Origin of the sequence: Corynebacterium sp. MSK218 (assembly GCF_030232655.1) — a bacterium.
Classification (GTDB): domain Bacteria; phylum Actinomycetota; class Actinomycetes; order Mycobacteriales; family Mycobacteriaceae; genus Corynebacterium.
Window position 1 is genome coordinate 1 of sequence record NZ_JASPGN010000018.1, and the last position, 44,999, is coordinate 44,999.

Below are 44,999 nucleotides of genomic sequence, written 5' to 3' on the forward strand. Positions count from 1 at the left end.
ACTCAACGGAATACTTTCTAGGCATAGTTCAATCCTTCCTTAGCTGAGGTAGGAACTAAACCCAGGACGCTTCAGTCAACTCTGCGCAAAATGGAGACTTACCGCCGGGAATTTGGATGGTCAGCTAGAGGGCGAGATAGTAGTCGAGCATGGACCATTACCATAAGTTCGCGTTCGTGTGAGCCGTCCGCCATACTCTCCCTTGTCCCTACGACACAGGAGAGCAATGACTGAATCCATATATCCTCCCGATTGGTTTCTGGATTATCGGTGCTGAGACCCCCAACCCCGTTCCGCAATCCGACTTCCCTCCGGATGTCGTTCAGTTCATCGACGTCGTGACGGCGCGCAAGTACTGGCCCTTCTTGCCTCACATTGATATTGACGAGATGGAGCAACACCACCCAGGAGCCAAGTAGCAATTATAAGACCTCAAGTTGGTTCTCCATGAAGAGTGGGCTCTCGTAGATAAATGGGCGGGGATGCGCGAGTCGAGCGAAGTAACACAAATTATCGACCGTGTGCTCGCTCCCGTTGCAGACCGAGATCTCGCCTCGTTCTGTGTCCATCACAGAAGACCTGGTGACTTGGGCTGTGTCGAACGAACGCGACTCCATGGAGGGATGCGATAATCTGCGAAAGTACAACGTGCAGTCTCCCGAGCTCTTGTTGAAGTTCCCCTATGCCCCAGCTGGACCCACGGGAGAAGAGCTCGAAGCGTGGCACGGGGACCTGTGGCGAAATTATCTTCACTGGATTATCAACAACGCTGCATCGACTGTGGACTATGAATCGACGTTGCCGGCATGGCAAGTAAAGGGAATTGAGGCTGTGCGAGAGTGGCTACACAACTTGTGATGAGGTGAAGTCTGTAGAACCTAGGACCTGACCCCTGTTAGGTAGACACCTGATATCCAGCCCGGTTGGGTTGGGAAGAAAGGTAATCTACCACCATGCCTAGGTACTCCGAACAGTTCAAACGTGATGCTGTGGCCCTCTACGAAAACAATGAGGACCTTTCACTTCACGCGGCTTCAGCAGAGCTAGGAATCAATCGTTCCTCACTTTATTCCTGGATCAAGCAGTACGGCACCGGCAAACGCGCCCGCACGAAGACCCTGCGTGACAACGCCCAGGCGACCACTGATTCTGAACGGATCCGCCAGCTAGAAAAAGAGGTCTCTAAGCTGCGCGAAGAACGTGACATCCTGCGCAAGGCCGCGAAGTATTTTGCCGAAGAGACACGCTGGTAATCCGCTTCCAGTTTGTCTATGACCACCGAACCGAATACTCGGTCAAGCGGATGTGCCACGTGTTAAAGCTCAATCGTTCCTCGTTCTACAAATGGGTCAACACCCGCGCAAAACGCAGGTTAAAGACGTGTTCTGATGCTCTTATAGGTGCACGAATCAAGACCATCTTCGATGATGAGCACGGGCTTTATGGTGCTAAACGCATCGCTGCAAGCCTCAACGACGATACGGACTTTCCTCCGATCAATCACAAGAAGGTTGCACGCATCATGAAATCCATGGGACTGAAAGGCTTTAGTAAACAACGTCGATGTGTCACTACTAGGCGTAAGCCTGGCCACCGAGTCATGCCAGATTTAGTAGGCCGCGATTTCACCGCTGACAGACCGAACCACGTTTACGTAGGCGACATTACGTACCTGCCGTGTAAGGGCGGCAGGAACATGTACCTAGCCACAGTCATCGACGTCTACTCGCCCAAACTCGTCGGTCATGCACTCGCCGATCACATGCGGGTATCGCTGGTTATCGAGGTTATGTCTCATGCCAGCAAAGCTCGCGGAAGCCTTACAGGGGCAATTTTCCATCCCGACCACGGCAGTGTGTACACCTCACAGGCTTTTAGGGACCACTGCGCCCTACTTGTTGTGCGCCAATCCATGGGAGCAGTGGGTACAAGTGCCGATAACGCTCTAGCGGAATCATTTAACGCCACCTTAAAGCGTGAAGTTCTGCGTGATCGGAAAGTCTTTGACAATCCCATCATCTGCTGCCAGGAAGTCTTCCTGTGGTGCATGCGCTACAACACGCGCAGGCGGCACTCTTGGTGCAACCTTCTAGCACCCGATGCCTTCGAAGCGCTCAGATCAGCTACACTGACTCAAGCAGCATAGCTAACCCCCAAAGTGTCTACTTTCCGGGCGTCAGGCCCAGCGCAGCATCTTAATTTCTACATTGAGGAACGGTATGCCTAAATTTTCTACGAAGATGAAGCCAATTTTGCGAGGCTGGTTTGATGAATTTGAAAAAGACTGGTTTCCTGAGCCTGCGAAAGGGAAGAACGATGAGGACTATAGGTTCGAGTGCTTTTGCAATTACTATGTAATTAATAGCATGCAAGGAGGGGCTAACAATCCTCCCGAAGACTATGCGACATCGGAGGGGCCGACTGATAAGAGCGATGACTTTCACATTGATGGGGTCGGAGTATTTGTTAATGGCATTCTTTGCTCAACCATCGATGAGTTGAGTGCGACTGTTGAAAAGAGCTCCAAGATTGAGGTTACGGTCCATTTCCTTCAAGCAAAAAACGGTGCGGATGATCTGAATGCCGGAAGCCTCAATAGTTTTTTGGAAGCTGCGTCTCAATTTATTTCTGATGAGCCGTGGGGCGAAGGTTTTGTAAAAGAGAATCAGATAAACGAACATATTGTTGAAGCGCAAACCGTTTTTGCGGAAAGCTTAAGTAAGAAATTTACGAGTAAACCTAGAGTCCACTTGCACTGGTGCGTTTCGCAGCGTGAGCGGGGAAAAGAATTTAGAAATGATGTTGCGGCAACCGTAAGAAATAGAATTAAAAAACTCCCAAAAGAGCACGCTGAATTTGCATCAATGGTAGATTTCGAATTTTACGGTGCATCTGATTTGGCTGAGATCGCCGACTCATTCGGTCATCAGAATAAGTGCACGTTCGAGCTGGGAGGGAACCCAGTGATTAATTTCCCAGCTATAAGCGATGAACTGGAGGATTCCTTTTTTGCGTTCATCCCTGGGGAAGAGTTTTTGAACATTATATGCCCAGACGGGGAAACCATCGATCATAAGTTGTTTAATGAAAATGTTCGAGATTTCCTGGGCGAGGAGTCAGATCCGTTTAAGGGAATGACCCAAACTTTAAGCAGTCCCGATGAGCGGGAATATTTCTCATTCAGAAATAACGGTGTGACCGTTGTCGCTGGGGACATTACGGGGAACTCACGAAAGAAGACGTTGTACAATTACCAGATTGTGAACGGCTGTCAAACTTCAAACGCTCTATTTGAAAACCGAGAACACCTAGAAGATGTATTCGTACCAGTTCGCTGCATTAAAACTAAAGATAGTGATGTCCTAGACAGCATTACGCTGTCTACCAACAGTCAGAATAGCGTGACTGCAAGTGATATGGCTTCTAGGACGAAATCCGCCCGTGAGTTGGAAAGAGTTTGTAAGAGGGACGACGTGGCTAATCCTATTGCATTTGAACGTCGGGAGGGTCAGTTTATTAGAATCCCTACGAAAGTTCCTAAGAACAGAATTCTAAAGAAGAAAGACTTCACCTCAGCGTACGTCTCTTGTGTGCTAAAAAAGCCGCATCACGGAATCGGATATTGGGATCGGTATCAGAATGGCAAGAAAGACGATATTTGGTTGAGCGATGCGCCAATTTCTCTGCTCTATTTGAGTGGATATCTTATGAATGCCATTATTCGAAACAAATTATTTGGTGAATACTCTTCTCTTAAATTTCATTTCGGTACGGCAGCGTTTAGTAGCCTTTGGCCTGACTTTGACCAAATTTTTGCAACGTATAACTCTGCCGAGAATTCAGAAGAAAAAGTTAGAATCGAGAAATGCATCAATGACGGCGTAGATAAGGTTCTTAAGGAGGTGGATCAAAAAAATATTCTGGAGAAGAAGCTCGAGCCTGCTCTACAAGCTGCGAGCAAGCTAGCGGTAGATTCCAGTGTCTTAGACAGCAAGAGTGGAAAGCTCGGAAGGGCTAACACCAAGACAGAAGATGTCACTCACAGATTCTTTAGCTTGATGGAAAAAGGCTGAGGAGAATCATTTGAAGCAAATTGCGGTGCGCTCGAAATCGACGTTTGAAGGTTGCATTTCAGGCATGTGAGTCGATTGCACTTCTCGCGTTGTCGAAGTAAATTCGCTTATTAGGCTTTGAGTAGAGCATAACTAAAGAAGGTCTCGAGATATCGATTATCTGAAATCTCGAGACCTTGGTGTTTGAGAGGTTTAAGAATTTTCAATCACATGGCTGTTCGATTCTGTCTAAGTTTCCAGATAGCCATTAACGGGCTTGGCTTCGGGAGGGTATGCCAATTGGGGGAAGTTACGTTTTAGTCAGCGCAGATACTCCTGACTTTTCTACTTTCGGGGCTGGCTCGTGGAAGCTGCCGAATGGAAACAGTAACATACACCAATCAGCTGTGGGATACCCAGACCCCTTCGCGGATTGCTCGGAAAACGAACCGAGCACCCAAAGAATCGGGTACTCTCAATCCACTCGGGCTGAGCACGACCAAGGAAACTGCAAGACTAGCTCTAGGCCGCAACATTAAAGAAGCCGACACCCCAGAACAAAACAAACTGAGTTGCCGGTTTGTCAACAATGTCGCGACTCACCTGTCAAGCATGTCGCGACTCATGACAAGAGTGCCCCAGAGAGTGCCTGGTTCGGAGACATCGTTCCGCATGTCTCATGAGATCGATCCGGTCCAACCAGCACCAATGTCTCACTACATCGACCCGGTAGAAAGCCCAGAAGCCAAAACTGCACAAACACGACGAAAAGCGATGTCTCAAGTCATCGATCCTCAGAGGCTTTCCGCACCGAAGTGGGGGACTCTGAGATTATGCCTGTGTGGAGGCCCAGCTCTGGGTTTCACACACCTGTCACTGTCGTTCACGGCAGATAGTGGCTAAAAATTCACAAGTTTCTGGGTCTTACCTACCGTGAATGTCGGCCTCGGCTCTGAATACGAAAAATCTCGAGACACCGACCGGAACGATGTCTCGAGACTTCACAGCGTGCCCCAGAGAAGATTCGAACTTCCGACACCGGCTTTAGGAGAGCCGTGCTCTATCCCCTGAGCTACTGGGGCAGGGGGTGCGTTGCGCACCTAGGTAAGACTAGCAGCCCCGCTTGAGGCGGCGGTAAACGTGTGGCCTTTGGTCGCGCTGGCTGCGTGGGCCTATTCGCCAGCCAGCTCCGCGTACTTGGCGCGGACCTCGCTAGCAGCGGGATTGGTGGCGTGGGTGCCGTCGGAGTAGAGGACGGTGGGAACGATGCGGTTGCCGTCGTTGACGGACTCGATCCAAGCGTTGATATCTTCGGTGCCTTCCGCTTCGGCGTCGACGAGAGTGTGCGGAGTCTCAGTGCGGTTCAGTGCGGAAATCAGGCGCTGGCAGAACGGGCACCAGTCGGCGTAGAAAATGGTGACATGCTCCGAGGTTTCGGGAGCAGTGATGTTGTCAGACATTAAGCAGCAGCCTTTCGGTCGTAGGTAAGGAATCGGTATTTCATTGGCAGCTCGCTCGGCGGCTGCCCGGGGATGGTGAGGTGTCCAGACTGTGAGGTCAGCCAGTCGCTATCGGCAGAGAGACTGAACTCCTCCGGTACGGAGGGGGCATGCACGGCATCGTCGCCGTATGCATCGCCGACCTGCACACCCATGAGGGTGAGCTCGATAGTATCGACGCGGTCTAGGGCGGAGTTGTAGAGTTGGCCGCCGCCGATGATCCAGGCGTCGCCAGGCGTGGCGTCGAGTGCCGCGTCGAGGTTATCCACCACGGTGGCACCCGCAGACCACTCGCCGGGTTCATGGCTGGACAGCACGATGTTGTCCCGGCCCGGAAGTGGGCGGAACTTGGGGTTGAGGGACTCCCACGTCTTGCGGCCCATGATGACAGGTGCGCCCATGGTGACGTTCTTGAAGTGCTTGAGATCCTCCGGCACGTGCCAGGGCATCACGGCACCGTCACCGATGACCCCGTCGAGGGACTGGGCCCAGATTGCGCCCAGCATTAGACGGACACCTGCGCCTTGATGGTGGGGTGGGGGTCGTACCCGATGACCTCGAAATCCTCGAAGTCGTAGTCAAAGAGGCTCGCGGCCTTGTGGAGCTTGAGCTGCGGGTATTCGCGCGGCTCACGGGAGAGTTGTTCCTTGACCTGCTCGATGTGGTCGTTGTAGATGTGGCAATCGCCGCCAGTCCAGATGAGATCGCCTACCTCGAGACCTGCTTGCTGGGCAAACATGTGGGTCAGCGCGGCATAGGAAGCCAAGTTGAAGGGCACGCCCAAGAACATGTCCGCGGAGCGCTGGTAGACTTGCATGGAGAGCTTGCCGTCAGCGACGTAGAGCTGGAAGAGAAGATGGCAGGGCATGAGTGCCATTTTGTCCAGCTCAGAGACGTTCCACGCGGAGACCAAGTTGCGGCGCGAATCCGGGTTGTTTTTCAGGGTATCGAGCGCGACCTGAATCTGGTCGATGTGCTGGCCATCCGGCGTGGGCCAGGAGCGCCATTGAACGCCGTAGACCGGACCCAGCTCGCCGTCCTCATCAGCCCACTCGTTCCAGATGCGGACCTTGTTTTCCTGCAGCCACGTGACGTTGGACTCGCCGCGCAGGAACCACAACAGCTCACCAATCACGCCGTGGAAGTAGACCTTCTTGGTGGTCAGCAGCGGAAAAGACTCCGCCAGGTTGTAGCGCAGTTGGGCGCCGAACAGGGAGCGGGTGCCGGTGCCGGTGCGGTCGCCTTTGGGTGCGCCTTCTTCGAGGACGCGGCGGAGAAGATCCTCATAAGGTGTTGTGAGGGCTGAAGAAGCGGTGGGAGTGTCACTCATGATGTCTAAGTGTAGAGCGTCGGAAAAATCTTAGGTAGAGCGGTAGGGGGTACTGGTGGTGAGATTTTTTATTTCGATGGCTGGGCTTGATAAATAGCCTCTAGAGCTTCGTCGGTTGGGGTCGCCTGCCATGAGGACGTGGCGCCGGTAAGAATTGAGGGGCGCTCCCACAGGTACCTCATTTCTTTTAGTCCTCGGAGGTCCGTGCTAGCAATGCCAGCCACTTTCAGCATCCATGGGTGAATAGTGATGGGGGCGTGTTGGCATCCGGCACGTCGAGCAAATTCAGCTTGGGTAAGCGCGGGCGCGCAAGGCGTGGAAACTATAGGGGGTGTCGATTCGTCCAGTAGTGCGTCAGCTAGCGCTCGTGCAAAGTCTGGAAGGTACGTGACCGAGTGTTTAGCGTGTGCGTTAAAAAGAGCAAGGGGACGCTTCTTGCCAATGATGAGCTGATGGTAAACGCATCCGGGGCCGGCATCTGGCCCGTACAGATCGGCCGCGATTACCGAGGTAGTGCGCGAGGGAGAGGCTAAGCGGTTCTCGATTAGGGTCGCTCGAACACCGGGTTTGCCATTGCGAGATCGGGTGAGGGGAGTATCAGGCGAAATCACCTCGTGAGACTGGTCGAACCCATACATCGATTCGGGAAGGACAGCGGGGATGCCCCGTTGGGCGGCTACCTTCAGCACGGTTTCTTCAGCTGGAATGAGTAGGTCGCGCCACTTTTGTGCGTCATATGGGGCGTGGATGCAGTGGGCAATGCCGTCGATCTGGTCTGGGTAGGCATCACTGTGTGTTGCGTCGCCTTTCTTGAACTCGACGTTTTCACTGGCGGCGAATTGGGGCTGTCGCCGCGTCATGATTGTGCATGTGTGCCCTCTTTTTGCGAGTTCACGTGATAGTGCACGGCCAACAGGGCCCGCGCCGGTGATGAGAAAGTGCATTGAGTGTCCTCCACTCTTATTAGTGACTGGTGCTCTCTAAGGTTATAGGTGCACTCGACTATATTCAAGAGCAGCGCTCACTTTGCTGCTGATATGGTTTCCATATGTCAATGACCCCACGAGCGCGTGCTCGCGAAGAGACGATGTCACGCATTGTTGAATTAGGACGAGAGCAGCTTGATGCAGGTGGCCCAGAAGCCTTGAATCTGCGTGCAATTGCTCGTGATTTGGGGATAGTTTCTTCGGGTATCTACCGCTATGTGCCCGACAGGGCCCACCTTTTAACGATGCTGATTGTCGATGCGTTTGAAGCGCTCGATGGCGCCGTTGCCCAAGGCGTGGGTGCGGCCACTGGGACGCGAGCTAAATTCGTAAGCCTCGTGGCCGCTATGAGGATGTGGGCTTTGGAATTTCCTCAAAGGTGGGCGCTTATTTATGGCACGCCCGTCATTGGATACGAAGCGCCCGCCTCAGAGACAACGGGCGCGGGTACGAAAGTTAGTCAGCGACTAGCCGCTTTGTTAGCTGAGGCCTCGGTTAAAGAGTTAGAACCTCGTTCATCCCAGTTCTCGCAAGACCTTGCGGCAGCATCTAATGAGCTTGATGTGGAACTTCCCGCTGACGTCATGGAAAAGGCGCTTGAGGTGTGGATACAGATAATTGGTGTGATTAATGCCGAGGTTTTCGGTTACCTCGGCAAAGACACACTGCATGACTTCCATGAGTTTCATGCTCGAATGGTTTCTCGTCTTGCAGACGAGTTGGGAATTTGACTTAGCGGCGCTGCGTTGGAGGGGAACGCCGCACAAGAAACCTAGTACCCGCCGTTGGCTTCCGCGTAGGCGGCGGCGTGTTCGAGGATGTCGTCGGCCAGCTCGGGGCGGCAGACCAGCAGGTCGGGGATGAAGGTGTCCTCGTTGTTGAACGTGATGGGGGAACCGTCAAGGCGGGAGCAGTGCAGGCCCGCAGCCAAAGCAACGCCGACCGGAGCAGCTTGGTCCCACTCGTACTGACCGCCAGCGTGAATATAACCGTCATAGTCACCGAGAAGTACGTGCATGGCCTTTGCACCCGCGGAGCCGACGCCCACGGTCTCGTAGTCCATCTTCTCAGCGATGTAGTCCGCCACCTTCGGCGGGCGGTTACGGGAAACCACGATCTTTTTCGACAGTGGGCCGGTTACGGCACGGACATCGGAAGACTTAAAGGTTACGCCCAAATCAGGCATACCCACCGCGGCATGGATGGGGGTGCCGTTTTCGACGAGCGCAATGTGGACCGCCCAGTCCTGACGGCCGGTGGCGAATTCCTTGGTGCCGTCGAGCGGGTCGATGATCCACACGCGCTCCTTCTTCAGGCGGCTCAAGTCATCGGAGGCCTCCTCGGACAGGACACCGTCCTGTGGGCGGTGCTGCTCGAGCACGCGGGCAATCCATTCCTGTGCGGCATCATCGCCGGCATCACCCAGCGCTAGGCCGCGCAACAGGCCACCGTTGCGTACGCCTTTGAGGATCTCGCCGCAGCCCACGGCGAGGGAGTTGGTTAGACGGGAATCAGAAATCTCAACGGTCATGCTGCCCAGATTACCGCGCGCGCTACAGTAGGGCATGCCCAAAAACGTTCTGGCGAAGTTCCGCCCGCAGGTAGCCGGTTGGTTCGAGGATGTTTTTGCTTCCCCCACCCCCGTTCAGGAGCAAGCCTGGCAGGCCATTTCCGCAGGTGCGAATGCCCTCGTGGTGGCGCCGACGGGTTCCGGTAAGACGCTCGCGGCGTTTCTGTGGGCGCTGAATTCTTTGGTGGAGCGCGAGGGCCAGACCGCGCTGCCATTGAGTAATGAACCAGCCCGTGAAGGTGCCCACGATGGCGTGCGAGTTTTGTACATTTCCCCGCTCAAAGCTCTGGGCGTGGATGTGGAGAATAACCTGCGCGCCCCGCTCAACGGTATTGCGCGCACCGCCGAGCGCCTTGGCCTGGATGTACCGGATATCACCGTGGGCGTGCGCTCCGGGGATACCCCGCAGGCAGAACGCTCCCGCCAGGTTCGCAAGCCGCCAGACATCCTCATTACCACGCCGGAATCGGCCTACCTCATGCTTACGTCCAAGGCTGCGGGGATTTTGAAGACCGTGGATACGGTCATCATCGATGAGATCCACGCTCTGGCCGGTACCAAGCGCGGCGTGCACTTGGCGCTGACTTTGGAGCGCCTCGGACTTATCGCGGGTGAGTTCCAGCGCATTGGGCTGTCGGCTACGGTGCGTCCGCTGAGCGCTGTTGCCAACTTCTTGGGCGGTGACCGTCCCGTGGATATCATCGCCCCGCCCGCCAAGAAGCGCTGGCAGCTTGATGTCCACGTACCGGTGGAAGACATGTCGGACCTGCCCACCCCGGAACAGGGCTCGCCCATCGGGGAAGCTACTGTCGACGACCCCCTTGGCATCACCGCAGGCCCTCAAGACACGTTGCGCCTACACGCGCAACGCGGGGAAGCGAGCGGGCCAGGAGACTCCGCTCTGCCCACAGCGAAATCCATCTGGCCCTTCATCGAAGAAGAGCTGTACGCCGAAATCATGAAGCAGCGCTCCACCCTTGTCTTCGTCAACTCGCGGCGGACAGCCGAGCGGCTTACCAGCCGACTCAACGAGCTCTATGCTCAGGAGCACGATCCGGAGTCCTTGAGCCCGGCCACCCGGCGCGACCCAGCTCAGCTGATGAAGCAGGTCGACGTCGCCGGTAAGGCACCTGCCGTCATCGCCCGCGCTCACCACGGTTCAGTGTCCAAGGACGAGCGCGCGCTGACGGAGACCATGCTCAAGGAAGGCACGCTCAAAGCCGTGGTGGCCACGAGCTCTCTGGAACTGGGAATCGACATGGGGGCGGTGGAGCTGGTGGTGCAGGTGGAGTCGCCGCCGTCCGTGGCCTCCGGCCTGCAGCGCGTGGGCCGCGCCGGGCACTCCGTCGGCGCGGTCTCTCACGGCTCCTTCTATCCCAAGCACCGCGCGGACCTGGTGCAATCAGCACTCACCGTCGCCCGCATGGAGGAGGGCCTCATTGAGGAGATGCGCGCCCCGCGCAACCCGTTGGATGTCTTGGCACAGCAGACGGTGGCGGCGGTGGTGGCGTCGGCAAGCGCGGGCACGAGCGAGGGACTCGACGCCGACACGTGGTATGACACCGTACGCCGCGCCTGGCCCTATAAGGACCTAGCACGCGAGGTCTTTGACTCCGTGCTGGACCTGGTCAGTGGCGTGTATCCCTCGACGGATTTTGCAGAGCTCAAGCCCCGCGTGGTCTATGACCGCGTGACAGGCATCCTCACCCCGCGCCCCGGCGCGCAGCGCGTGGCGGTGACCAACGGCGGCACCATTCCGGACCGCGGCATGTTCGGCGTCTTCCTCGTGGGAACTGGTGAAGCCGGTTCCGCGCCGCGCCGCGTGGGCGAGTTGGATGAGGAGATGGTGTATGAGTCCCGCGTGGGCGATATCTTCACCCTTGGCGCAACGAGTTGGCGGGTCGAGGAGATTACGCGTGACCAGGTGCTCGTAACACCCGCGCCGGGGCACACGGGCCGATTGCCGTTCTGGAACGGCGACCAGGCAGGGCGGCCGTATGAGTTGGGCAAGGCGTTGGGGGCGTTTCGTCGTGAAGCATATGCGGACCCGTCCATCGTGCGCGACGCTGACGAGCTCGCCCGCCGCAACATCGCGGCCTACTTGCAGGAACAGAACGAGGCTACCGGGCTCATTCCGGATGAGAAGACGCTGCTGTTGGAGCGCTTCACGGATGAGCTGGGGGATTGGCGCGTGTTGTTGCACACCCCGTTCGGCCGGCCGGTGAATGCGGCGTGGGCGCTGGCGGTGGGGCAGCGCGTGGCGGAGCGCACCGGGATGGACGCCCAGGCCGTGGCGGGTGATGACGGCATCGTGCTGCGCTTGCCGCAGGGCGAGGCGGACCCGGATGCTGCGCTGTTTCTTTTCGACGCCGATGAGATCGCCGACATCGTCACCGAACAGGTGGGCAACTCTGCGCTCTTTGCCTCGCGTTTCCGGGAATGCGCGGCGCGAGCTCTCCTGCTGCCGCGGCGTAACCCGGGCAAGCGCGCGCCTTTGTGGCAGCAGCGCCAGCGCGCGGAGCAGCTTCTCGACGTCGCCCGCAACTACCCCTCTTTCCCCATCATCCTGGAGACCGTGCGCGAGTGCGTGCAGGATGTTTACGACCTGCCAGCGCTCACGGAGGTTATGCGGGAGCTGGCGCACCGTCGCATTCGCATCGCGGAGGTCACCACGGAGCAGCCCTCGCCGTTCGCGTCTTCGCTGCTGTTTAACTACACCGGCGCGTTCATGTACGAGGGGGATTCGCCGCTGGCGGAAAAGCGCGCGGCGGCCTTGGCCTTGGACCCGGCGTTGCTGGCGAAGCTTTTGGGAACGGTGGAGCTGCGCGAGCTTCTCGACGCCGACGTTATCGCCGAAGTCCACGCCCAGCTGCAGCGCACCACCCCGGAGCGTCAGGCGCGCACGACGGAGGAGGTCGCGGACTTGCTGCGTGTGCTGGGCCCTATCCCGGTCGAGGAGTTCGGCGCGCATGCCACGGTGCCATTGAGCGCACTCGATGCGCTCGGTGCGCGGATCATGCGGGTGCGCATCAACGGCCGCGAACACGTGGCGCAATCTTTGGATGCGCCGCTGCTTCGCGACGGCCTGGGCATCCCCGTCCCACCCGGCATCCCCGCCCAGCAGGCCACGATTACCGACGCCGTGGACCAGCTGGTCAGCCGCTGGGCGCGCACGCGCGGGCCGTTTGTGGCGCGCGATGTGCAAGAAGCCTTTGGACTCTCGGCCGCGGTGGCGCACTCCACGCTCAACGGTCTGGATTCCATCCTGGCCGGGCATTACCGGCAAGGCGTGGAGGAACAGGAATACTGCGCGGCAGAAGTGCTCAAGGTCATCCGCTCGCGCTCGCTGGCGGCTGCTCGGGCGGCCACGCAGCCGGTCTCGCCTGCGGCCTTTGGGCGCTTCCTCCCGGACTGGCAGCAGGTGGCCGCGGTGGGCCGGCGCCCAGTGCTGCGCGGTGTGGACGGCGTCTTTGCCGTCATCGAGCAGCTGGCCGGTGTGCGTCTGCCGGCTTCTGCCTGGGAAAGCCTCATCCTGCCTCAGCGTGTAGGCGACTATTCGCCGACGATGCTCGATGAACTCACCGCCAGCGGCGAGGTCCTCATCCTCGGCGCCGGTAAGGCCGGTTCCAATGATCCCTGGATCATGCTGCTGCCGGCGGACTATGCCGCACAACTTGCCCCGAAGGTCTCCGCGGAGGAGGTTGGCCTGTCCCTGCTGCAAACCCAGCTGCTGGAGGCTTTGCAAGGCGGCGGTAGCTACCTCATCTCCGATATCCAACCACAGCTCAGCGGTACGCCCGAGGAGGTCCGTGAGGCCCTCTGGGGCCTGGTGGAGGCAGGCTTGGTCAGCCCCGATTCCTTCGCACCCATCCGAGCCCACTTGGCCGCAGGCGGCCGAGCCGGACGCGCCGCACACCGTGCACGGCGCCGGCCTACCCGCTCCCGATTGCGCATGGGCCGCACCTCCTTTGCCCAATCGCACAATGCGGCTGGCGCGCAGAGCGCCCCGGACGTGGTGGGTCGCTGGTCCCTGTCGGTTCCCGCAGCTAGCGATGCAACCTCGCGCTCTATTGCGCACGGCGAAGCCTGGCTGGACCGCTATGGCGTGCTTACCCGCGGTTCTGTGGTGGCCGAGGACGTCCTGGGAGGTTTCGCCCTCGCCTATAAAGTGCTCTCCGGCTTCGAGGAGTCCGGCAAGGCGATGCGCGGTTACGTCATTGAAGGACTGGGTGCCGCGCAGTTCTCCACGCCAGCTGTCATCGACCGCCTGCGCGGGGTGGATGATTCCCCGGACGTCACTGGCTGGCCCTCCGGTACCCGCGAGCCACAGACGTATGTCCTCGCCGCCACCGACCCAGCGAACCCCTACGGTGCGGCCCTGTCCTGGCCGCCGAGCGACGGCCCCGACTCCGCCCGGCCTACCCGTGCGGCCGGCGCACTCGTCGTACTCATGGACGGCCTGCCGGTGGCGCACCTGACCCGGGGTGGGAAGACGCTGACCACGTTTTTTAACGCTCTACCTGAGGGAATCGAGCGCGCCGAGGTGCTGTCTGCGATTCTCCACGGCTTCAATGAACTCGTGGCTTCTGGGCGCTTGAGCAAGCTCGTCATTGAAAAGGCCAACGGTCGGCCCATCTTCGAGTCAGAGCTCGCCGGTGAACTGCGCGCCCTGGGCGCTGCGCTGACCCCGAAGGGCGTGCGCATCACCGGCTCCACAGAATCCACCCGGCCTGCTCGCCGCGGCGGTCGACGCGCCGCCGACGCAATGGAGGAGCTCTCCTTCGACGACCCAGCCGATCCCGATGATCCGCCTCCCGCGCCCGGCAGCCCCGGTGGGTTCCGCCCGCGTCGCCGCCGGCGCTGAATGAGTTAAAAACACCCTGCTGCTGCTCGGCGTGAAGAAGATCGAAGACCTGTCCCGCCAGCATGTGGTCACCCCGTGGGAGCCGGGCGCTTTGGCATTCGGTCCGGGAAAGAATGCAACGGTAGAGTAGTCACCCGTTCGGTGAGGAGGTTCTACTGTGCCAGAAGGTGATTCCGTACTGCAGCTGTCGAATCGGCTGCAGTTCATGGAAGGCCGACGCGTGACCTCCTCCTCCCTGCGCGTGCCGCGCTATGCCACCGTGCGCTTCGATGGGCTGGTGTGCGAGGAAGTCTGGCCTTATGGCAAGCACCTTTTCATGGATTTCGGCGGCGAGCTCATTTTGCATACCCACCTCAAGATGGAGGGCGAGTGGGCCATCCACTATGCCGGGGACCGCTGGCGCAAGCCCGGGCACAGTGCCCGCGTGGTGCTGCAGATGGAGAATACCCCGCGCGATATCGAGTTGGTGGGGCATTGGCTAGGGCTGGTTGAGGTCTTTCCAGCCCGCGAGTTTGAGCAGCGCATGGCACACCTGGGCCCAGACATTCTGGCACCAGAATGGGAGGGAGGCGGCTTTGAGGAAGCTGTCCGCCGCATCGAGACCCGCCCCGAGCGCAGCATCGGCGCGGCCCTCCTGGACCAGCGCAACGTGGCCGGTTTGGGCAACGAGTACCGTGCGGAGATTTGCTTCCTGGCAGGCGTTCATCCAGCCACACCTGTAGCGCTTGTCGACGTCCCCCACATCCTCACCATCTCCCGTCGCCTCATCTGGGCCAACCGTGACTCGCCGGTACGCGTGACCACCGGCGTGAAACGAGCAGGGGAGACCACGTACGTCTTCGGACGCAACCGTCAGCGCTGCCGACGCTGCGGCACGCTCATTGAAAAATCCACGCTGGGAGGCGTGGACGCGGGCGGCGACGAGGGCGAGCTGGAGCGCGTCATCTGGTGGTGCCCACACTGCCAGCCGCGTCGCTAGGCTGGGATACATGAAGATCATTTTGAACATCATCTGGTTGGCAACTGGAGGCCTTGTCCTCGCACTGGGCTACTTCCTTCTGGGCATCCTGGCCTGCATCCCCATCGTGACGATTCCCGCGGGCGTGGCCTCGATGCGTATGGCGAATTTCGCGCTGTGGCCTTTTGGGCGCTCCGTCATTCAACCGGTCAAAGGTACCGGTGGCATGTCTCGGTTCTCTAATGTTGTCTGGTTCCTTGTCGCTGGCCTGTGGTTGGCTATCGGCCACGTCACCACTGCAGCGGCGCAGGCCGTGACCATCGTGGGCATCCCGGTTGCGTGGGCCAACCTGAAGATGATCCCGGTGACGTGCTTCCCGTTCGGCCGCAAGATCGTCGATTCTGATGAGATCCCCTTCGGCTGGGAGTCGATGATTAAGCTCTAAAATCTCTGTCTCCGGTTGCGGGGTTTCCTGGGGTGTTTTAGGGTTCTGGGTCATGGGGGATTTAGAAACCTATTTCTCCTACCGCAACTCGGGGATCACACTGGTAAAGCAAGCGGTAGGAGGCGAGAAACGTTTACGCGCACTCGGCGCCGCACCTGCCGATGCCGCCGAACTGGCACGCTTACACCACATCTACTTCGGCACCACTAAATTCACTGGCAAACAACGCACTGCCCGTAGCCGAGCCGCCGAACAAGGCCATGATCTGGCCACGCTGAGCCTTATTGAGTCCTACACGAAGAAGCTGAAAAATCAGCTGCATGCCTGGAACCTGCGTGTCAAGCTCGCCGGCACGCCCGCCCACAACATCCCAGCCGTAGCCCAAAAGCGCCTAAAGGAGCTCAAACCCAAACGTATCCCCACCCCGGGGGTGCGTATGACCTACCGTGCAGACGGGCCACACTCGCTAACCATTACCGATGATCCCATGACCGTTACCGAGATGCGCGGCGTGCTGGAATCCATCAATAGGGACAACCTGCTGGAAGCAGCCAAGCACGTCTTCTTCAAAAAGTCCCACGGCGGAACCAAACCCGCCGTATTCACCAGCGTGGTGGTGACCTTGGACAAGCTCGACAAGATTATCTCCGGCGACGGTGACGACATCGTCCTCGAGCTCACCAATGGTGGGCGTATGACCGGCACGCAGTTCTTGAACTACAAGTTTGCCGAAATCGGCTACGTCACCCTCATCCATCCCACGATCGGGCCGGTGTGGCTGCACCGCATGAAACGCTTGGCCGGGTTTGAGCAGCGCATGATGGCCAGTGCTGAGCATCCCACGTGTGCCAGGAAGGGGTGTAATAAACCTGCTGACTATGCCCAGGTGCATCACCTAGTGCCGTGGAAGGCCGGTGGTACCACCGATCCGCCGAATCTGACCATGTTGTGCGCTTATCACAACGGCATCAACGATGATGACCCGGAGAAACCCACCGGAGCTGGCTACGTCTTCCGATTACGCGGAGAGGTGGACTACATCCCGCCCTGGGGAGAACCAATCACCGCCCAGGCGGCGTATCAAGCCGGGCAACAAGCTAACACCGGACCGCCAGGTGGGTAAACCGCCACGCACCACCGGACACACCCACCACGCGGACGCCCACCACCGGGCCTCCGCGGAGTTGGCGATCCCACACGTCGATTGCCCGTCACAGATTGCCCGTCACAACGGGTGAACCCCCGACCGTTCGGTCGGGGGAGACGTCGCCAAGCAGTGCTTAGCGGTGGTTGCGGTACCAACCGATCAGAGCATCGGTGGAGCCATCGCCGGATGCGGCTTCCTCCTTGCCGGAGACAGCCGGTGCCAGGTCATTGGCCTGCTGCTTGCCCAGCTCCACGCCCCACTGGTCGAAGGAGTTGACGTCCCAGATGATGCCCTGGGTGAACACGATGTGCTCGTAGAGCGCAATGAGCGCGCCGAGGGTATGTGGGGTGAGCTCCTCCGCCAGGATGGTGGTGGTAGGACGGTTGCCCGGCATCACCTTGTGCGGTACGAGGGATTCATCCACGCCCTCGGCGGCGATTTCTTCCGCAGTCTTACCGAAGGCCAGGACCTTGGTCTGTGCGAAGAAGTTGCCCATGAGCAGGTCATGCATCGAGCCGGTGCCGTCTGCAGTGGGGAAGTCTTCCTTCGGGCGGGCAAAGCCGATGAAGTCCGCCGGGATGAGCTGGGTGCCCTGGTGCATGAGCTGGAAGAAGGCGTGCTGGCCATTGGTGCCCGGCTCGCCCCAGTAAATCTCGCCGGTACCGGTGGTGACAGCGGTGCCGTCGCGGCGAACGGACTTGCCGTTGGATTCCATGGTCAGCTGCTGCAGGTAGGCAGGGAAGCGCCCGAGATCTTGTGAGTACGGCAGGACGGCGTGGGTCTGTGCGCCGAAGAAGTTGGAGTACCACACGCCGAGCAGGCCCATCAGGACCGGAACGTTCTGCTCCAGGGGGGCGGTGCGGAAGTGCTCATCCATGGCGTGGAAACCCTCGAGGAAGCGCATGAAGTCCAACGGGCCGATGGTGCACATCAGGGACAGGCCGATGGCGGAATCGACGGAGTAGCGCCCGCCCACCCAGTTCCAGAAACCGAACATGTTCTGGGTATCGATGCCGAACTCGGCGACCTTCTCCGCGTTGGTGGAGACCGCAACGAAGTGCTTGGCGACGGCCGACTCATCACCATCAAACTGCTCAATCAGCCAGCGGCGCGCGGCATGAGCATTGGCCAGGGTTTCCTGGGTGGTGAAAGTCTTGGAGGCCACGATAAAGAGGGTGGAGCCGGCGTCGAGGCCGTCGAGAGTCGCGGCGAGATCCGCCGGGTCAACGTTGGAGACGAACTCTGCAGTGATGCCCGCTACCTCGTAGGAGCGCAGGGCCTTGGCGGCCATGGCTGGCCCCAGGTCAGAGCCACCGATGCCGATGTTGACGACCTTCTTGATGGTGTGGCCTGTATGTCCCAGCCACGTGCCGGAGCGCAGTGCGGTGGCGAAGTCGCGCATGCGGCCGAGTACGTCGTGGACATCAGCAGCGACGTCCTGGCCATCAACGCTCAAGTCCTTCTCCGCAGGCAGGCGCAGTGCGGTGTGCAGGACAGCGCGATCCTCGGTGTTGTTGAGGTGTTCGCCGGCGAACATGGCGTCGCGGCGGCCCTCGACGTCCGCAGCGCGGGCAAGGTCCACGAGCTTGGACACGACGTCCTCATCGATGAGGTTCTTCGACAGATCCACATGCAGGCCCGCGGCGTCGAAGGAGTAGTCCGTGGCGCGGGAGGGAGAGTTGGCGAAGAGCTCGCGCAAATTGAGGTCCTTCTTCTCCTCAAAAAGCGAGGTGAGCGCGGCCCATTGTGGCTGTGCGGTGATGTCCATTGCAAAAGCCTTTCTGGCAGGTAGCAGACATGAAACTTACTGTTTCTACCGTAGTCCAGAACGTGCGGCGATGCCGGGGGAGTTAGATGTAGAGGGTAAGACCAAAATGCTGCATCGTGTTGCCGATTTCCATGGCGCCGGCTTCCTGGTTATCGGGCTCATCAACGACGTATGACATGACGCCCACGGCGTAGAGCTCGTTATCGATGACGGCGTAGACGGGGCCGCCGCTATCTCCACGGTCGCTGTCGTTACCGAAGGCAAACAACCCCTGGTCAGCATCGCGCCCAATGTAGTTACCACAAGAGACTCCTCGCGTGGACCCGGCGCGGCAGATGGTGGGGTGTGCTAGGTCGACTTCGTCAAGGCTCATCCAACCAATCAACGGTGCGTTGAGAGCCGGGGATGTGGATACCTTCGCTGCGGGATTAGAAACTTCGATCAAGCCGATATCTGCGGAGTTGATCTGTTCGGTGTTGGTGTTGCGTGCTTCGAGCACCATCTCACCAATCTTGACGCGGTTTCCGGCGGTGTCGTTGTAATAGAACGTATCGCCTTTATCGCCGCAGTGGCCTGCGGTGAGAATAAAGAGACGCTGGCCGTCGCCCGCAAAATGGCCTGCGGAACAGCGTCCGTCATTGTCGAGGTTGTAGATTGCAACACCCGGGGTCAGCACTCCTGCCGTCATGAAGTATTCGGCTGCTTCGGGCTGAGCTAGGTCAACGCGTGGCTCAGGACGCTCGGCTTGGGGGATTTCGGTGGTGTTATCCCACAAAGCGTCGCCATCGAGGACCTTGTCCGAGCCTTTTTCCGAGGCATGTGTATCACGGCCAGAGGCGTCGTCACCGTCTAGGCCAGACTCTGCGCCGGGTAGGTTCAGCGTGGTCGTGGTGATCGTTGCGACCGTGGAAGAAGAACTGCCACAGGCACTGAGCGCTACGGCGGAGGTAATCGCGATGAGAGAGGCCGCGAGGCGGGAGGGAAGGCGCATGCCGTGAGCTTAGCGCATGCTGAACGCTCACGTTCTGGGTCGGGGAGCAGTCCGCGGAACCCCACACCGCGGACTGTGTGCACGGATTAGTTGTACAACGACAGGTTGTGTTCGTTGAGTACAGAGCCTATTTCCATGGCTAGGTGCATGGACTCAACTTCCTCGATATATGCGGAATAAACACCAACGGCGTAGTACTGCCCGTTGATCTCTGCGTAGACGGCCCCGCCGCTGTCGCCTTTGGAGGCGTCGTTGGCGAAATAGAATCCACCGACGTCGCGGTTGATCCCCAAGTAGTTTCCACAGGAGAATCCTCTCGTCGAACCGATGCGGCAGATGGTCGGGCGCTTGCGTTCGAGTTCCTCATAGGAAATCCATCCCACCAGCGGGCCGTCAAGACCAGGGTTGGAGTTGTAGCGAGCACGCGGGTTAGTGATTTCGATTAAGCCCACGTCGGTGGAGTTCACGAAACCATTGAGGTTGGTGTTGTCCGATTCCAGCCGCATTTCACCAAAAATGACGCGACGGTTGGAAGCGTTGCGGTAGTAGAAGCGGTCTCCAGTGTCTCCGCAGTGTCCAGCAGTGATGACATAAACGCGTCCCTCATTACCAGCAATGTGACCAGTAGAGCAGCGCATGCCGGTGCGTTCGTTATAAATGGCCGTGCCGGGAGCCAAGAGACCAGCTTTCATGAGCTGGGGTGCCCGGTCCGTGTCGGTACGCGTGACCCGGGGGATCGGGATGGACCGGGGGAGGGTGAGGAGCTTTTCTTCTCCTGCCACCGGAGCCGTAACGTGATTATCGGCTCGTGAGCTGAGTTGAAACAGGGAAGAACTCGACAGCGAGAAGCTCGCCTCCGAGGCCGACGCGCTCGCGCCGGTTGGCAGGGGCAGGCCGACGATGCTTACCGTCGAAATAGCTGCCATAAGCGCGACGCTAGCCAGGGGTGCAAGTACGCGGGAAAGGAGCCTCATGCTTTCGAGCTTAAGGCTTCGGCATCATTAAAAACGCAGGCCCAGGGCTGTTTGAAAAGCATTAGGAGCTTTTGGAATTGGTTTCAGCGCCCTTTAAGGGGCAGGCTGGCTGGTGCACAAGATATTCAGTTTTCGCGTGTGAATACACAGCTGGCGGGGGGTGGGGTCACCCCCAGAGTCCTTAGTCATATGGCTAATTACTCAGGAGTAGACCTTAAGCCCAAAGTGATTCATGATGTGGCCAAGTTCCATGGCCATCGTGATCCGACTGTCGGTGGTCAAGGAGCCAGAGTAAATGCCAACGGGGTAGTACTGGCCGTCGATAAGCGCATAAACTGCTCCGCCACTATCGCCGAAGTAGCCGTCGTTTCCGAAGAAGAAGGCCCCGATTTCTGGTTTCGCAGTGAGGTAATTGCCGCAGGAGTAGCCGCGGGTGGCACCAATGCGGCAGATGGTCGGTTTTATCCGATCGACTTCTTCGAGGGACAACCAGCCGTTGACCTTGCCATTGAGCGCTGGTGTTGCGGTGTACTGTGCGGCCGGGTTGGTGATCTGAATGAGGCCGATGTCAGGTGAAGAGATATAACCGTCCCGGTTGGTGTTGTGAGTCTCTACTGTCATCTGGCCGAAGAACACGGGGTTTCCCGCGCGGTCACGGTAATAAAAGCGGTGACCGGGATTGCCGCAGTGCCCAGCGGTGATAACAAAGACGTTGCGCCCATCGCCCACAATATGACCGGCAGAGCAAGCCGTCTGCTGGTCGTGGTTGTAGATTGCAGCGCCCGGCTCAACGCGTCCAGCATTGGTGAAGTACTGAGCAGCTTTCCGGTCGGAGACATAAATCTCCGGCTGCAGGTTCCCTGGAAGCGTGATGCTGCCATCCCCTGAGGGATCAAAGGCATCAGCGATGCCTCTGAAATCGAGTTTTGAGGAGCCGGAACTGAGTTGAGCTAGGCCCGTTTGAGCCTGTGCTACTGGGGCACAGAGGCCCACGGCGACGGCAGCTGCGGCCAGTGTAGAGAGAATGCGAGAGAGAAGTTTCATGAGAGAGTAGTCCTGTTGGGGGTCTAGCCCAGCTTGCCGCGACCTAATCGGAGCAGAGCAGAGGCAATGGAGGGGCCTTCCTCACCAAGCTCATCACGGAACTCATTGAGAATGGCAATCTCGCGGGTATGAACCAGACGTGTACCGCCGGAGCTCATGCGAGTCTTACCTATTGTGCGTGAAATTTCGGTGCGGCGCTTGATAGCGTCAAGAATGACGCGATCAAGCCGGTTAATTTCCTCGCGGTAGCGCTGAATTTCGGCATCGCTTAACGGATCGTCCGTCCCAGACGGCATACGGATGTCAAGCCCGTTATCCACCACGTTGGGGTCGTGGTGCTCTGGACTCAGACTCGCGGAGGAAGAATCAGCATGTGAAGCGCTCATGGCATCAGATTTTGCCACCCCTCCAGACAAAAAGGAATCACTTCTGGTGGTTCCGTGGTTTGTGCAGGTGGCATGTGGTTTAGGGGGAGTGTCCGGCGGGGCTAGTAGGTTGGAGAGCATTATGAACAACGAATCTCCTTTTAGCCCTCGCTCATCCGCGCCACAGACCTCTTCGCCGTTTAGCCCTGCCCCTGCGGAACCTGCTGCAGACGATGCCTTGTTTGGTCTGCCGCCGGAGCCACCCATGGAGCCGGAACCGGAACCAGAAGAGCCGGAAAGGGGCGTTGATCCCCTGCTGGAAGGACTCAACCCACAGCAGGCAGAGGCCGTAACCCACTCTGGCTCGCCGCTGCTTATTGTTGCCGGTGCGGGCTCCGGCAAGACGGCAGTGTTGACGCGGCGCATCGCGTTTCTCATGCGCTCGCGCGGGGTAGCTCCTTGGCAAATTCTCGCAATCACCTTTACCAACAAGGCAGCTGCAGAGATGAAGGAGCGCGTCGGCCAGCTCGTCGGCCCGGTGGCTGAGCGCATGTGGGTCTCAACGTTCCACTCCATTTGTGTACGCATCTTGCGTAACAATGCGCAGCTCGTGCCGGGACTGAACACGAACTTCACTATTTATGACGGTGATGATGCACGTCGGCTGCTCACCATGATTGCCAAAGACATGCAGCTGGACCTCAAGAAGTACTCTGCCCGCGTTCTGGCTAATCAAATTTCGAACCGCAAGAATGAACTTATCTCCCCAGAGGCGGCACGTGCGGAAGCGGAGAAGACGAAGAATCCCTTCGAACTCACCGTGGCGAAGGTTTTCGAAGAGTACCAGCGCCGCCTGCGTGCAGCGAACTCAGTGGATTTTGATGACCTCATTGGTGAGGTCGTGCGCATTTTCAACCAGCACCCACAGGTCGTGGAGTTCTACCGTCGCCGCTTTAAGCATGTGCTTATCGACGAATACCAGGACACCAACCACGCGCAGTACGCTCTCGTATCTGCCTTGGTGGGTAGGGGAGAGCTTCCCCACGATGCCCCTGAATTGTGCGTGGTGGGTGACTCGGATCAGTCCATTTATGCCTTCCGCGGAGCCACGATCCGTAATATCCAAGAATTCGAGCGTGATTACCCGCAAGCGCACACGATTCTTCTGGAGCAGAATTACCGCTCGACCCAAACCATTTTGAATGCAGCGAATGCTGTCATTGCCAAGAATGAGGGCCGCCGCAAGAAGAATCTGTGGACGGCACACGGCGAAGGCGAGCAGATTGTGGGATACGTGGCGGATAACGAGCACGATGAAGCTCGCTATATCGCTTCCGAAATCGATTCTCTTGCGGACAAGGGGAAGTCCTATTCCGATATCGCGATCATGTACCGCACGAATAATGCCTCCCGTGCGCTTGAGGATGTGTTCGTGCGTTCCGGCATTCCCTACAAGGTGGTAGGCGGAACGCGTTTTTATGAGCGCCGTGAGATTCGAGACCTTGTGGCTTACCTGCGCATTATGGATAACCCAGATGACACAGTGAGCCTGCGCCGCATTATCAATGTTCCCAAGCGCGCCATCGGTGATAAAGCCCAAGCACAGATTGCTCTCCACGCGGAGAACTTAGGCATCAGTTTTGGTGCTGCTCTGCGGGACGCTGCGGAAGGACAAGTCGCTGGGCTGGGAACTCGCGCGGTCAATGCTGTAAGCAAATTCAACGAGATGATGGACGGCGTGCGTGAACAGTTGCCGGGCATGACCAATGAGGTCACCGGCCAGCCGGACCTAGGGGAGTTGCTGAATGCACTGCTTGATGCCACCGGCTACCGCGCCGAACTGGAAAACTCCAATGACCCGCAGGACGGGGCCCGTCTGGATAACCTCAACGAATTGGTGTCCGTGGCTCGTGAATTCAGCTCGGAGGCAGCTAACCAAATGGCCTTTATGGGAGCGGATGCGCAGGATACTCCTGAGCTTGCGGAAGGAGAGGCCGCGCCGGGCTCGTTGCAAGCCTTCCTTGAAAAAGTCTCGCTCGTGGCAGATGCGGACCAGATTCCGGACCACGAATCCGGAGTCGTCACACTGATGACTTTGCACACCGCAAAGGGCCTGGAATTCCCGGTGGTTTTCCTCACCGGCTGGGAGGACGGTCAGTTCCCACACATGCGCTCTTTGGGTGACCCGAAAGAGCTAAGTGAAGAACGCCGCCTTGCCTACGTAGGCATTACCCGCGCTCGAGAACAGCTCTACCTCACGCGCGCGATTCTTCGTTCGTCGTGGGGCAACCCGGTGACGAACCCGGCCAGTCGCTTCCTCGCCGAGGTCCCGGAGGACCTCATCGACTGGCGCCGTGAAGAACCAGACAGCTCGCTGTCCAGCGCATGGGGCGGAGATGATTCTTACCAGTATGGGCGCAGCTTCGGCTCGGACAGCGGATTCTTCCGTTCCCGAGGACGCAGCGGCCAAGGCGGCTATGGCTCGCGAGGCGCTACGTCTTCCCCTTCGCAGCGCACGCGCAGGCCAGCTTCGGCCACATCAATGCCGAAGAATAACCATCTCAATTTAGTTGTAGGGGACCGCGTCAACCACGCGAAGTACGGGCTGGGCACGGTTATCGAGGCCTCCGGAACCGGCGCGCGCGCAACGGTTACCGTGGACTTCGGTTCAGCGGGCAAAGTCCGCCTCATGCTTATCGGCGGTGTGCCGATGGAAAAGCTTTAAAGCTTTAGATGAGGATGCCGCGCTCGGCGAACCACTCCACTGGGTCAACGGCTGCGCCGCCGCCTGGGTGAACCTCGAAGTGCAGGTGTGGGCCGGTGGAGTGGCCCTCGTTGCCGATGACAGAAATCTGGTCGCCGGCTTCCACACGGTCGCCCACGTTGACCAGGAGCTGGTCGCTGGGCATGTGGCCGTAGACCGTGATGGTTCCGTCATCGTGCTGGATGCGAATCCAGTTGCCAAAGCCCTGGGCTGCACCAGAGGAGATAACCTCGCCGTCCATGACGGCGTAAATCGGGGTGCCGACGGGGTTGGCCACATCGATACCGTTGTGGAAGGTGCCCCAGCGCGGGCCGAAGCCAGAGGTGAACGTGCCGGACGTCGGGAACACCACGGTGTTGCCATTCGCATCCTCGCCGCGAGTAGGGGTGAGGCCAGAGTGATCGCCCTCAGGGGCGAAGGCCTCCGCGAGTCCAGGAATGCTGGATGGGTCGAGAACGATGTCATATCCGCTCTCAGTGGCATTGATGGTAGGGACGGATGCGCCGTTCAGAGCGCCGGCCGTTGAGGTGAGCAGTCCCGTGACAGCCTTGAAGAGGTCTACTTTGGACTCTTCGTTGATGTCCGCCTCGACAGTCCCCTTGGAGGAGCCATCGGAAACGTCCACGCTCGCTGCGGGTTCGGCGGCGAACGCCGGTGCTGCAACGGTCGCGGTCGCGCTTGCGGCCACGGCGGCGAGTGCGCAGAGGGTGCGCTTCATAACTTCACGTCCTTATGTGCTGCTCTGGCTTGCTGTATCGGTGTCTCTCAGCGAGGTGGTCCCCGCACGGAAACATGTGAGTGATGGGATGCGGCCATAACAGCCGCTGTGTGCCGCGCGGCCAGCGACACGCCAACGCTGAAACGCCGTCGTGTGAGCCCGTGTGGCAACGAGATACAAACTATCCCGGGCAGACCCCCTGCGCAATGGGAAAAATTGCAGGTAAACACAGGGATTGTTCGAAAAACTATCGAACAGCCCAGCGTGTTGCGTATGTGAAAGAAGTGAAAATTGTTACAGGGGTAAAGTAGAGGTTTAAAGAATGGGGGTGAGATTTGGGGGGTGAAAAGTGCAGCGCTCTCGGCCAATCTTTCAGCCGAGAGCGCTGGGGTTGTGGGCGCTGCTACTTGGTCAGCGCTTTTAAGTTAGGGAACGTGATTCGCTGCGATCCCGTGCGGTGAGCGGGGCCGTCTTGTCGCTGCGGTTGATCGCAGCCGCGAGGGCGGCAGCCAACAGTGGCACGGCGAGCACGGCGAGGAATTGCCACCAATCCGGGGTGAAGTAGTCCTGCGGGCGCAGGCCATGCAGCGGCGTCGAGAAGATGTATCCGGAGCTATCGGCAAAGAAGTATGTGCCGAGGTGTCCGGCAACCACACCAAAGAGCATGCTTGCGGTAGCTAGCATCCACGTCTGCCATGCTGCCACCTTGGACATCAGCGAAGGGTGGGCGCCGATGGATTGCAGCACGGTGCTTTCCTGGCGCATGCTGGTCGCTGCGTTGGCAATGATGAGCACGAGCACGATAAGGCAGACGATCCCCACGCCGAGGCCTAGGTAGTAACGGAAGCTCTCCGGGGTAGAAACAGCGAAGTTCAGCGAGTATTGCGACTGCGAAGCGTTCGCTGTCAGGTCGCGCAGCTCCTCGCGCTCTGGCTCGTTTGGTTGTTCGTCGAACGCGAGGGCCTGGCCCACGTAGAAAGGCTCCATGTTCAGCTGCTGCGCCGCCTGCTGGCTAATCAAGACCACGTCGCGGGCCGCAGTAGGCAGGGCCTCAACAACCGGTAGATCGGCCTCCTGCGTCCCGCTCGGTTCTTGGCTGTCAATGCGGCTATAGGACTTTAGAGTCACCGTGCCGTGCGTGTTATCGCCGACGTGGCTGCTGTGGGGAAGCACGATGCCCCCGGCGTCCAATGTCTGCGCCGCTGCGCGGCGATCTTCCTCCGAGTCGAACTGCCAGAGCTCAAGCTGGGAAGAATCCGTTTGAATCATCCTGCTTTGATAGATCAACGGGTTATAAGGAAATGACGTCATCAGCTCGTGGGCGCATTCTTGGCGAGCCTCCTCGGACTCATCGGTGCGCCGCCCCTGATTATCCACGAACACTGCCCTCTCAACCGGCTTGCTGAGATCGACCTGCTCGCACTGGTAATCAAACTCGGTGGTGAGCTCGTAAAAAGTGCCATCCTCTGGAAGGCTGTAGGACGTCGTCCACGAGGGGAAAGCATAGAAGGGATACGTGCGGGCAGAGGTGGTCTGCAGGACGGCCTCTACCGCGGCGCGTTCTTCCGGAGTGGACACCTGCGTTGGTTGCTCAAACGTCGTCTCCTCAATCAGTGCAGAAGTAGGCGGCATGACGAGCTTTTCTTCGGCAGTGGTCTTTGCGCTATCCGTCATGATGCCTACGCCAAACAGGGTGGTCACGAAGGTGACTGAGACGAGAGCGATGGACGTCGGCAAGGCATGCATGCTGCGCCGGGTCAGGCCGCGTCCAGCCAGTCGCAACGCGAGTGGGCCGCGGCGAGACAGCAGGGAGCACAAGAAGACCAAGGCCGGGGCTGAGGCGGCAACCGCGATGACTCCAAAGAGAGCCAGCACCGTAGGGATGTACTTTCCCCAGGGAGTGAAGCTGAATAACACGAGCAGAAGCAGGAATGCAGGGCCGACGGCCATCCACCGCCGGAAGCGCAAGAGGCGGTCGGGTGCGGCGCCCTGGATCGCCGTGGCTAAAGCACCACGTTGCGCCAACCACGCAGGAACGATGGAGACAATGACACAGCCTGCCACCGCCACGAGCCAGGCGAGGGCAATGGCCAGGAAAGGCGGGCGTGCAGCAAAATCCGGGTAGCGGGCTGTCCACCACATCCACGAAGCCGCGAGGCCAGCAACCACGCCGATAGTGGCGCCGATAAGTCCCATCAGCAGGCCATAAGCCATCACTGCGAACATGATGTGGCGCGGCAGTGCGCCTTGGCTCGACATCAGTGCGTACAGGCGGGTATTGCGTCCAGTGGCCAGCGTGAAGACGGGGGCGAGAAGGAAAAGGATGAGCAATCCGGCAATGGCATAGAGGCCGACGAAGAAGAGAATGAAAAGAATGCTGCTCAGGATTCCGCCGAAGGACTCCGGCTCAGAATCGGGCCGATCTATATTCCGTAGTTCCGGTGCCCAGATCCCCAGCCCGGCTTCACGGGCACGGTCGGCATCCTCCTTGGTGAGCGGTGTATCACCCACGATGACCCAGGAGGTGTGTATCTGAAAGGACGGGTCGCTGAGGGCGGCATTGAGCGTGGGGGAGGTGACAAAGTCAAACTGCTCGGGCGCAATAGCCGCGACTGTGGCTTGGTGGTCACCGCTCAGGGCGCTGGTGCGCACGGTGATGGAATCCCCAACGGAGGCGTTGATCTTGTGGGCTGTTGAACGCGACAGAACTGCTTGATTGGGGCCAAGGTTGAAGTTGTCGACGACCTCCTGTGCCAGCTCCGGAGGGTTCTCGGTGTCAAACTGGTCTACCCAAGATTTCGTCGACTTTCCATTATGGATAAGCGAAGCATTCGAAAAAGTGGTGACGGGGCTGACGCTGAGGCCTTCAGGAAGCACCTCGGCAGCCAAGCGTGGGACGTCTTCATTGCTAATCTCCGGGCGCTCGCCGCTCACCTGCAGGGCCCGTTCGGGTGAGCTCAAGGCCGCGGAGAGTCGCCCGGAGGAATGATCAAACAATGCTAGTCCAATGACGAGTGCCACAGGCAGCGCAATGAGCATGACGGCGGCCAGCGTGCGCCACGGGTGGCGCCACAGGTCGCGCCGGGTAGGCCGGGTAGCAGCGTTAATGCCTGACATACTAACGCGCCTCCTCGCCGGTCAGGCGCCCGTCACGAACCATGACGACGCGGTCGGCCCAGCCCGCGAAACGTGGCTCGTGGGTGACGAGGATTCCGGAGGCGCCGGCGTCGATACGCGCGCGCAAAACCTTCATGATCTCCTCACCCGTCGAGGTATCTAAAGCTCCGGTAGGTTCATCGGCGAGCAGTACCTTACGCGGGCCGATGAGCGCGCGGGCAATGGCCACGCGCTGGGCTTGGCCGCCGGAGATTTCCTCCGGGAAGCGGTCGATGGTGCCGTCGAGACCGACCTCATTGAGTGCTTGCTCAGCAGCTTCGCGGCATTGCGCGGGCGAGAGTCCGTCTAGCTCAAGAGGGAGGGACACATTCTCTCCGACGGTGAGGGAAGACACTAGGTTGAAGTGCTGAAATACCAAACCAAGGTGTCGGCGGCGAGCGATAGCTGCCTTGGCCTTGGAGAGCTGGGAGGCATCGGCGCCGTCGAGAAGCACGCGTCCTGATGTTGGTGGTTGGAGCAGACCTGCGACGTTGAGCAGCGTGGATTTGCCGGAGCCGGAGGGGCCCATAACGGCGACCAACTCGCCCGGTTGCAGCTGCAGGTTGACCGAATCCAGGGCGGTGACCTGGCGGGCGCCGCTACCGAAGACGCAGGTGATGTTCTCAAGTTCGAGCGGGAAAGGAATGTGCTGGGTCGTGGGCACAGAGTCGGGGGTCATCGCGGGGCCTCCTCGGTGGTGGTTGGGTTGGTTAGGGATTCCACGCGGTCGAGCCAGCGTGAGAGAGATTCCAGGTCGAAGATTTGGCGCTCTACAGCCAAACGTTGGGCGCTGCGCTCTGCGGGCAGTTCCGAAGCTTGACGGTTGAGCTCACGAAGTTGGCGGACGGTGGCAAAGCGCTGGGCGTCAAGGACGGCGATGACGTCGATATCGGAGCGTCGTGCTGCAAGTGACACTTTGAGTACGAGCTCATCGCGCTCGATGGCGTCGTTGTGCAAGGTGGACATCCACCACTGCGAGAGTTCCTCACGGCCTGCGTTGGTGATGGCATAGCTGGTGGCGCGGCGCCCGGTGAGGCCGGTGAGCTCGCCGTCAGTGGCGATGAGTCCATCGCGTTCCAAGCGGCTTAAGGTTTGGGCGACTTGGCCCATGTTGAGCGGCCAGAGGTTATCAAAGGTTTCAGCAAAGCGGGTTTTGATGTGGCTGGCCGTGGCGGGCTCTTCACTCAGCAGAGCAAGCACGGAGTGTTTGACGGACATGGTCACCTCCTTGGTGGAGGGCAAGGGAGGAAATCTTTCGGTACATACCCAGTAAGTTACTGAGTAACCTTCTGTCCGGTCAACGGTTGGTGCAGGCGGGGGTGGAAGGTGGGGGAATACACAAGGCGGTACAGGGCAACAGTGCCCTATACCGCCTTAGCGCTGGAGGAAGGATTTAAAAGCGTGGCTTAGCTGATGTTGATGCCGCGCTCTGCGAGCCACGGAATCGGGTCTACTGCGCCTTCGCCGGTGGGGTGAATTTCGAAGTGGAGGTGGGAACCCGTGGAGAAGCCCAGGGAGCCCATGCCAGCAATCTTCTGGCCGGCGTGGACGCGCTCGCCCACAGCAACGTCGAGGGTCTGCATGTGGCCGTAGACGCTCATGGAGCCATCATCGTGCTTGATGCGAATCCACTGGCCGTAGCCGGAGGCTGGGCCGGAGTCGATGACGGTGCCGTCCATGACGGAAAGGATGGGGGTGCCTACGGAGTTGGCGATATCGATGCCAGAGTGGAAAGAGCCCCAACGCGGGCCGAAGCCGGAGGTGAAAACACCTTCTGCCGGGCGGGCAACGGAGGGGGCGCGGTTTGCTTCATCAGCAGCGGCGCGGGCATCAGCGGCCTGGATGGCCTTGTCGAGCTGTGCTGCCAGATCAGATACCGGCTTGGACTCGGCGATTGCGAGAATCTGCGGGGCAGCATCCTGGATGGAAGCCTGTGCGTCCTTCAACGGATCGGTATCTGCCTGCAAGGTGTAGTCGATGGACTGAGTCTTGGTCTCCTCAGTTCCGGCCGACTGGATGGTGCCTGCGGCTGCACCACCTACGCCAGCGGTGGATACGGCACCAGCGGCGACGGTGACGACTGCAATGCGTCCCTTCGCGGTCTGCGAGGTGGTGATCTTGCGGTGGCGACCTGCGCTCCGCTGAGTCTTGCTTCGCATGAACTCTACTTCCGTCTTCATTCACTATCGTCCGTCCGGTGGAAACGTTACGTTCTCTGCCGGTTGGTTATCCGATTGTGACCTTCCTGTTACCAACGGAATGTAACAGTAGCGTCTCAGGAAAGTTAGAGCAACCCGGTTTGCGGTTTTTCTTGTTTATGTGCCGTAAATCCTAATAGTAGTGGTACTGGATGTAATCTGTGTGAAGACTGTGGTGACCAAGTGGGGGTAGCGCAAGTGAATTTGCAATTATCTTAGAGTTTAAGGCTGCAGGCTTAAAAATTGCAGGCGCTGCTGGGGCTTTTGGTCCGCCTTTTTCGAGTGCCAACCACGGCCTGGCAATCATTTGGCGTTAGCCTCGCCGCGCCACCCCCGACGGGGGAGGGGAGCGTGGCAAAGTGGACGCCAATGAATAAGAACACGAGTCCCCAGTCACGGTCGGCCACGCGGCCGCGCAGCCAGATGCGCGGACATGGCCAGGATAGTGAGCGAACTGAGCGCCCCACGCGCCGCGATCGCCGCGCGCCGGCGCAACGGATTAAGGGTGCCGAGTCCGCTAAGGCGAAAGCTCGCCGCGCCCAGGGGCCCACCACGCTGCGGGAGCGTATCCGGCGCATGCTCATGGTGGTCGCCGTTCCCAATCTGGTGGTCGTGCTGGGCATCATCGTCGTGGTCATTGCCGCACTGTTGCTCACGAGCTCGCCCTCGGCGTGGTTTAACACCATCGTCGCGGAAGCCTGGATGGTCTTTAACCTTGCTCCCATTCGGGCCGGGGGCATTGACCTCGGTTTCTTGCCCGGCTTGCCCGCAGTGTTGCTGGCATGCTTGGTGGGCCGCCGTGTACGGGTAGCTATTAAAGACAAGGTCAGTATCAATGACCTCCTCGTGCTGACCGCCTGCGTCTTCGCGGTTCCTTTTGCGTTGACCTGCCTTGCGTGGCTGATGCTGTGGGATGCGGGCAAGGCCTACGACGTTTCCCCGCCGGCCCTCTACGTTGTGCTACCTCGCATGCTGTTGCTCCATGCGGCTGCTCTCATCGGCGGTATGGGCACTCGCCTGTGGAAGGCTCTGGCCAAGCGCAGTGGGGTGCCGCGCGTGCTTGTCGACGCCTCCCGGATCGGCCTTAGCTACCTCGGCTACCTGGCCATCGTGAGCCTTGTCCTCGTTCTCGTTCTGTGGGCGGTGGGCTGGCAGCGCCAAGCCGACATGCTGGCTGCGTACCCGGTCCTCGACGCGATGGGCACAGCTGGGCTAGTCTTGCTCAGCATTCTTTATCTGCCCAATGCCGTCATTGCTGCGGCTTCCGTACTGAGTGGCTCCGAGCTACACGTTGGGCCAGACACGAGTATCAGCTTGTTTAGCGGCCATATGGTGCCGCTGCCGCCGCTGCCACTGGCAGCCGCAGTACCGCCGAGTATTAGCTCCTGGGCTGTTGCGCTTTTCGTGCTTCCCGCGATTGCTGCCGGCGTGGCCTTCGCGCGGCGCCGAGCGATCGTGAATTTTCAGGTGGCCTTGGTCGCTGCCGTCGTTGCCGCTGTCGCTGCTTTCGCTGCAATTTACGGTACCTCTGGCACTCTCGGCGTCTACGGTTATACCGGCCCTGAACTGTGGACGGCCGTGGGGCTTATTGCCCTGTGGTGCCTTGTCGTCGGTGCTGGTTTCGCCGCCGCTAATGCTCTCATGGCCTGGCTCTCTCGCCGTGGAAGCGAGGACGACGCCGAGGTTCCCACCGAGGAACCGTCTTCTGTAAAGGACACTGAGCACGCAGGGGATGTAGAGGACGCGAAGAGCACAAAGAAAACAGAGGGCACTCGCCCCGCGAATGCTGTGCCAGTCTCAGCGCTGCTCGGCGTCAATTCGGAAAGCCCAGAGGACACATCCGAGAGTTCAGAAGACCCAGATGTTATTGACGCCGAGGTGGTCGATGCCGAAGCCGTCGATGAGGACGACGAAGAGCCCGAGGCCGAGGAGCACACTGCGGACGTGACTGACTCGGATGAGGCAGATACTGAGGAGGGTGATGAGGGGGACGTCGCCAAGCGCATGCCCGCAGACCCTGACCTTGATGAGGGCCCCTCCCAGGGTTAAGCAATTGCCTGTTTGCTCCCCGCAGGCGCTAGGCTGGAGCGCGTGACTACACCGCACCAGCCCGCTGCTTCTGCCCGCCTCAACGTCGTCGTTCTGGTCTCTGGAACCGGCTCTTTGCTGCAGGCCATCCTTGATGGTCAGGACGAGCACTTTGGCGTGGTGAAAGTTCTCGCGGACGTGCCTTGTCAGGGCATCGAGCGCGCACAGGCAGCGGGAATCGCCACCGAGGTGGTGGAGATGGGTAAGGACCGTGCCGAATGGAATAGACGTCTGGTTGATGCAGTAGATGCTGCACAGCCAGACGTTGTTGTTTCTGCCGGTTTCATGAAGATTCTGGGCAAGGATTTTCTGGACCGCTTTGAAGGTCGCACCATCAATACTCACCCGGCACTCCTGCCCGCTTTCAAAGGAGCACATGGCGTGCGCGATGCGCTGGCCTACGGTGCCAAGGTCACAGGCTCGACCGTCCACTTTGTTGATGCTGGCGTCGATACGGGCGCCATCATCGCCCAAGAACCCGTGCGCGTGCTGCCAGAGGATGACGAGGCCAGCCTGCACGAGCGCATCAAGGTGGTCGAGCGAGAACTCATTGTCACTGTCCTGCGCGCTATCCGCGTGCACGACGCAGCACTGACTATTGAGCTTTAACAACCGCTGCAACAAACGCAAGGAAGGCTAGAGTCCCCACACCATGAGCGAGGATCGTAAGAACATCAAACGCGCACTCATTAGCGTCTACGACAAGACCGGTTTGGAGGACCTAGCCCGGGTCCTCGACAAGGCTGGCGTGGAGATTGTCTCCACCGGCTCCACCGCGAAGAAGATCGCGGATCTGGGCATCGAGGTCACCCCCGTGGAAAAGCTCACCGGCTTCCCCGAGTGTCTGGAGGGCCGCGTGAAGACCCTGCACCCGCGCGTGCATGCCGGCATCCTGGCGGATACCCGCAAGGAAGACCACCTCAACCAGCTCTCCGAGCTCGAGGTTGAACCTTTCCAGCTGGTCGTGGTGAACCTGTACCCCTTCCGTGAGACCGTGGCCTCCGGCGCTGACTTCGATGGCTGCGTAGAGCAGATCGATATCGGCGGCCCGTCCATGGTGCGTGCGGCCGCGAAAAACCACCCATCGGTTGCCGTGGTGGTGGACCCGGCTCGCTACGGCGATGTGGCCGATGCTGTGGCTAAGGGCGGCTTCACCTTGGAAGAGCGCCGTGGCCTTGCCCGCGATGCCTTCCTGCACACCGCTGATTACGACGCCGCGGTGTCTGCATGGTTCGTTGACCAGCTCAGCGAGGGGGAGGCGACCACCCCGCTGCGCTACGGCGAGAACTCTCACCAAAAGGCCACCGTGACCCGCATTGGTACCACCGGTTTGGCCAACGCGAAGCAGTTCAACGGCAAAGAGATGAGCTACAACAACTACCAGGATGCCGACGCCGCCTGGCGTGCTGCCTGGGACCATGAGCGCCCGTGCGTAGCAATCATTAAGCATGCTAACCCGTGCGGCATTGCGGTGTCTGAGGAGTCGATTGCTGCTGCTCACCGCGCGGCCCATGCCTGCGACCCGATGTCCGCCTTCGGCGGCGTCATCGCCGTCAACCGCGAGGTCACCGTGGAGATGGCGGAGCAGGTCAAGGAGATCTTCACCGAGGTCATCGTGGCTCCCTCCTACGAGGAGGGCGCCATCGAGGTCCTCAAGGCCAAGAAGAACCTGCGCGTGCTGCAGGCAGAGCATGAAGCACCGAATGAGGAAGTTAAGTTCATCTCCGGCGGTGTGCTCACCCAGGAACCGGATACTTACCAGGCAGAAGGCGATAACCCGGCCAACTGGACGCTGGCTGCGGGCGAGGCTCTCAACGAATCCGATCTCGCACAGCTCGAGTTCGCCTGGCGCTCAGTTCGTGCGGTGAAGTCCAACGCCATCCTTCTGGCTAAGGACAATGCCACCGTCGGCGTGGGCATGGGCCAGGTTAACCGTGTAGATTCCGCCAAGCTCGCTGTCGAGCGCGCCAACACGCTGGCCGACGGTGCAAACCGCACCGAAGGCTCCTTCGCCGCTTCCGATGCCTTCTTCCCGTTTGCTGATGGCCTGGAGGTTCTCCTCGAGGCTGGTATTAAGGCCGTGGTTCAGCCGGGCGGTTCCATTCGCGATGAAGAGGTCATTGAGGCCGCCAAGAAGGCTGGCGTGACCATGTACTTCACCGGTACACGCCACTTCTTCCACTAGAGCGTTGACGGTGGCGTCACTGCGCGTTTAGTGAGGCCACCGCAAAGCCAGTATTTTCGGCGGGGTTTCCGTCTTTATCCTTGTAGGTAAAAGTAAACCGCAACTCCTGATGTTCGCCGACGTGGATGGGCATTTCAAGAGCCTCATCCGCGGGGACATCGAAGGTTGCGAGCTCAGCGCCGTCGCTCCCGCTGACGGTAACACTCGCGGTGGCCACGTCCGTGTTGTCGCGGTCATCGATAAAACCAAAGACCGCATTGAGCTGGCTTTGGCCTTGAGCCAGATGGATATCGGCGATATTGGTGCTGCCCCCGCGGGAGACATAGGAATCCGGGAACAGCGTACGAGCGATGACTGCGTCCTCCGCAGTGAGGTCGGTTGAGATACCGTCGTGCGCGCCAATCGGGTTTCCCGCTAGCACGGCGGTTGTTGTCGGTTCTGCGGATGCGCCCGCTTGTTCACTTTCTGAGGAGTCACGTCCCCAGATAAACCAGGCGCCTACTCCCAATGCAATGGCGAGGACCACCAGAATCGCGATGAGCGCTGCTATCGCGCCACTAAACTTTCCTTTGCCCTTCGGGGAAGGCGGGGCGGAGTACTGCGTTCCTTGTGGGGGCTGCGGCTGTTGCGGGGGTTGCGGCTGCTGTGCTTGGCCCGGGTAGTGGGGCTGCCCCGGCGGTGGAGTAGGCGCGCCACCAAAGACCGGCTGGGCGTTCGCACCACCTCCACCGGCAGGGGAGCCTGAATGAGGGCTCTGATACGCCCCCGCTGAGTGCGGGCGGCTTCCGAACGGCGGCGGGGTACCAAAACCACCGGGCGTGCCGGGGTTATTGGTGCCACCACCTGGCTGACCAAAGCCGGGGCGGGGAGCACCAAAACCGGAGTTAGACCCGGAGTGTCCTGGTGGCGTGCCTGAAGGTCCAGGAGAAAAAGTCATGGGTTCGTGAATGCCTTTCCACAAGCGAGGGAAGTGTCTTTAAACAACTTAAACCGAATTGCCCATGGCGCGCGGGCGTCTCTCAAGATTCGAGGGATACTCCCCGTGGGGTTGGGGCTGGAGTAGAAGATTAATCACTATAGTCAGGGCAACACTGTGCAAAGATGGAAGACACCGTATATGCGGTAGCGATAGGCACTACAGACACTGTAGAAACGGAGGCTCCGGTGACTGACTCAGAACACAACCACGGTTTCGGTGCGCCCCGGCCGCAGGGACACGGCGGTCAACCGAACCAGAACCGCAAGGACACGCACCCAGAAACCGTGGACTTTGAATCCCCGCTGTCACAAGAGCGCCAATACTCCAATCCCTTCGCTGCGCCAGCTGATCAGCAGCCCACCCAACACTTTTCCGCCCCGCAGGCACAGCCGGGCCAGCCGGGCCACCAGGGGCAGCAGAACCAGCCGAGCCAGCAAGGCCACCAGGAGCAGCAGGGCTGGGCTGGTCACCAAGGACAGCAAGATCAGTGGGGCAACCAACAGCAACCAGCCGGCGGTTACAACGCCGCGTACCCGCAGCAGGCCGCGGCCCACTCCGGGTCCTCTAACGGCGGAAAAATCATTCTCATCGCCGTCCTTATCTTGGCCGTGCTGCTCGTCATTGCTGCGCTGGCCTACCTCTTCTTCTTTAAAAACTCCGCGACCGGCAATCAGGCCCAGCCGCCGCTGACCACCGAGGCACAAGTCTCTGAGGAGACCACTGGCGGCGCAGAGGAAGCAACCTCCTCCGCAGAGGCAACGACCTCCGAGGAAAAGACCACGAGCGCGGAATCGGAAAAGCGCCCCGAACACCCAGCGCTTCCCGACGGCGCACAGCCGGTCAACGATGCTGCACGTAACAACGAACCCGGCGGCGATTTCAATAATGTCTACCGCGGATCCTCGGTAACGACCGAACCTTTCGCCAACATCGTGCGTGATGAGTACGTCAAGCACTACGTGGATACAAAGGAGCTTAACGCGACTATCGACGCCTACAGTCCCATCACCGAGCAGACCTACAGAATGGACTGCTCCGACAACGGTAAGTTTGTCACCTGCAAGGGTGGAAATAACGCGATTGTGTACATCGTCTAATGCGCCGCATCCACAACATTCGCACAGCCGCGCTCGCCACTGCGACCGCCATGTCCGTCGCCCTGCTGAGCGCCTGCACTATTGGTGATGTCTCCGGTATCAACGATGCCGAGACCGCTCCCCGGGGCGCCGAAGAGGAATCGGCGCCGCAGCCCACGTTGCCTGAATCCACAACCGCACCCGCACCCGTCACCACGGAGGACCTGCCCGTGATTGAGGCCACTGACCCGCAAGAAGCCCTCGACGCCATTGCTGCGGACAATCCCGGAACGGGCATCGCCGTGGCCGGTGGGGGAGGAGTATTCGCTGCTGGCATGACGGATCCCGTTGCCGCGTGGTCAACCGCGAAGGTTCCCCTCGCCATCGCCGCTGAGCGCGCCGGGGTAGCGGAAGAAGGCACTGTCACCCAGGCAATTACATACTCCGACAATGCCGCTGCCGATTCGCTGTGGGAAGCCCTGGGCGGCGGACAGGAGGCAGCACAGGCCACGCAAGAAGTCATCGGTGGAACCTCGGTGCCCGCCACCCCGCCGCGCCCAGGGTTTAGCGCCTTTGGTCAAACGCAGTGGTCGGTAACGCAGCAAGCAGAGTTCGTGGCATCCCTTGGCTGTATGGACGGCGCGGAGCCAGTCCTCGCTGCCATGGGCCAGCCCGATCCCGCCCAAAGCTACGGCTTGGGCACCCTTGAGGGCGCCGTCAAGAAAGGTGGCTGGGGCCCAGCCGAAGATGGATCCTATGAAGCGCGTCAGATGGGCCTTGTGACCCTCGGCGGCCACACCGTTGCCGTGGCCATCTACGCCAGCGCAGACTCCGGGGACTACGGCAATGCCCAGCAGATGCTCACGCGCCTCGCCGCCCAGCTTGAGTCGGCTGAGGTCGAGTGGCCGGCAGCTGGCTGCCAGCAGGGAGCGGTGTAGCTACCGGCGCCATGCCCCTCGACCACGGCTGGACTTACTTTGGCCAGTAGACGTCAAAATCTCCGGTCTTGCCATCAATGTCGTAGTGCTCGCTATGGATGGTGAGTACCGAGCCGGTATCGGCACCACTCGTGGGATCGAGAATCGCAACGCTAAAGTCGGTCCCCTCACCCTTCGCTGGGCCAAAGGCAGCGCCGCTGGACCAGATGCCGCGGTAGAAGAGAGAATCCTTGCTCTCGCAGATGACAATGTGCGAATCATCATCCGCGCTAGCAGCGGCAAAGACCATTTCTTCGCCTTGCTGGCAGCGTGCCTCGGGAATATCTGACCAGCCAGCAGCAGTCAGTCCAGGCGGCACGTCGGCGGTATCAGCGGATTCCTGCGGCGCATCCTCGGAAGCGCTAGCTTTCCCACTTACATCGTCTTCCGAGGCATCGGAGCCGGACTCGGTTTCTGACTCCATCGTCATGGGAGCAGCGTCGGAGGATTGCCCGCTCGTTGGTACCTCCTGGCTGGTGGATCGCACGTCATTCCAAATGATGAAGCCAGAGATAGTCAACGCAATGAGGATGGCGATGGCACAAATAATTGGCACGTTGTTGCGCTGCTCAGAGGCAGTCGACGCCGGGAGAGCAGAAGCCGGGGTAGGGGTAGGGTGCTCGGAAAAAGAATTGTTGCCAAATCCTGGGGTGGTCATAGAGTCCTTGGAAAGACGATTGAGAACAACAGAAATCATAATCGTTGAGTCCGAACCACCATTATCCCAGGGGGAGTACCCTCCATTCGGGGGAGACGCGACACGGCAACATCATGAGACCTAGTGCATATGGTGCAATGGTGCGGTGACTAGTTCCTATTTCGTTCAGTGGCTAACCCAGCATAAGCGCTACACCACGGTGTACCTGCTGGGTGAAGGCGGCATGGGTCAAGTCTTTCACGCAACGGATCCAGATCTCTCCCGTGAGCTAGCGGTTAAGGTGCTGCTGGACGACGTCCGCGATGAAGCCTCCCGCGCTCGTTTCCACAACGAGATGAAGGCGCTTACCCGCATTGGTAGCCACCCGGGCGTGGTGCAGTTCTATTCCAAAGAATCGACGCCGCGTGGCGACGATGTCATGGTCATGGCGTTTATTAACGGTGGAACGCTGGCGCATGCGATTAAGGATCGCGCTCGTACTGGCCAAGGATTCACCGTGAAGGAAGTCGTGTACTACCTCACGCCGATTGCCTCAGCCTTGGACTATATGCATCATGAGCTGCATCCCGGATGGGTACATCGCGATGTTAAGCCCGCAAATATCCTGCTCAGGAAGAATCCCGGTAGTCTTCCGCCGGCTGTGCTTTCAGATTTTGGCATCAGCATTGAGGAAGGGCAGTCACGCCTGACCAAAATTGGGCACATCGTGGGAACGGAGAAGTATCTAGCGCCGGAGAATAAAGGTCATGCTTACGGCGATGATGATTTGTCTGCGCGTGCCGACGACTACTCTTTGGCGCTCATCGCTTTCGAAATGCTCACGCTCCATCACCTCAAGGACACGATGCCACGCAGCGAGTGGCGTAGTGAGCGCCGCCTTCCAGACCTATCGAGTGCGGCTTTTTCAGATGTACTAGCCCCCGACACCGCTGCAGTGGCTAGCCAGGTACAAGATGTGCTGAGTAAGGCCCTCGATAGTGTGCCTATGCAGCGCTATGCCACAGCAGAAGAGTTCATTCAAGCACTGGAGAAGATATCAAGCACTTCTTCATCTAACGTGCCCCAGAATTCGAGCACGGCACATCGGGAACCGCGCTCGGAGCAAGCATCACCTTCGGCTCCCACACAGAAGTGGCCAGAGCCCCCGCAGCCCACCGAAAACATGCGGCCTACTGGATTCGTGGCACCCGCAAATCCCATTTCCACAACCGCGCATGTGCGGCCATCAACTCCCGTGACTCCGCCAAGTCCCGTAGCCCGGAGACAGTCGGGGGGTTCTTCGGCACTGAGCTCAGCGCCGAAGAAAGATAACGGCAACGCCCTAATCATCACCGCAACAGTCGTGGTCATCATCCTTATTTTCCTGGTGACCTGGGCAATCGTGGCATAAACAAGCAGTGTCCTAGAAGCTGGGTGGAAGTTCCCGCTACACTGAAGGACAATTTTTGCGGTACAACTTTCGCGTTGTGCCCGGAGTGTTTTCAACGGAGGTGACTATGAACACGCAACAGACACCCCAGCCGCAGCAGGTGGCACGGGGCCCGAGGCTGCGTATCGATGACCTGATCGGCGGCGTGAAGATTGTCGCGCCAGGAGAAGAAGTTATCGTCGGCCGCGCAGGTGATTTCCGCGTGGGCGAGGGAGATCTTACCCTTCACCGCCACCTCTTCCAGCTGTGGTACGGCGGGCAGGGATGGATGATCAGCAACATTGGTAGCCACATCCCGTTGCGCATCGAGCTACGTGGAGTCAAGGGGTTCTCCCGTATCGACCTTGGACCGCGAGCAGTGGCTGCGGTTCCACCAGGACCGTCTCGAATTACATTTGAGACTCCGGAATGCCCCTATGAGCTGTACATCGACGTCGAGAACTCCAATGTTGCGCGGCGTACAAGGCGCGAGCAGGAGATGGAGGAGGAGCGTACCCGCACCCGGCATGTGCCCAATGATGAGCAGGAAGAGCTGTTGCGCCAGCTAGCCAGCTACCTTAAAAAGCCAGGCTCGTCAGACGCTGATATCCCTTCAGTGCGCGAGATTGCTGATGCCCTCGAATGGACAGAAAAGAAGACGAACCACAAGATGGATCGCCTCGTCGACAGCCTCAAAGCAGATGGCGAGAAAGTCTATAAGCCCTATAAGACGTTCTTGGCGCACTACGCCATCCGCCACGGACGCTAAAAGCGGCCTAAGACCGTTGGGGTCCCAGGCCGCTGTGGGGCTTGGAGCGTTGGGGCCGCGCTAGCGCGTGGCCTTCTTGCGGTCCGCGGCGGCAGCGGCGGCCGAGGAGATGGAGTCGTTGCGGTTTTTGAGCAGCTCCAGAGTCGTTGCTTCTGCATTGTCCGGGGGAGTGGTGCCGAGGACGGCCAAGGCGGCGTCGGCAAGCATGGCGGATTGCTCCGGTACCCGCTGCGCGGCATCAAACGGCGCGGTGCCGTTGTTGGGGCGCATCTCAATGACTGACAGTGCGATATGGAAGGGCAGCTCGATGCGCGGGTCATCCGTGCCCACAAGGCCGGCGGCGGCGGAACGGAAATGTTCCTTCAAGCGGTCACGCTGCACGTGGTACTCACCAAACTCGGGGGAATTAGCCACCGGCAGCTGGTACAGGCGGCCTACGTTCCACGCAGAGGTCAGCAGCAGACGGGACTCCGCAGCAACGAGGGACCACAGGCGTTGCGCTGGCGCCGCATCGGAGGCGGCGAGCTCTTCTGCGAGCTCAAGAGAAGGCTCAATAGTGGAGTTCAGCAGAGTAAGGAAAATATCCGTCTTGGACGGGAAGTGATAGTACAGCGAAGCCTGACGGATACCTACGGCATCGGCAATCTGGTGCGTGGAAGTCGTGGCGAAACCCTGTGTGGTGAACAGCTCGGATGAGGCGTCGAGGATTTCTTCGCGCGCGGTGTTGCCCCGGCGGCGCGGGCTATTCTTACGCGGCCTGCCAACGGTACCTGCCATCAGGCGGACTCCCTTCGGTGAGCGTCACTCATTAATTATTTTCAGCTTAACCATCGTACTCCCTACAGCGGGAAGCAGTGAATTCACTACCCAGCTATACTGCCTACCACCCTACCGTGCCGTGCCACAATGGCTTCCACAGTTGCAGAAACCGTTCGGCACGCGGAACCATAAGCGGTGCGGTCCAATGGGGGAAGGTCACCAAGGACGACGCTGTGCTTGTCGACGCCCTCGTACCAGCGCCCCAACTCCAGCGCCATGCCCGTGCCCCACGCTAGGCTCAGGCCTTCGGCCTCACTGGCGGTGAGCAGTTCGCGCTCGACACCAATAGCCAAACGGTCCGGTGTCGGGCGCGGGGCCGGTGCAGCCCAGCGCGCAATAGCTGACACGGGAGCTAGCAACGTGGCACGGATGGCGACGTCTGCAGTGCGGTCAGGCAACCCATCAACGAGAGTGAGCGGGGCTGGGCGCTTCGCCAAGGCATCGGCGTACAGTTCCTCTTCACCGCCATGACCCACGGGTAATCCAGCATCGGCGCGCGCGGACGTGGTTTCCTGCACCGCAGAACACCTCAGGCCGGCCTCAGTAATGACACCTTCGAGCTGCTTATCCTCACCGAGCCACGTGATGCGCATAGAAGGGAGCAAATCGCCGCGAGCAGCTGGCCCGGTCAGGCGCACTGGGCTGGAGAGGCCCGGAGACCGCACGAGATCTGTCACGATGCGGGAAAACCAGGCTGCGAGTTCGAGGCTATCGGCGCGGTGCGCTGTGGCATTACGCAGGAGGTCCTGTGCCTCTTCCAAAAGGCCGCGGGCATGCGCGGGGGAGTGGCAGTGGGCAGCTAGCTCGCTCAGATCAGTCAACGACTCGTGCAGCGACATGAGGTTCAACGCCCCTTTCAGTCAGGGTGATTCTTGTTCTTCAATGTAGCAGCACAAGGGGCAGGAGCAGCGCGGTGGGTGGTCTGAGTTAGGTGTGCGTCTGCGGGGCGGAAGCGAGGAAAACGACAATCGCCGCCCCAGTTCCTCCATATGAGAAACGAGGCGGCGATTGAGAAGCTCTTTTGTCCTGTCCTAGTGAGTCACGAGTACAGCGGCAAAAGTGCGCTGTTGAAACCAGCTAGTGTTTAGCGGGACGTGAACGGCAGGAGAGCCATTTCGCGTGCGTTCTTGACGGCAGTAGCAACCTGACGCTGCTGCTGCGGGGTCAGACCGGTGACGCGACGGGAGCGGATCTTGCCACGATCGGAGATGAACAGACGCAGGGTCTTGATCTCCTTGTAGTCAACCTGCTCGATGCCTTCAGCCTTGAGCGGGTTCTTCTTCGGGCGACGGGTCTGCTCCATACGGAACTTCTTGTGATTATTACGCTTGACAGCCATTGTGTGGTTACCCCTTTACCAGCTGGACTTGCGAACGCCCGGCAGCTCACCACGGTGAGCCATGCCGCGCATACGGACACGGGACAGACCGAACTTGCGGAGGTAACCGCGCGGGCGGCCATCGGCGGCGTCGCGGTTACGGACGCGGACGCGGGCGGCGTCGCGCGGCTGACGGTTCAGCTCGAACTGCGCCTCGAGGCGCTCGTCGTCCGGGGTGTTCGGGTTCTTGATGATTGCCTTGAGCTCAGCGCGACGCTCCGCGTAGCGGGCGACGATTTCCTTGCGCTGCTCGTTCTTGGCGATCTTAGACTTCTTAGCCATAGATTATCGCTCCTCGCGGAATTCGACGTGCTTGCGGACAATCGGATCGAACTTCTTGAGAGTGATTCGATCCGGGTTGTTGCGCTTGTTCTTGCGGGTCACGTAGGTGTAGCCGGTGCCCGCGGTGGACTTCAGTTTGATGATTGGACGGATATCATTACGTGCCATCGTTAGATCTTCTCCCCACGTGCGCGAATCTTGGCCACAACGGACTCGATGCCGTCACGGTCGATGATCTTCATGCCCTTGGTGGAAACAGTCAGGGTGATGGTACGGCCCTCGGAGGGCAGGTAGTACCGACGACGCTGCACGTTGGGGTTCCAACGGCGCGAGGTGCGGCGGTGCGAGTGCGAGACCTGCTTGCCGAATTCCGGCTTGCGGCCCGTTACCTGGCAAATAGCCGACATGGGTCTTCTTTCTCCTAGCCGCCCACATCGAAAGCGACTAACGGAGTGCCTAATCCGCGGTGAGGCGCGGCGCTCGAAAAGTGAGGTTGAGCAGGAGGCATAATTCCGTTGAACACCAGTTGATGAGGGCGTAAAACGATTACTTTGACAACAGCAAGGGGAAATCTTACATGCCAGCCAGCTCAGAACCTAATCGCTGATCAGTGCCGCGGAGATACCTGCTGGGGAATTGCAGGGTGGATAACGCCATTATAGAGGTAGGGGAGTAAGCGGCTACGCGCCGATTTAGGTTTTAGGGCCGGTGGCCTGTAGGATATTCCGAGTTGTCGGCGCAAGCCGCACAGTTTGTAAGCATTGAGACCCAACTCGGGCACGATCCTTACGCGCACAGTTGAATATTGTCAGCGCAGCAACTCAAGCAATGCGCAGGCCATGTTCCTATCGTGCGGAGAGAGGGAACCGACCCGTAGTTCAACCCTGAGGGAATCGACATATGAAGAAAGATATCCACCCGGATTACCACCCGGTGGTCTTCAAGGACGCCGGTACCGGCCACTCCTTCCTGACCAAGTCCACCGCTACCTCCGACCGCACCGTTGAGTGGGAAGACGGCAACGAGTACCCGCTCATCGTCGTTGACGTGACTGCTGAGTCCCACCCGTTCTGGACCGGTGCACAGCGCGTCATGGATACCGCTGGTCGTGTTGAGAAGTTCAACCAGCGCTTCGGCGCAATGGCTCGCCGCAAGAAGAAGAACGCGTAAGGAGGATAGGAAAAGATGGCAACTCCTAAGTTTAAGAAGTCCCGCGCGAATACCCACTCTCGCCGTTCCCAGTGGAAGGCCGACAACGTCGCCCTCCAGGAAGTCACCATTGACGGCCAGACCGTTCGCATCCCGCGTCGTCTGGTGAAGGCTGCCAAGCTCGGCCTCATCGACGTCGAGCAGTTCTAAGGTATTAAGCCTGCTGCGTGACTAGCATCCCCGGAGCATTCATTCATCCTGAGTGAATGTCCGGGGATTTTTGCTTCTTTTACTCGCCTTTCCTCTCTTACTGCCGATGTTAACGGGCCCTTCCGGTTTTAGAGTGCGTTGATTTTGTCCTGTAGTTGTCCGGAGTGGATCAGGCACCGCAAGATGTAGTGG

General features: G+C 59.4%; 41 protein-coding genes and 1 tRNA gene. 18 read left to right on the forward strand and 24 right to left on the reverse strand.

Annotated elements, in window-relative coordinates; all coding sequences use genetic code 11:
- Positions 1 to 561: 561 nt before the first annotated feature.
- From QP922_RS11925 to QP922_RS11935, 3 genes are all read left to right on the forward strand, one after another.
- Positions 562 to 858, forward strand: coding sequence for a hypothetical protein (locus tag QP922_RS11925; protein WP_284809725.1), 297 nt, complete (start codon positions 562 to 564; stop codon positions 856 to 858).
- 95 nt (positions 859 to 953) lie between these two features.
- Positions 954 to 2,146, forward strand: a protein-coding gene (locus QP922_RS11930; RefSeq protein WP_502869615.1) for an IS3 family transposase whose coding sequence is annotated in 2 segments (ribosomal slippage) — positions 954 to 1,236 and positions 1,236 to 2,146 — 1,194 coding nt in all. Because the reading frame shifts where the segments join, the coding sequence is not laid out codon by codon here.
- Between the two features lie 73 nt (positions 2,147 to 2,219).
- A complete protein-coding gene (locus QP922_RS11935) occupies positions 2,220 to 4,073 on the forward strand; it encodes an AIPR family protein (protein ID WP_284809728.1) in 1,854 nt (617 codons plus the stop codon).
- Between the two features lie 988 nt (positions 4,074 to 5,061).
- Here the strand turns inward: QP922_RS11935 and QP922_RS11940 are convergent.
- The 5 genes from QP922_RS11940 to QP922_RS11960 form a co-directional block, all read right to left on the reverse strand.
- Positions 5,062 to 5,134: transfer RNA gene (locus tag QP922_RS11940), tRNA-Arg, on the reverse strand.
- A gap of 90 nt (positions 5,135 to 5,224) precedes the next feature.
- Positions 5,225 to 5,512, reverse strand: a complete 288-nt coding sequence (locus tag QP922_RS11945) for a glutaredoxin domain-containing protein (RefSeq protein WP_284809729.1) — start codon at positions 5,510 to 5,512, stop codon at positions 5,225 to 5,227.
- Positions 5,512 to 6,057 carry a dihydrofolate reductase gene (locus tag QP922_RS11950; protein WP_284809730.1) on the reverse strand — a complete coding sequence of 182 codons (546 nt, stop codon included), beginning with the start codon at positions 6,055 to 6,057 and terminating at the stop codon, positions 5,512 to 5,514. The genes QP922_RS11945 and QP922_RS11950 overlap by 1 nt, the downstream gene beginning before the upstream one ends.
- Positions 6,057 to 6,881 carry a thymidylate synthase gene (locus QP922_RS11955; RefSeq protein ID WP_284809731.1) on the reverse strand — a complete coding sequence of 275 codons (825 nt, stop codon included), beginning with the start codon at positions 6,879 to 6,881 and terminating at the stop codon, positions 6,057 to 6,059. Before QP922_RS11955 ends, QP922_RS11950 begins: the two co-directional genes overlap by 1 nt.
- 68 nt (positions 6,882 to 6,949) lie before the next feature.
- Positions 6,950 to 7,825, reverse strand: coding sequence for an NAD-dependent epimerase/dehydratase family protein (locus tag QP922_RS11960; protein ID WP_284809732.1), 876 nt, complete (start codon positions 7,823 to 7,825; stop codon positions 6,950 to 6,952).
- A 143-nt stretch (positions 7,826 to 7,968) separates the two neighbouring features.
- Between QP922_RS11960 and QP922_RS11965 the strand changes: the two genes are divergently transcribed.
- Positions 7,969 to 8,598, forward strand: coding sequence for a TetR/AcrR family transcriptional regulator (locus tag QP922_RS11965; protein ID WP_284809734.1), 630 nt, complete (start codon positions 7,969 to 7,971; stop codon positions 8,596 to 8,598).
- Positions 8,599 to 8,639: 41 nt separating this feature from the next.
- Here the strand turns inward: QP922_RS11965 and QP922_RS11970 are convergent, their stop codons facing one another.
- On the reverse strand, positions 8,640 to 9,398 hold the full coding sequence (locus tag QP922_RS11970) for a 3'(2'),5'-bisphosphate nucleotidase CysQ (RefSeq protein ID WP_284809735.1): 759 nt from the start codon (positions 9,396 to 9,398) through the stop codon (positions 8,640 to 8,642).
- 34 nt (positions 9,399 to 9,432) lie between these two features.
- On the opposite strand from QP922_RS11970, the gene QP922_RS11975 reads away from it, so the two are divergent.
- The 4 genes from QP922_RS11975 (at position 9,433) to QP922_RS11990 (ending at position 16,827) form a co-directional block, all read left to right on the forward strand.
- Complete coding sequence (locus tag QP922_RS11975; RefSeq protein WP_284809737.1) at positions 9,433 to 14,301, forward strand: Lhr family ATP-dependent helicase; 4,869 nt, start codon at positions 9,433 to 9,435, stop codon at positions 14,299 to 14,301.
- Between the two features lie 157 nt (positions 14,302 to 14,458).
- Positions 14,459 to 15,280 (forward strand): DNA-formamidopyrimidine glycosylase family protein, encoded by an 822-nt coding sequence (locus tag QP922_RS11980; protein ID WP_284809738.1) that lies wholly within the window; start codon positions 14,459 to 14,461, stop codon positions 15,278 to 15,280.
- A gap of 10 nt (positions 15,281 to 15,290) precedes the next feature.
- Positions 15,291 to 15,704 carry a YccF domain-containing protein gene (locus QP922_RS11985; protein ID WP_284809740.1) on the forward strand — a complete coding sequence of 138 codons (414 nt, stop codon included), beginning with the start codon at positions 15,291 to 15,293 and terminating at the stop codon, positions 15,702 to 15,704.
- Positions 15,705 to 15,756: 52 nt separating this feature from the next.
- On the forward strand, positions 15,757 to 16,827 hold the full coding sequence (locus QP922_RS11990; protein ID WP_284809741.1) for an HNH endonuclease signature motif containing protein: 1,071 nt from the start codon (positions 15,757 to 15,759) through the stop codon (positions 16,825 to 16,827).
- Between the two features lie 157 nt (positions 16,828 to 16,984).
- Here QP922_RS11990 and pgi read toward each other — a convergent pair whose 3' ends face one another.
- From pgi to QP922_RS12015, 5 genes are all read right to left on the reverse strand, one after another.
- On the reverse strand, positions 16,985 to 18,619 hold the full coding sequence (pgi, locus tag QP922_RS11995; RefSeq protein ID WP_284809743.1) for a glucose-6-phosphate isomerase: 1,635 nt from the start codon (positions 18,617 to 18,619) through the stop codon (positions 16,985 to 16,987).
- Positions 18,620 to 18,701: 82 nt separating this feature from the next.
- Positions 18,702 to 19,610, reverse strand: coding sequence for a trypsin-like serine protease (locus QP922_RS12000; protein ID WP_284809745.1), 909 nt, complete (start codon positions 19,608 to 19,610; stop codon positions 18,702 to 18,704).
- An 86-nt stretch (positions 19,611 to 19,696) separates the two neighbouring features.
- On the reverse strand, positions 19,697 to 20,584 hold the full coding sequence (locus tag QP922_RS12005) for a chymotrypsin family serine protease (protein ID WP_284809746.1): 888 nt from the start codon (positions 20,582 to 20,584) through the stop codon (positions 19,697 to 19,699).
- 201 nt (positions 20,585 to 20,785) lie between these two features.
- Entirely contained in the window at positions 20,786 to 21,628 is an 843-nt protein-coding gene (locus QP922_RS12010) for a chymotrypsin family serine protease (RefSeq protein WP_284809748.1), read from the reverse strand.
- Positions 21,629 to 21,651: 23 nt separating this feature from the next.
- Entirely contained in the window at positions 21,652 to 22,014 is a 363-nt protein-coding gene (locus QP922_RS12015) for a chorismate mutase (RefSeq protein WP_284809749.1), read from the reverse strand.
- 121 nt (positions 22,015 to 22,135) lie between these two features.
- On the opposite strand from QP922_RS12015, the gene pcrA reads away from it, so the two are divergent.
- Positions 22,136 to 24,718: a DNA helicase PcrA gene (gene pcrA / locus QP922_RS12020; protein ID WP_502869616.1), complete on the forward strand. Its 2,583-nt coding sequence runs from the start codon at positions 22,136 to 22,138 to the stop codon at positions 24,716 to 24,718.
- Between the two features lie 4 nt (positions 24,719 to 24,722).
- Here pcrA and QP922_RS12025 read toward each other — a convergent pair whose 3' ends face one another.
- The 5 genes from QP922_RS12025 to QP922_RS12045 form a co-directional block, all read right to left on the reverse strand.
- Positions 24,723 to 25,475 (reverse strand): M23 family metallopeptidase, encoded by a 753-nt coding sequence (locus QP922_RS12025; protein WP_284809751.1) that lies wholly within the window; start codon positions 25,473 to 25,475, stop codon positions 24,723 to 24,725.
- A 420-nt stretch (positions 25,476 to 25,895) separates the two neighbouring features.
- Positions 25,896 to 28,592: an FtsX-like permease family protein gene (locus QP922_RS12030; protein ID WP_284809752.1), complete on the reverse strand. Its 2,697-nt coding sequence runs from the start codon at positions 28,590 to 28,592 to the stop codon at positions 25,896 to 25,898.
- A gap of 1 nt (position 28,593) precedes the next feature.
- Positions 28,594 to 29,310, reverse strand: a complete 717-nt coding sequence (locus QP922_RS12035; protein ID WP_201828519.1) for an ABC transporter ATP-binding protein — start codon at positions 29,308 to 29,310, stop codon at positions 28,594 to 28,596.
- On the reverse strand, positions 29,307 to 29,849 hold the full coding sequence (locus tag QP922_RS12040; RefSeq protein WP_284809754.1) for a helix-turn-helix transcriptional regulator: 543 nt from the start codon (positions 29,847 to 29,849) through the stop codon (positions 29,307 to 29,309). The genes QP922_RS12035 and QP922_RS12040 overlap by 4 nt, the downstream gene beginning before the upstream one ends.
- A gap of 188 nt (positions 29,850 to 30,037) precedes the next feature.
- Entirely contained in the window at positions 30,038 to 30,790 is a 753-nt protein-coding gene (locus tag QP922_RS12045; protein WP_284809755.1) for a M23 family metallopeptidase, read from the reverse strand.
- Between the two features lie 408 nt (positions 30,791 to 31,198).
- Here QP922_RS12045 and QP922_RS12050 point away from each other — a divergent pair, with 408 nt between their 5' ends.
- From QP922_RS12050 to purH, 3 genes are read left to right on the forward strand one after another with little or no spacing between them, the layout of a single operon-like run.
- On the forward strand, positions 31,199 to 32,878 hold the full coding sequence (locus QP922_RS12050) for a cell division protein PerM (RefSeq protein WP_284809756.1): 1,680 nt from the start codon (positions 31,199 to 31,201) through the stop codon (positions 32,876 to 32,878).
- 42 nt (positions 32,879 to 32,920) lie between these two features.
- Positions 32,921 to 33,526 (forward strand): phosphoribosylglycinamide formyltransferase, encoded by a 606-nt coding sequence (gene purN, locus QP922_RS12055; RefSeq protein ID WP_284809757.1) that lies wholly within the window; start codon positions 32,921 to 32,923, stop codon positions 33,524 to 33,526.
- Between the two features lie 43 nt (positions 33,527 to 33,569).
- Positions 33,570 to 35,102, forward strand: a complete 1,533-nt coding sequence (gene purH, locus QP922_RS12060; protein WP_284809758.1) for a bifunctional phosphoribosylaminoimidazolecarboxamide formyltransferase/IMP cyclohydrolase — start codon at positions 33,570 to 33,572, stop codon at positions 35,100 to 35,102.
- Positions 35,103 to 35,118: 16 nt separating this feature from the next.
- Here purH and QP922_RS12065 read toward each other — a convergent pair whose 3' ends face one another.
- Positions 35,119 to 36,039 (reverse strand): flagellar basal body-associated FliL family protein, encoded by a 921-nt coding sequence (locus QP922_RS12065; RefSeq protein ID WP_284809760.1) that lies wholly within the window; start codon positions 36,037 to 36,039, stop codon positions 35,119 to 35,121.
- 227 nt (positions 36,040 to 36,266) lie between these two features.
- On the opposite strand from QP922_RS12065, the gene QP922_RS12070 reads away from it, so the two are divergent.
- Positions 36,267 to 37,178 (forward strand): P-loop NTPase family protein, encoded by a 912-nt coding sequence (locus QP922_RS12070; RefSeq protein WP_284809762.1) that lies wholly within the window; start codon positions 36,267 to 36,269, stop codon positions 37,176 to 37,178.
- A complete protein-coding gene (locus QP922_RS12075) occupies positions 37,178 to 38,095 on the forward strand; it encodes a hypothetical protein (RefSeq protein WP_284809763.1) in 918 nt (305 codons plus the stop codon). Before QP922_RS12070 ends, QP922_RS12075 begins: the two co-directional genes overlap by 1 nt.
- 34 nt (positions 38,096 to 38,129) lie before the next feature.
- On the opposite strand, the gene QP922_RS12080 is transcribed toward QP922_RS12075, so the two are convergent.
- Positions 38,130 to 38,792, reverse strand: coding sequence for a hypothetical protein (locus QP922_RS12080; RefSeq protein WP_284809765.1), 663 nt, complete (start codon positions 38,790 to 38,792; stop codon positions 38,130 to 38,132).
- A gap of 145 nt (positions 38,793 to 38,937) precedes the next feature.
- Here QP922_RS12080 and QP922_RS12085 point away from each other — a divergent pair, with 145 nt between their 5' ends.
- Positions 38,938 to 40,182, forward strand: a complete 1,245-nt coding sequence (locus tag QP922_RS12085) for a serine/threonine-protein kinase (RefSeq protein WP_284809766.1) — start codon at positions 38,938 to 38,940, stop codon at positions 40,180 to 40,182.
- A 106-nt stretch (positions 40,183 to 40,288) separates the two neighbouring features.
- Positions 40,289 to 40,969, forward strand: coding sequence for a DNA-binding response regulator (locus QP922_RS12090; RefSeq protein ID WP_284809767.1), 681 nt, complete (start codon positions 40,289 to 40,291; stop codon positions 40,967 to 40,969).
- A gap of 60 nt (positions 40,970 to 41,029) precedes the next feature.
- Here QP922_RS12090 and QP922_RS12095 read toward each other — a convergent pair whose 3' ends face one another.
- The 6 genes from QP922_RS12095 to rpmB form a co-directional block, all read right to left on the reverse strand.
- Positions 41,030 to 41,746, reverse strand: coding sequence for a TetR/AcrR family transcriptional regulator (locus QP922_RS12095; protein WP_284809768.1), 717 nt, complete (start codon positions 41,744 to 41,746; stop codon positions 41,030 to 41,032).
- 86 nt (positions 41,747 to 41,832) lie between these two features.
- The gene (locus QP922_RS12100; protein ID WP_284809770.1) at positions 41,833 to 42,627 is read right to left on the reverse strand and encodes a hypothetical protein; all 795 of its coding nucleotides are present in this window, start codon (positions 42,625 to 42,627) and stop codon (positions 41,833 to 41,835) included.
- A gap of 245 nt (positions 42,628 to 42,872) precedes the next feature.
- Entirely contained in the window at positions 42,873 to 43,127 is a 255-nt protein-coding gene (rpsR, locus tag QP922_RS12105) for a 30S ribosomal protein S18 (RefSeq protein WP_039674516.1), read from the reverse strand.
- 15 nt (positions 43,128 to 43,142) lie between these two features.
- Positions 43,143 to 43,448, reverse strand: coding sequence for a 30S ribosomal protein S14 (rpsN, locus tag QP922_RS12110; protein ID WP_042530056.1), 306 nt, complete (start codon positions 43,446 to 43,448; stop codon positions 43,143 to 43,145).
- Between the two features lie 3 nt (positions 43,449 to 43,451).
- On the reverse strand, positions 43,452 to 43,616 hold the full coding sequence (gene rpmG / locus QP922_RS12115) for a 50S ribosomal protein L33 (protein ID WP_010187624.1): 165 nt from the start codon (positions 43,614 to 43,616) through the stop codon (positions 43,452 to 43,454).
- A 2-nt stretch (positions 43,617 to 43,618) separates the two neighbouring features.
- A complete protein-coding gene (gene rpmB / locus QP922_RS12120) occupies positions 43,619 to 43,855 on the reverse strand; it encodes a 50S ribosomal protein L28 (protein WP_010187623.1) in 237 nt (78 codons plus the stop codon).
- Positions 43,856 to 44,348: 493 nt separating this feature from the next.
- Here rpmB and QP922_RS12125 point away from each other — a divergent pair, with 493 nt between their 5' ends.
- Positions 44,349 to 44,618 carry a type B 50S ribosomal protein L31 gene (locus QP922_RS12125; RefSeq protein WP_005530151.1) on the forward strand — a complete coding sequence of 90 codons (270 nt, stop codon included), beginning with the start codon at positions 44,349 to 44,351 and terminating at the stop codon, positions 44,616 to 44,618.
- 15 nt (positions 44,619 to 44,633) lie between these two features.
- Complete coding sequence (rpmF, locus tag QP922_RS12130; protein ID WP_039674524.1) at positions 44,634 to 44,807, forward strand: 50S ribosomal protein L32; 174 nt, start codon at positions 44,634 to 44,636, stop codon at positions 44,805 to 44,807.
- Positions 44,808 to 44,999 lie beyond the last annotated feature (192 nt).

What these genes read in the sequence shown, in the direction of transcription:
- pgi (WP_284809743.1), bottom strand. Translation starts at nt 18,619, where the DNA reads ATGGACATCACCGCACAGCCACAATGGGCCGCGCTCACCTCGCTTTTT.
- QP922_RS11990 (WP_284809741.1), top strand. Translation starts at nt 15,757, where the DNA reads ATGGGGGATTTAGAAACCTATTTCTCCTACCGCAACTCGGGGATCACA.
- QP922_RS11935 (WP_284809728.1), top strand. Translation starts at nt 2,220, where the DNA reads ATGCCTAAATTTTCTACGAAGATGAAGCCAATTTTGCGAGGCTGGTTT.
- QP922_RS12030 (WP_284809752.1), bottom strand. Translation starts at nt 28,592, where the DNA reads ATGTCAGGCATTAACGCTGCTACCCGGCCTACCCGGCGCGACCTGTGG.
- QP922_RS12035 (WP_201828519.1), bottom strand. Translation starts at nt 29,310, where the DNA reads ATGACCCCCGACTCTGTGCCCACGACCCAGCACATTCCTTTCCCGCTC.
- QP922_RS12125 (WP_005530151.1), top strand. Translation starts at nt 44,349, where the DNA reads ATGAAGAAAGATATCCACCCGGATTACCACCCGGTGGTCTTCAAGGAC.
- rpmB (WP_010187623.1), bottom strand. Translation starts at nt 43,855, where the DNA reads ATGTCGGCTATTTGCCAGGTAACGGGCCGCAAGCCGGAATTCGGCAAG.
- QP922_RS11965 (WP_284809734.1), top strand. Translation starts at nt 7,969, where the DNA reads ATGTCACGCATTGTTGAATTAGGACGAGAGCAGCTTGATGCAGGTGGC.
- rpsN (WP_042530056.1), bottom strand. Translation starts at nt 43,448, where the DNA reads ATGGCTAAGAAGTCTAAGATCGCCAAGAACGAGCAGCGCAAGGAAATC.
- QP922_RS11960 (WP_284809732.1), bottom strand. Translation starts at nt 7,825, where the DNA reads ATGCACTTTCTCATCACCGGCGCGGGCCCTGTTGGCCGTGCACTATCA.
- rpmG (WP_010187624.1), bottom strand. Translation starts at nt 43,616, where the DNA reads ATGGCACGTAATGATATCCGTCCAATCATCAAACTGAAGTCCACCGCG.
- QP922_RS12080 (WP_284809765.1), bottom strand. Translation starts at nt 38,792, where the DNA reads ATGACCACCCCAGGATTTGGCAACAATTCTTTTTCCGAGCACCCTACC.
- QP922_RS11950 (WP_284809730.1), bottom strand. Translation starts at nt 6,057, where the DNA reads ATGCTGGGCGCAATCTGGGCCCAGTCCCTCGACGGGGTCATCGGTGAC.
- rpmF (WP_039674524.1), top strand. Translation starts at nt 44,634, where the DNA reads ATGGCAACTCCTAAGTTTAAGAAGTCCCGCGCGAATACCCACTCTCGC.
- QP922_RS12095 (WP_284809768.1), bottom strand. Translation starts at nt 41,746, where the DNA reads ATGGCAGGTACCGTTGGCAGGCCGCGTAAGAATAGCCCGCGCCGCCGG.
- purH (WP_284809758.1), top strand. Translation starts at nt 33,570, where the DNA reads ATGAGCGAGGATCGTAAGAACATCAAACGCGCACTCATTAGCGTCTAC.
- QP922_RS12045 (WP_284809755.1), bottom strand. Translation starts at nt 30,790, where the DNA reads ATGCGAAGCAAGACTCAGCGGAGCGCAGGTCGCCACCGCAAGATCACC.
- QP922_RS12090 (WP_284809767.1), top strand. Translation starts at nt 40,289, where the DNA reads ATGAACACGCAACAGACACCCCAGCCGCAGCAGGTGGCACGGGGCCCG.
- QP922_RS12065 (WP_284809760.1), bottom strand. Translation starts at nt 36,039, where the DNA reads ATGACTTTTTCTCCTGGACCTTCAGGCACGCCACCAGGACACTCCGGG.
- pcrA (WP_502869616.1), top strand. Translation starts at nt 22,136, where the DNA reads ATGAACAACGAATCTCCTTTTAGCCCTCGCTCATCCGCGCCACAGACC.
- QP922_RS12040 (WP_284809754.1), bottom strand. Translation starts at nt 29,849, where the DNA reads ATGTCCGTCAAACACTCCGTGCTTGCTCTGCTGAGTGAAGAGCCCGCC.
- rpsR (WP_039674516.1), bottom strand. Translation starts at nt 43,127, where the DNA reads ATGGCTGTCAAGCGTAATAATCACAAGAAGTTCCGTATGGAGCAGACC.
- QP922_RS11975 (WP_284809737.1), top strand. Translation starts at nt 9,433, where the DNA reads ATGCCCAAAAACGTTCTGGCGAAGTTCCGCCCGCAGGTAGCCGGTTGG.
- QP922_RS11955 (WP_284809731.1), bottom strand. Translation starts at nt 6,881, where the DNA reads ATGAGTGACACTCCCACCGCTTCTTCAGCCCTCACAACACCTTATGAG.
- QP922_RS12050 (WP_284809756.1), top strand. Translation starts at nt 31,199, where the DNA reads ATGAATAAGAACACGAGTCCCCAGTCACGGTCGGCCACGCGGCCGCGC.
- QP922_RS12005 (WP_284809746.1), bottom strand. Translation starts at nt 20,584, where the DNA reads ATGAGGCTCCTTTCCCGCGTACTTGCACCCCTGGCTAGCGTCGCGCTT.
- QP922_RS12100 (WP_284809770.1), bottom strand. Translation starts at nt 42,627, where the DNA reads ATGTCGCTGCACGAGTCGTTGACTGATCTGAGCGAGCTAGCTGCCCAC.
- QP922_RS12015 (WP_284809749.1), bottom strand. Translation starts at nt 22,014, where the DNA reads ATGAGCGCTTCACATGCTGATTCTTCCTCCGCGAGTCTGAGTCCAGAG.
- QP922_RS11985 (WP_284809740.1), top strand. Translation starts at nt 15,291, where the DNA reads ATGAAGATCATTTTGAACATCATCTGGTTGGCAACTGGAGGCCTTGTC.
- QP922_RS11970 (WP_284809735.1), bottom strand. Translation starts at nt 9,398, where the DNA reads ATGACCGTTGAGATTTCTGATTCCCGTCTAACCAACTCCCTCGCCGTG.
- QP922_RS12075 (WP_284809763.1), top strand. Translation starts at nt 37,178, where the DNA reads ATGCGCCGCATCCACAACATTCGCACAGCCGCGCTCGCCACTGCGACC.
- QP922_RS12025 (WP_284809751.1), bottom strand. Translation starts at nt 25,475, where the DNA reads ATGAAGCGCACCCTCTGCGCACTCGCCGCCGTGGCCGCAAGCGCGACC.
- QP922_RS12010 (WP_284809748.1), bottom strand. Translation starts at nt 21,628, where the DNA reads ATGAAACTTCTCTCTCGCATTCTCTCTACACTGGCCGCAGCTGCCGTC.
- QP922_RS11945 (WP_284809729.1), bottom strand. Translation starts at nt 5,512, where the DNA reads ATGTCTGACAACATCACTGCTCCCGAAACCTCGGAGCATGTCACCATT.
- QP922_RS12000 (WP_284809745.1), bottom strand. Translation starts at nt 19,610, where the DNA reads ATGCGCCTTCCCTCCCGCCTCGCGGCCTCTCTCATCGCGATTACCTCC.